This is a genomic window from Methylophilus sp. YYY-1 (assembly GCF_029132825.1).
Classification (GTDB): domain Bacteria; phylum Pseudomonadota; class Gammaproteobacteria; order Burkholderiales; family Methylophilaceae; genus Methylophilus; species Methylophilus glucosoxydans.
The window spans coordinates 57,672-115,342 of the sequence record NZ_WOVG01000004.1 but is presented as its reverse complement, the minus strand read 5'-3'; the positions used below and the strand labels follow the sequence as shown (position 1 = coordinate 115,342).

54 protein-coding genes and 1 riboswitch (2 of these 55 cut by a window edge) are annotated in these 57,671 nt (G+C 52.7%); of the genes, 34 read left to right on the top strand and 20 right to left on the bottom strand.

Annotated elements, in window-relative coordinates; genetic code table 11:
* The 4 genes from GOC95_RS12100 to GOC95_RS12085 all read left to right on the top strand — a co-directional run.
* Window positions 1-34, top strand: the 3' portion of a protein-coding gene (locus GOC95_RS12100; protein WP_275357375.1) for an LTA synthase family protein. It extends 1,955 nt beyond the left edge of the window; the window shows 34 of its 1,989 coding nt (coding positions 1,956-1,989); its start codon lies beyond the left edge, outside the window; its stop codon occupies window positions 32-34.
* 9 nt (window positions 35-43) lie between these two features.
* On the top strand, window positions 44-2,278 hold the full coding sequence (locus tag GOC95_RS12095; protein WP_343223986.1) for a lipopolysaccharide kinase InaA family protein: 2,235 nt from the start codon (window positions 44-46) through the stop codon (window positions 2,276-2,278).
* Between the two features lie 140 nt (window positions 2,279-2,418).
* A complete protein-coding gene (gene pqqA, locus GOC95_RS12090) occupies window positions 2,419-2,490 on the top strand; it encodes a pyrroloquinoline quinone precursor peptide PqqA (protein ID WP_081624291.1) in 72 nt (23 codons plus the stop codon).
* Between the two features lie 138 nt (window positions 2,491-2,628).
* On the top strand, window positions 2,629-3,372 hold the full coding sequence (locus GOC95_RS12085; RefSeq protein WP_275357374.1) for a hypothetical protein: 744 nt from the start codon (window positions 2,629-2,631) through the stop codon (window positions 3,370-3,372).
* A 16-nt stretch (window positions 3,373-3,388) separates the two neighbouring features.
* Here the strand turns inward: GOC95_RS12085 and GOC95_RS12080 are convergent, their stop codons facing one another.
* A complete protein-coding gene (locus tag GOC95_RS12080) occupies window positions 3,389-4,210 on the bottom strand; it encodes a DUF3034 family protein (RefSeq protein ID WP_275357616.1) in 822 nt (273 codons plus the stop codon).
* 207 nt (window positions 4,211-4,417) lie between these two features.
* Between GOC95_RS12080 and GOC95_RS12075 the strand changes: the two genes are divergently transcribed.
* The 5 genes from GOC95_RS12075 to GOC95_RS12055 all read left to right on the top strand — a co-directional run bounded on the left by GOC95_RS12075 (window position 4,418) and on the right by GOC95_RS12055 (window position 9,713).
* On the top strand, window positions 4,418-4,840 hold the full coding sequence (locus GOC95_RS12075) for a group 1 truncated hemoglobin (protein WP_194749062.1): 423 nt from the start codon (window positions 4,418-4,420) through the stop codon (window positions 4,838-4,840).
* A gap of 19 nt (window positions 4,841-4,859) precedes the next feature.
* Complete coding sequence (locus GOC95_RS12070; protein WP_275357373.1) at window positions 4,860-5,447, top strand: methylamine utilization protein; 588 nt, start codon at window positions 4,860-4,862, stop codon at window positions 5,445-5,447.
* A 12-nt stretch (window positions 5,448-5,459) separates the two neighbouring features.
* Complete coding sequence (locus GOC95_RS12065; protein WP_275357372.1) at window positions 5,460-7,919, top strand: EAL domain-containing protein; 2,460 nt, start codon at window positions 5,460-5,462, stop codon at window positions 7,917-7,919.
* A 263-nt stretch (window positions 7,920-8,182) separates the two neighbouring features.
* Window positions 8,183-8,635, top strand: coding sequence for a MarR family transcriptional regulator (locus GOC95_RS12060; protein WP_194749059.1), 453 nt, complete (start codon window positions 8,183-8,185; stop codon window positions 8,633-8,635).
* Window positions 8,636-8,720: 85 nt separating this feature from the next.
* The gene (locus GOC95_RS12055; RefSeq protein ID WP_275357370.1) at window positions 8,721-9,713 is read left to right on the top strand and encodes a catalase family peroxidase; all 993 of its coding nucleotides are present in this window, start codon (window positions 8,721-8,723) and stop codon (window positions 9,711-9,713) included.
* An 87-nt stretch (window positions 9,714-9,800) separates the two neighbouring features.
* Here GOC95_RS12055 and msrB read toward each other — a convergent pair whose 3' ends face one another.
* On the bottom strand, window positions 9,801-10,247 hold the full coding sequence (gene msrB / locus GOC95_RS12050) for a peptide-methionine (R)-S-oxide reductase MsrB (protein WP_194749056.1): 447 nt from the start codon (window positions 10,245-10,247) through the stop codon (window positions 9,801-9,803).
* Between the two features lie 194 nt (window positions 10,248-10,441).
* On the opposite strand from msrB, the gene GOC95_RS12045 reads away from it, so the two are divergent.
* Window positions 10,442-11,362, top strand: coding sequence for a bestrophin family ion channel (locus GOC95_RS12045; RefSeq protein WP_194749054.1), 921 nt, complete (start codon window positions 10,442-10,444; stop codon window positions 11,360-11,362).
* A 65-nt stretch (window positions 11,363-11,427) separates the two neighbouring features.
* Here GOC95_RS12045 and GOC95_RS12040 read toward each other — a convergent pair whose 3' ends face one another.
* From GOC95_RS12040 to GOC95_RS11980, 13 genes are all read right to left on the bottom strand, one after another.
* Entirely contained in the window at window positions 11,428-12,699 is a 1,272-nt protein-coding gene (locus tag GOC95_RS12040) for a D-amino acid dehydrogenase (protein WP_275357368.1), read from the bottom strand.
* Between the two features lie 119 nt (window positions 12,700-12,818).
* Window positions 12,819-13,754 (bottom strand): glutathione synthase, encoded by a 936-nt coding sequence (gene gshB / locus GOC95_RS12035; protein ID WP_275357366.1) that lies wholly within the window; start codon window positions 13,752-13,754, stop codon window positions 12,819-12,821.
* Between the two features lie 12 nt (window positions 13,755-13,766).
* A complete protein-coding gene (gene gshA / locus GOC95_RS12030) occupies window positions 13,767-15,092 on the bottom strand; it encodes a glutamate--cysteine ligase (RefSeq protein WP_194749049.1) in 1,326 nt (441 codons plus the stop codon).
* 58 nt (window positions 15,093-15,150) lie between these two features.
* The gene (gene lipA / locus GOC95_RS12025; RefSeq protein ID WP_275357365.1) at window positions 15,151-16,131 is read right to left on the bottom strand and encodes a lipoyl synthase; all 981 of its coding nucleotides are present in this window, start codon (window positions 16,129-16,131) and stop codon (window positions 15,151-15,153) included.
* Window positions 16,121-16,735: a lipoyl(octanoyl) transferase LipB gene (gene lipB, locus GOC95_RS12020; RefSeq protein ID WP_275357363.1), complete on the bottom strand. Its 615-nt coding sequence runs from the start codon at window positions 16,733-16,735 to the stop codon at window positions 16,121-16,123. Before lipB ends, lipA begins: the two co-directional genes overlap by 11 nt.
* 13 nt (window positions 16,736-16,748) lie before the next feature.
* Entirely contained in the window at window positions 16,749-17,036 is a 288-nt protein-coding gene (locus tag GOC95_RS12015) for a DUF493 family protein (RefSeq protein WP_194749045.1), read from the bottom strand.
* Window positions 17,037-17,077: 41 nt separating this feature from the next.
* A complete protein-coding gene (locus tag GOC95_RS12010; RefSeq protein ID WP_275357615.1) occupies window positions 17,078-18,175 on the bottom strand; it encodes a D-alanyl-D-alanine carboxypeptidase family protein in 1,098 nt (365 codons plus the stop codon).
* An 85-nt stretch (window positions 18,176-18,260) separates the two neighbouring features.
* The gene (locus GOC95_RS12005) at window positions 18,261-19,265 is read right to left on the bottom strand and encodes a septal ring lytic transglycosylase RlpA family protein (protein WP_275357361.1); all 1,005 of its coding nucleotides are present in this window, start codon (window positions 19,263-19,265) and stop codon (window positions 18,261-18,263) included.
* Window positions 19,266-19,293: 28 nt separating this feature from the next.
* On the bottom strand, window positions 19,294-20,391 hold the full coding sequence (gene rodA / locus GOC95_RS12000; protein ID WP_194749041.1) for a rod shape-determining protein RodA: 1,098 nt from the start codon (window positions 20,389-20,391) through the stop codon (window positions 19,294-19,296).
* On the bottom strand, window positions 20,384-22,318 hold the full coding sequence (mrdA, locus tag GOC95_RS11995; protein WP_275357360.1) for a penicillin-binding protein 2: 1,935 nt from the start codon (window positions 22,316-22,318) through the stop codon (window positions 20,384-20,386). The genes rodA and mrdA overlap by 8 nt, the downstream gene beginning before the upstream one ends.
* Before the next feature lie 4 nt (window positions 22,319-22,322).
* Entirely contained in the window at window positions 22,323-22,799 is a 477-nt protein-coding gene (gene mreD / locus GOC95_RS11990; RefSeq protein ID WP_194749038.1) for a rod shape-determining protein MreD, read from the bottom strand.
* The gene (gene mreC, locus GOC95_RS11985) at window positions 22,796-23,905 is read right to left on the bottom strand and encodes a rod shape-determining protein MreC (protein ID WP_275357358.1); all 1,110 of its coding nucleotides are present in this window, start codon (window positions 23,903-23,905) and stop codon (window positions 22,796-22,798) included. Before mreC ends, mreD begins: the two co-directional genes overlap by 4 nt.
* A gap of 29 nt (window positions 23,906-23,934) precedes the next feature.
* On the bottom strand, window positions 23,935-24,978 hold the full coding sequence (locus GOC95_RS11980) for a rod shape-determining protein (RefSeq protein ID WP_194749035.1): 1,044 nt from the start codon (window positions 24,976-24,978) through the stop codon (window positions 23,935-23,937).
* 128 nt (window positions 24,979-25,106) lie between these two features.
* Between GOC95_RS11980 and gatC the strand changes: the two genes are divergently transcribed.
* From gatC to gatB, 3 genes are read left to right on the top strand one after another with little or no spacing between them, the layout of a single operon-like run.
* Window positions 25,107-25,394, top strand: a complete 288-nt coding sequence (gene gatC / locus GOC95_RS11975) for an Asp-tRNA(Asn)/Glu-tRNA(Gln) amidotransferase subunit GatC (protein WP_194749033.1) — start codon at window positions 25,107-25,109, stop codon at window positions 25,392-25,394.
* Window positions 25,395-25,441: 47 nt separating this feature from the next.
* A complete protein-coding gene (gene gatA / locus GOC95_RS11970; protein WP_275357356.1) occupies window positions 25,442-26,932 on the top strand; it encodes an Asp-tRNA(Asn)/Glu-tRNA(Gln) amidotransferase subunit GatA in 1,491 nt (496 codons plus the stop codon).
* Window position 26,933: 1 nt separating this feature from the next.
* Window positions 26,934-28,379, top strand: a complete 1,446-nt coding sequence (gene gatB / locus GOC95_RS11965; protein WP_275357354.1) for an Asp-tRNA(Asn)/Glu-tRNA(Gln) amidotransferase subunit GatB — start codon at window positions 26,934-26,936, stop codon at window positions 28,377-28,379.
* A 343-nt stretch (window positions 28,380-28,722) separates the two neighbouring features.
* On the opposite strand, the gene GOC95_RS11960 is transcribed toward gatB, so the two are convergent.
* The gene (locus tag GOC95_RS11960; protein ID WP_275357352.1) at window positions 28,723-29,130 is read right to left on the bottom strand and encodes a hypothetical protein; all 408 of its coding nucleotides are present in this window, start codon (window positions 29,128-29,130) and stop codon (window positions 28,723-28,725) included.
* A 149-nt stretch (window positions 29,131-29,279) separates the two neighbouring features.
* Window positions 29,280-29,392, top strand: a riboswitch (TPP riboswitch).
* Window positions 29,393-29,419: 27 nt separating this feature from the next.
* Here GOC95_RS11960 and thiC point away from each other — a divergent pair.
* The 5 genes from thiC (at window position 29,420) to GOC95_RS11935 (ending at window position 34,625) form a co-directional block, all read left to right on the top strand.
* Window positions 29,420-31,300 carry a phosphomethylpyrimidine synthase ThiC gene (thiC, locus tag GOC95_RS11955; RefSeq protein WP_228518868.1) on the top strand — a complete coding sequence of 627 codons (1,881 nt, stop codon included), beginning with the start codon at window positions 29,420-29,422 and terminating at the stop codon, window positions 31,298-31,300.
* Between the two features lie 159 nt (window positions 31,301-31,459).
* Window positions 31,460-33,115 carry a hypothetical protein gene (locus GOC95_RS11950; protein ID WP_275357350.1) on the top strand — a complete coding sequence of 552 codons (1,656 nt, stop codon included), beginning with the start codon at window positions 31,460-31,462 and terminating at the stop codon, window positions 33,113-33,115.
* A gap of 110 nt (window positions 33,116-33,225) precedes the next feature.
* Entirely contained in the window at window positions 33,226-33,741 is a 516-nt protein-coding gene (locus tag GOC95_RS11945; RefSeq protein ID WP_275357349.1) for a hypothetical protein, read from the top strand.
* A 232-nt stretch (window positions 33,742-33,973) separates the two neighbouring features.
* A complete protein-coding gene (locus GOC95_RS11940; RefSeq protein WP_275357347.1) occupies window positions 33,974-34,240 on the top strand; it encodes a hypothetical protein in 267 nt (88 codons plus the stop codon).
* Between the two features lie 97 nt (window positions 34,241-34,337).
* Window positions 34,338-34,625 carry a hypothetical protein gene (locus tag GOC95_RS11935; protein ID WP_194749024.1) on the top strand — a complete coding sequence of 96 codons (288 nt, stop codon included), beginning with the start codon at window positions 34,338-34,340 and terminating at the stop codon, window positions 34,623-34,625.
* A gap of 120 nt (window positions 34,626-34,745) precedes the next feature.
* On the opposite strand, the gene GOC95_RS11930 is transcribed toward GOC95_RS11935, so the two are convergent.
* The gene (locus GOC95_RS11930) at window positions 34,746-35,279 is read right to left on the bottom strand and encodes a YaeQ family protein (protein ID WP_275357345.1); all 534 of its coding nucleotides are present in this window, start codon (window positions 35,277-35,279) and stop codon (window positions 34,746-34,748) included.
* Between the two features lie 165 nt (window positions 35,280-35,444).
* Here GOC95_RS11930 and GOC95_RS11925 point away from each other — a divergent pair, with 165 nt between their 5' ends.
* Genes GOC95_RS11925 through GOC95_RS11910 form a run of 4 tightly spaced genes read left to right on the top strand, consistent with a single transcriptional unit; the run spans window position 35,445 to window position 41,835 of the window.
* Window positions 35,445-36,104, top strand: a complete 660-nt coding sequence (locus GOC95_RS11925) for a TetR/AcrR family transcriptional regulator (RefSeq protein ID WP_194749021.1) — start codon at window positions 35,445-35,447, stop codon at window positions 36,102-36,104.
* On the top strand, window positions 36,101-37,567 hold the full coding sequence (locus GOC95_RS11920) for an efflux transporter outer membrane subunit (RefSeq protein WP_275357343.1): 1,467 nt from the start codon (window positions 36,101-36,103) through the stop codon (window positions 37,565-37,567). Before GOC95_RS11925 ends, GOC95_RS11920 begins: the two co-directional genes overlap by 4 nt.
* Window positions 37,568-37,573: 6 nt before the next feature.
* Entirely contained in the window at window positions 37,574-38,767 is a 1,194-nt protein-coding gene (locus GOC95_RS11915; protein WP_275357341.1) for an efflux RND transporter periplasmic adaptor subunit, read from the top strand.
* Window positions 38,764-41,835: an efflux RND transporter permease subunit gene (locus GOC95_RS11910; protein WP_275357339.1), complete on the top strand. Its 3,072-nt coding sequence runs from the start codon at window positions 38,764-38,766 to the stop codon at window positions 41,833-41,835. The genes GOC95_RS11915 and GOC95_RS11910 overlap by 4 nt, the downstream gene beginning before the upstream one ends.
* A gap of 125 nt (window positions 41,836-41,960) precedes the next feature.
* On the opposite strand, the gene GOC95_RS11905 is transcribed toward GOC95_RS11910, so the two are convergent.
* Window positions 41,961-42,971 carry a CDP-6-deoxy-delta-3,4-glucoseen reductase gene (locus GOC95_RS11905; protein WP_275357338.1) on the bottom strand — a complete coding sequence of 337 codons (1,011 nt, stop codon included), beginning with the start codon at window positions 42,969-42,971 and terminating at the stop codon, window positions 41,961-41,963.
* A 20-nt stretch (window positions 42,972-42,991) separates the two neighbouring features.
* The gene (locus tag GOC95_RS11900) at window positions 42,992-43,447 is read right to left on the bottom strand and encodes an FxsA family protein (RefSeq protein ID WP_275357336.1); all 456 of its coding nucleotides are present in this window, start codon (window positions 43,445-43,447) and stop codon (window positions 42,992-42,994) included.
* Between the two features lie 30 nt (window positions 43,448-43,477).
* Between GOC95_RS11900 and cutA the strand changes: the two genes are divergently transcribed.
* The 8 genes from cutA to GOC95_RS11860 all read left to right on the top strand — a co-directional run bounded on the left by cutA (window position 43,478) and on the right by GOC95_RS11860 (window position 50,474).
* The gene (cutA, locus tag GOC95_RS11895; RefSeq protein ID WP_275357334.1) at window positions 43,478-43,813 is read left to right on the top strand and encodes a divalent-cation tolerance protein CutA; all 336 of its coding nucleotides are present in this window, start codon (window positions 43,478-43,480) and stop codon (window positions 43,811-43,813) included.
* Window positions 43,814-43,856: 43 nt separating this feature from the next.
* A complete protein-coding gene (gene dsbD / locus GOC95_RS11890) occupies window positions 43,857-45,629 on the top strand; it encodes a protein-disulfide reductase DsbD (protein WP_275357332.1) in 1,773 nt (590 codons plus the stop codon).
* Window positions 45,622-46,158 (top strand): TlpA disulfide reductase family protein, encoded by a 537-nt coding sequence (locus tag GOC95_RS11885; protein WP_275357330.1) that lies wholly within the window; start codon window positions 45,622-45,624, stop codon window positions 46,156-46,158. The genes dsbD and GOC95_RS11885 overlap by 8 nt, the downstream gene beginning before the upstream one ends.
* A gap of 190 nt (window positions 46,159-46,348) precedes the next feature.
* Entirely contained in the window at window positions 46,349-46,786 is a 438-nt protein-coding gene (gene aroQ / locus GOC95_RS11880; protein WP_275357328.1) for a type II 3-dehydroquinate dehydratase, read from the top strand.
* A 32-nt stretch (window positions 46,787-46,818) separates the two neighbouring features.
* Window positions 46,819-47,271 carry an acetyl-CoA carboxylase biotin carboxyl carrier protein gene (gene accB, locus GOC95_RS11875; RefSeq protein WP_194749587.1) on the top strand — a complete coding sequence of 151 codons (453 nt, stop codon included), beginning with the start codon at window positions 46,819-46,821 and terminating at the stop codon, window positions 47,269-47,271.
* 112 nt (window positions 47,272-47,383) lie between these two features.
* Complete coding sequence (gene accC, locus GOC95_RS11870; protein ID WP_275357326.1) at window positions 47,384-48,733, top strand: acetyl-CoA carboxylase biotin carboxylase subunit; 1,350 nt, start codon at window positions 47,384-47,386, stop codon at window positions 48,731-48,733.
* 2 nt (window positions 48,734-48,735) lie between these two features.
* Window positions 48,736-49,638, top strand: coding sequence for a 50S ribosomal protein L11 methyltransferase (prmA, locus tag GOC95_RS11865; protein ID WP_194749585.1), 903 nt, complete (start codon window positions 48,736-48,738; stop codon window positions 49,636-49,638).
* Window positions 49,629-50,474 carry a DUF3426 domain-containing protein gene (locus GOC95_RS11860; RefSeq protein ID WP_275357323.1) on the top strand — a complete coding sequence of 282 codons (846 nt, stop codon included), beginning with the start codon at window positions 49,629-49,631 and terminating at the stop codon, window positions 50,472-50,474. Before prmA ends, GOC95_RS11860 begins: the two co-directional genes overlap by 10 nt.
* A 12-nt stretch (window positions 50,475-50,486) precedes the next feature.
* Here GOC95_RS11860 and GOC95_RS11855 read toward each other — a convergent pair whose 3' ends face one another.
* Window positions 50,487-51,392, bottom strand: coding sequence for a hydrogen peroxide-inducible genes activator (locus GOC95_RS11855; RefSeq protein WP_275357322.1), 906 nt, complete (start codon window positions 51,390-51,392; stop codon window positions 50,487-50,489).
* 321 nt (window positions 51,393-51,713) lie between these two features.
* Here GOC95_RS11855 and katG point away from each other — a divergent pair, with 321 nt between their 5' ends.
* The 4 genes from katG to mutY form a co-directional block, all read left to right on the top strand.
* Window positions 51,714-53,894 carry a catalase/peroxidase HPI gene (katG, locus tag GOC95_RS11850; protein WP_275357320.1) on the top strand — a complete coding sequence of 727 codons (2,181 nt, stop codon included), beginning with the start codon at window positions 51,714-51,716 and terminating at the stop codon, window positions 53,892-53,894.
* 208 nt (window positions 53,895-54,102) lie between these two features.
* On the top strand, window positions 54,103-54,906 hold the full coding sequence (locus tag GOC95_RS11845) for an undecaprenyl-diphosphate phosphatase (protein WP_194749581.1): 804 nt from the start codon (window positions 54,103-54,105) through the stop codon (window positions 54,904-54,906).
* A gap of 19 nt (window positions 54,907-54,925) precedes the next feature.
* Complete coding sequence (locus GOC95_RS11840) at window positions 54,926-57,616, top strand: AsmA family protein (protein WP_275357317.1); 2,691 nt, start codon at window positions 54,926-54,928, stop codon at window positions 57,614-57,616.
* A gap of 23 nt (window positions 57,617-57,639) precedes the next feature.
* Window positions 57,640-57,671, top strand: the 5' portion of a protein-coding gene (gene mutY / locus GOC95_RS11835) for an A/G-specific adenine glycosylase (protein ID WP_275357315.1). The gene runs 1,012 nt beyond the window's last position; only the first 32 of its 1,044 coding nucleotides appear in the window; it begins with the start codon at window positions 57,640-57,642; its stop codon lies off the right edge, out of view.

The window sequence follows — 57,671 nt, the reverse complement described above, 5'->3', positions numbered from 1 at the left end:
GTATCAAGAGCAGCGTTATCGCTTGCCAGAGTAAGGGCTGACTTTGAAAAAACAACCCTCCATGCTGACCCGACAGGTCATTCTTGATGGCTTGAAATATCTGGCCACAGGCGGTTTCTGGCTCAAATACAGCCACTTACCAAAACTCGACCATGCCATCCCTGACGACTTTATCGGGATCTGTGTCGCGAGTAATCAGGATCCTGCCACTGATGATTACGTCTTGACGCAATTGCAGATGCTGGGTGTGACCAGGGTACGGCTGGATATCAGCGATGATGATGCCCGCCCCCATCAAGAGCGTTTTTTGCGCCGTTTGTTAGCGGCTGGCCTCTCGGTGACCTTGCATGTGGTGCAGCCATTTGCCGCGGCCAGAAATATGCGTGACGCCAGTGTGCAGCAAGCGTGGGCAACTTTTGTGAATGAGCTGTTGCAAGCCTATGCGGCGCGCATTGCGGCGCTGGAGATTGGTAACACGGTCAACCGCAAAAAATGGGCGGGCTATGACATGCCTGGCTTTATGTTGGCCTGGCAGCTGGCTTACGATCTGGCCAGAAAATATCAGGTGCGGGTGGTGGGCCCGAATGTGCAGGATTTTGAGCCGCTGTATAACGTCAGTCTGCTGAAAACGCTGGCTCAGACCCGGCGCTTGCCCGATGTGCACAGCAACAACCTGTTTGTGGAACGCGTGATTGAGCCCGAGCTGTCCGATGAGCGTATTTTCAAATATCAGTGGACCCGACACCTCAAGTTTAACCTGATCAAAAAAGCCCGTTTGTTGCAAAAAGTGGGGGAAGATTTTGGTGTGCCTGCGCTGGTGTCGCCGGTGGCCTTCTGGGCGATTTACCGCATCAAACGCCACTTGCCGGATGGCGCGCAAAAACAGGCCGATTACGTGGCACGCTACTTTACTTTGTTGGCCGCCTCTGGCGCTTTGCAGCACGCAAACTGGGGCGCCTTCATTTGTCACCGTGAAGGCTTGATTGATGATGGCCTCAAGGATGCAGAGTATCCGGCACTGGAGCGCGTCGCCTATTACAAATCGGCCGATGGCCAGCGCGAACACTATCAGCACAGACCCAGTTTTGCGGCATTTAAAACGGCATGCGACTGGCTGAACGGGGCGCACTATATTGCGCCTGTGAGTACCGTCCATGGACTCGAAATTCACGAATTACAGCAGCATGGGAAAACCGTGCATATCGCCTGGACCGTCAACGGTCAATGTGCAGTGCTCGACCAAGTTTACTCCCCGCATTGTTTGCAGCTCGCGCAAATCTTTGACCGTGACGGCCAACCGGTACCAGACCGGCAATTAGTGACCGAGTCACCGGTGTATCTGGTGTGGCCGGAGCCGGACCAGATGTTACTACGCACGGCGCAACCTGCCTTGAGTGGCACGGTGATTCATGCGCATATAGGCGGCAAACAGTATTTTCCGGTATATGAAGGCGATTGGCGCGGCTTGATTCTGGCAAAGGATGCCGAAGAGGCCAGACAATTGTGGCAGGCCTGGCATCCGGAAACGCTGACTCCGCCTGCCAAACAGCAGGCGTTGCGCCATGCCAGAAATGCGATTTGGTCCTTGCCTGACCCGAGAACTCCCGGTCAGCAGGTGACTGTGAAAAAACCGGTGCGCATGTATTGGCATAAAACGCTACTGGACAGATTTAAACCCAGCAAAGCCAAGCGTAGCTGGAACGGGGCGATGGAATTGCTGCGGCGAGGCGTGGGTACCGCCATGCCTGTCGCATTCATCGAGCATACGCATGACACCACGTTGCGCCGCAATTTTTATATCTGTGATTTTGTGCCGCATCAGTTTGCCATTTCCAAGGCGTTTTTGGCTTTTCGCGAGGGCGCGACCGAATACGAGGGCCTGACTGCCGAGCATTTGTATCAGGCCTTTGCCCGGTTTTGCCTGCATATGCACCATTCGGGGATTTATTTCCGCGACTTTTCCGGGGGTAATATTCTGGTGCAGCGTGAAGGGGATCAGTTACAGTTTGTACTGATAGACACCGCCCGCTTGCATGCAACGCCTAGAGCGACGCCGATGTCAAATCGTTTGGCAGATTTGACACGCGCCTTGAACAAACTGCATTGGGAAGGCCGCAAGCAGTTTTTGCAAATATATCTCGGCATGAGCGGTCGCCGCCTGAGCTGGCAGTTTTTATGGCCGTTTTACGTCTATGACTTCAAGGTGAGCCTCAAGCGCACCATCGGCCGCAAAGGCATCAGCAAATTGTTGCGCCAGATCAAGTCACGGGTGGATTAAGGGGTATATCAGGCGATACTCATGAAAATCATGAACGCATGTTGCGCAGTTTAATCACGACAATCTTTTAGCCGAGTTTTAATATAGTCACACGTTGATAGCAAGTGCTAAGACGAATTTAGGATAAAGGAGAAATGACTATGTGGACTAAACCAGCTGCTACCGAAATGCGTTTCGGCTTTGAAGTAACTATGTACGTTATGAACAAATAATTTGTTCCTGATGGCATGAACGGGCGCTTTAGCGCCCGTTTTCATTTCCGGCTACTCTGTTATCTTGATAAAAGATGCCGCACAAAACTTTTCTGGTCAAGCCTGCTCAAATGCCAGAATCATTTGAGAGAATTCACTATGCCTGGCCTTACGAAATGCCTGACTCAAATCAGCTCCGCCCTGGTGTTATGGATGGTCCATGCCACCGTCATTGCCTGTCTGGATGAGCAGTCTTTAAAAAGTCTGGCAGACAAGGAAATGCAATACATGCTGCAGCGTATCCCACCTGCATTTGCGGATGCAGTGGCTGATCAGCAGGTCAGTGGCAGCATGTCCGTCACCACGACGCAACCTTGTCAGATCCACTGGCAGTTGCAACTGCCAGCGGCAGACCTCGCCGAAGCACACGCCTTGTTGCAAGCCGATCCGGCCAAGCAAATCATGTTGGCTGCACAAGGCTATCAAGTGCCTGAGACGACAGACAATCAGGCTGATTTTAGTCTAGATGCGGCCAGCTTGCAGCCGCTGCATCGCGATACCTTGCAGACTGCGCCACTGGGTAAATTGCGCGCCAGCGTGGAACTCATGTATGCGATGTTGACCCAGGCCAGGGCCGATGCAGTATCCACGCCCAAGCCCTGGACGGGTGCGGATCAGCAGGCACTGAAGCAGACTTGCCAGCAGCGCTACCATGCCGACGATATGACGCAGGCCTGCGACTGCTATGCACTCGGTCTTGCGCAAAAGTATAGTTACCGGCAAGTGCGTTACAACCACTATCTTTTGACCAATCCATATGCTTTTGCGACCGGCAATGGTGCGGCTTACAAGCAACTGGACAAAGCCTTGCAGGCGACTTGCGGTCTGCAGACGCTCAAATAATGACTTGTGGGTTCACTTAGTAATTTAACTGGCCTGAGAAGTACCAACCGGTCTGGTCGTCCTTGTTGGCGATTCTGCCCAAATCAATATAGGCGCCAGTGATAGACACGTTGCGGTGCGGAAACCAGGTCATGAAAATATCGTGCGCACTGTTTTCTTTGTATACCGACAGGTTATTTGGTTTTCCGCGATATTCAGTGCCGATGAGCCAGTTATCCGAAAGCATGATCGCTGCCGAGGCGGCTGGCAGGATACGATAGCGGTCATGCCGGTCCCCGCCAAATCCCAAGAGGCCAAACTGGTTGGCTTTACTGGCGTGCAGATTGGCATTGATGAGCAAGTTGTAGCCATTAATCGCACCCAAAAACAGCTTGCTGGTGGCCACATAATAATCAATGCCATCGCGATCTTTGGCGCCCAGCGCCTTGGGCACAAAGTGGTAGTCCTCGTTATATTTGTATTGGGCCCCCACCGAGATTTGTGGCAGCCAGCTGTCCTGTTCATAGACGGCGTCGCCTATCAGGCGTAATTTTATGCCTAATGTGTTCAGGCGGACTTCCTCGCCAGGCACCGTATCGCTCAAGCCGAACCGCGCCTGGCTGGCACTGAGTTCGATGCGATTGAAAGCACCAATCGCGATCCCAGAGGTATTTAATTTAAAGTCGCCCTTGGTTTGTGCATGCGTATAAAACACCGAGCCGCCAATTTGTTTGTCTGTGCCATAACCGCTAATCACAGCCCAAGGCATCAAGCCACCGCCTGCCGCCCCCTCAATCTGGGTGACGCCACCGGTCGCTAACAGGCGATCGCCTGCGTTGGCTACGAAAGGCAAGGTCATTGCTGTTGCCACTGCAATGCAGCCGATCAGAAGGGGAGAAGAATGCATGGTAACGCTTTCAAAATTTGATCGAATAGCATCATTATCTCGTTTTCGCGATAAGAATCATTGCGAAAATAGCGATTGATTTGATTGGCTTTTTCATCGTTTCAAACTTTTTAAGCTCACGTAATATGCTGATAGTGTGGCAATTTAACGGAGGAAGAAATGCGAAGGTTGATCTGGATTGGCTTGTTGCTGTGCATGGCGGGGTGTCCCGCCCAGCCCAAGCCTGATGCAAGCTTGTTCAGCCGTATCGGTGGCCTGCCGATGCTGAGCCGCTTGTCGAATCAAACTTTGGATATTGTCAGCAAGGATCCACGTACAGCCCGCTCATTTGAAGGGGTGAAAATGGTCACGCTTAAACAGAGTCTGACCAATTTTTTATGTGTTAAAACTGGCGGGCAATGTGAGTATGAGGGCGAGACCATGAAAAATGCGCATGCCGATGCCCATATCACCATGGCAGAATTCGAAATTATGGTTGAGGTATTGCGGGAGCGCATGGATATCAATGGCGTAGGCACCAAAGAAAAGAATGAGCTGTTGAAGATACTGGCGCCCATGAAGCGGGACGTGGTCAGTGATTAAGCTTGCAAAGGATAAGAAGATGCGTTTTTTGAGCAGGCCGCTGCTTGGCGCAGGACTCTGGTTACTCTGTCTGGGGCTGTCTGCGCACGCCGCGGAAGTGACGCTCACTGTGACGGATGCTGCGGGCCGGCTGGTCACCGATGCGGTCGTCGCGTTTTATGACAAGAAAACCCCGGCAATCAGTCCAGCCCCTGGCAAGATCGTGCAAAAAAACAAAATGTTTAACCCCAAGGTAACCGTAATCCAGACCGGTACCAAGGTGAATTTTCCGAATGAAGATACGGTGAGGCACCATGTCTACTCATTTTCACCTACCAAAAAATTCGAGCTGAAGTTGTATTCCGGCGTGCCAACGGACCCCGTGTTGTTTGATCAGGCGGGATTGGTGACATTAGGATGCAACATTCATGATTCTATGGTAGGGTATATTTATGTCGTCGATACCCCGTTTTTTGTCAAAACGGACGACCAAGGCAAGGCCATGATCAAGCTCAGTGATGGTCAATACAGTTATCAAGCCTGGCTACCAGGACAAAATAAACCTGGCACAGAACAAAAGGTAAATATTGAAGGGGCCGCAACCGAGCTGAAAATTGCGCTTCCCTAACATTCTCACTGCATGATCCAGTTCAAACACATTCGTTCGCGAATTGCTTTTACATTCTTAACCGTGGTCATTGCCATTCAGTTGGCAGGTCTGGTTCCGCTTAAATACGCCCTGGTAAAACATGCCAACCGCCTGGCCGAAGAGCAGATGGAGGTCGGCGAACGGGTATTTGTCAATTTGCTGCAACACAACACGCAAAGTCTCAAACAGGCGACGCAAGTGTTGGCCGCGGATTATGCCTTTAGGGAAGCCGTTGCCACCAACGATGCGGAAACGATTGCCTCCGCACTGGAAAGCTACCAGGGCCGCATCCATGCTCAGGTCGCCTATTTCGTCAGTCAAGATGAAGCGATGGTCATCGGCACCCAGGAAAGCGAGTCTGCCATTTCTGGCAGTGCGGCCCATCAGGAGTTTGTACAGGCCATTATCGAGAATCAAACCGGCACACTCAAGTTTGAACTGGTGGATGGCAAACCTTATCAGTTGATTGCCGTGCCGGTTAAAGCACCCGAAGTGATCGGCTGGGTAGTGATGGGGTTTGCCGTGGATAACCGCCTGGCCGCGCAAATCAAGCAACTGACGCACCTGGATGTCACCTTTGTACAAAAAACCCATCAGCACGATTGGGCGCTGGTTACGGGGACTGCCAACCACGAACTTTCAAACCTGCTGGTCAAAACCGTTTCCGATGTGTATGCGCAGAAGCTGTCTTTACACAAGGTCGACCTGGATGGCATTACCTACCATCTTAAAATACGTTCCTTGCATGAAACCAAGGATGAAGCTTTGCTGGTGGTGCTGCAGGGCTCGGTAGAACCTTACCTGCAGGATTTGAACACGCTGTTTAAAGTGATGATTTTCCTGACCTTGCTTGGTGTGGTCATTTTCGCTGCCTTGATCTGGTATGTTTCGCGCAAAACTACCGAACCGATTGCGACGCTGGTTAAAAATGCCGATGACATTGCCATGGGCAATTATGACAAGCCAATTCAGGTGACCAGTACGGATGAGATCGGATTGCTGGCAACCGCCCTCAACAGCATGCGTGAAGCGGTGTTGCAACGCAGCTTGCGCATCCAGCGGCTGGCATTTAATGATGAGCTGACTGGTCTTTCCAACCGGCTGGCATTTACCCAAGGCGTACATCAGGCCATGCTGGCCCATGCCCAGAGCAATGCCAAGCTGAGTATTCTGGTCATCAATATTCACCGCTTCAAGCCCATCAACCAAACGCTAGGTCGGGATTTTGGCGATGATTTGCTGCGCCACGTCGGTCAGGTGCTCAAACAGCATGTATTGAGTGAGCAAGACATGGTGGCGCGCCTTGATGCTGATGAATTTGCCGTGTTGTTACAGCATGCCGATCAGGCGCAAGCCACCCGCTTTGCAGATGCCATCCAACAGGTATTTGAGCAACCGGTGCAGGTGCAGGGCCAAGCCATTGATGTACAGGCGGGCATGGGGATTGCGCTGTATCCCGAACATGGCATGGACGAAGAATCTTTACTCAACCACGCCGAGACGGCACTGCAAGAATCCAGACTCAAAAAGACGCCCTGGATTGTCTACAATACCTCGCTGGAAATTGACCAGTCCGAGACATTGACCCTGATCTCTGACCTTAAGGAAGCCATCCAGCAAAACCAGTTACTACTCTACATCCAGCCTAAGGTCGATGTGACGACACGCCGTGCGCTGGGCGGTGAAGCCCTGATTCGTTGGGTGCATCCACAAAAAGGCATGATTTTCCCTGACCAGTTTATTCCGTTTGCCGAACAGACCGGTATTATCAGTGACCTCACGCAATGGATGTTGCGCCGCGCCTGTGAAGCGTTGGCGGATTTCAAAAAGCAAGGCTTGCATATCAGCCTGGCGGTGAATCTTTCAACCCGCGACCTCAACAACATGGAGTTGCCGCAACAGATTGCCGATTTGTTGGCCGCACATGGCTTGACCACCAAATCACTCAAGCTTGAAATCACCGAAGGCAGCTTGATGCAGGATCCTGAGCGGGCGGAAATTGTCGTGCGCAAACTGGCGGCTATGGGATTGCATCTGGCCATTGATGACTTTGGTACTGGCTACTCCTCGCTGGCTTATTTGCGTCAACTGCCGGTGCAAGAACTTAAAATTGACCGCTCATTTGTCATGTTTATGGATAAAAACGCCGGCGATGCCAGCATCGTGAAATCGACCATCGATCTGGCGCACAACCTGGGCTTGATCGTGGTGGCCGAAGGGATAGAAAACGAACTGGTGCTCAACCAGTTGGCCAAGCTCGGTTGCAATGAGGGGCAAGGCTACTTTATTGGCAAGCCCATGCCAGAAAAAGACTTTTCGATCTGGCTCGAGCGCTGGCAAGGTCAAAACGACATAGACATTGATATCGGCGATGATTTTAACTATGCCGTCAATCCGCTCGATATCGAGCCGGCGCCTCAAGACCCCTACACGCTGGATAACCTCAATTAATTCAATGCTACGCACCAGGCCTTGATTTCAAGGCAACTGGCCTATCTATAAGAATTATTTATCGATTGAATTAAATAATTCAATTTTATTTAAAAATAAAAGCGTTTTATCATGCACTTCATACATGAAAGGAGCGCAAGATGAGCCAAATCAGAATGCACAAGAAAGCCAACTTCATCATTCACTACATGATGCAGTGGCTGAACAAATAAGATTAAAAAGTTGTTGAAAATATAATAGCACGCGATTTATAATCGCAGTATATGAATAATTCTGCATCAACCCAAACGCCATTGCTTAATGAGCAGTTATGTTTTTCTGTGTATTCGCTGTCGCTGGCGATTAACAAAGTATATCGCCCACTGCTCAAAACGCTGGAATTAACCTATCCGCAGTATTTGGTCATGATGGTGTTATGGGAGAGCGATCAGCGTACCGTCAGTGATATTGGTGAGCAATTGTTTCTGGATTCGGCAACGCTGACCCCTTTGTTGAAAAGGCTGGAAGCCGCTGAATTTTTGCAGCGTGTGCGCTCGACCGAAGATGAAAGGCAAGTGATTATCTGCCTGACGCAGACCGGCCGTCAGCTGAGGCTGAAGGCCGCCGGGATTATGGATGACATGTTGTGTGCCATGGGCTGCTCATTGCAAGAGGTCGGTGAGTTACGCGAGCGCTTAAACGCGCTGCGCAACCATTTGATTCAGCATCAAGCGTAGTAAACATAAACAAATGGTTTATGGTATTTTAAGTAGTGTGCGATTTAATTTTAAACAATATGAATTTTCATAGAAAGGATTCAACATGAAGATACAAGCGTTAGTTGCCGTGTTATTTGCCACAGCATTGACTGTCTCCAGCCCGTCGGTATTTGCAGAGGAAAAACCGGTGACCGAACAATTGGTGGACACCTTGACCACTTTATCCGGCGGCCCCCATGCCGGCTACCGCGCCAACCATGCCAAAGGCGTGATGGTGGAGGGGACATTTACCCCTTCTGCACAGGCGGCTTCGGTCAGTAAAGCAACACACTTCCAAAAGGCAACGCCGGTGTTGGTCCGCTACTCGAATGCCACCGGCGTGCCAAATATTCCGGATGCCAATGGCAATGCGTTTCCTAAAGGCATTGCGATCCGCTTTCAATTACCGGATGGCACCGCAACGGATATCGTCAGTATCTCGGTGAATGCTTTTCCAACGGCGACGCCAGAAGACTTTCTGGGCTTGCTCAATGCCGTGCGTGACTCTCAGGGCAGTACGGCCAAGCCTAGCCCAGTCGAGCAGTTTTTAGGCAGCCATCCAGCTGCACTCAAATTTGTGACCACACCAAAACCGGCGCCTGTGAGTTTTGCGACGCAACCTTTTTATGGGGTAAACACGTTTGAGTTTACCAATGCTGCAGGTAAAACCGTCTTTGGCCGTTACCAGATTGTGCCCGTGGCCGGCGCCAAATTTTTGAGCCAGGAAGCGGCTGACAAAGCTGCACCTGACTACCTGATGACCGATATTGTCGAGCGTGTAAAAACAGGCGGGGTGCAATATAAATTATTGCTACAACTGGCTGAAGCTGGCGATGAAGTCAACAATGCGACCGTCGTTTGGCCTGACAGCCGCAAGGTGATTGAGTTGGGAACACTGACCTTGAATAAGGCTGTGGCAGACAGTAAAGCGGCTGAAAAGCCCATCATGTTCAATCCGCTACAGCTGACAGACGGCATTGCGCCTAGCAAAGATCCTATTTTGCTGGCCAGACCAGCGGCTTATGCCGTCAGTTATGGCAGAAGATTGGCGCATTAAGCTTATTCAGCAAAGCATGGCGAGCTGAATCTGAAACGGCGTTGTTTGCGTGAGCAAACCGCGCCGTTTGCTTTTAACGCCGGCCAACTACTGGGCGACAAATGCAATCGCTTTGCCATTAATGCAATAGCGTAGTCCACTCTCTGTTTTGCCATCGGGGAAGACGTGGCCCAAATGCGCATCACACACATTGCACTTCACTTCTACGCGTTGCATGCCATGGCTATCGTCGGCGTAATAAGCAATCGCATTCTTTGCAAGGGGCTGGTCAAAGGAAGGCCAACCTGAGGCAGAGTCAAACTTTTGGCTAGAATCAAACAGCGTTTGCGCGCAACAGGCGCAGGCATAGCGCCCTGGCGTAAACGCCACACACATTTCTGAAGAAAACGGCCGCTCGGTGGCACTTAAACGAGTAATGGCAAACACATCGTCATCCAAAATCTCGCGCCAGGCACGCACGGATTTTTGCAATTTGCGTTCTGGGGGCAGATTCCCTTCGCGCGAGAGTTTAAGTATATCTTTCCATTTAAGCATGATATCCATCCATCAATTTCCAACCCGGTGACTTGTCTCTGTTGAAGGTTCTCATCTTGTATAGCGCTGGGAAAACGGCGTTAAATCATGCATTTCCATGTCTTATCGCCACATTTGCTGCCAGCACTGACAGATAAACTACAAACTATCGAGTATATCACTGGTGTGATAGTTCACCAGATGGGAGACATGCCTTGATTGTTAGACCAAGACCGCACTTGTTTGAACTGTTTTTTATCATCAAAGGTTCTATCGTGCTCAAGATCATGCCGCTGCTGACATTTGTGGCAACACTGTCAGCTGTCGTGGTCTCGATTTATACCTTGAAGCCCGACTGGTTACCCAAGTTTGATGGCGGGCCGTTCGCCTTGCTTGGCATCACGCTGTCTATTTTTCTTGCCTTTAGAAATAACGCCTGTTATGAGCGCTGGTGGGAGGCGAGGAAGGTGTGGGGTGAGTTTATGCTCACCGCGAGAAACCTGGCACGCTTGAGCCAGATACTGGATACCCAGGGTGAACTCAGTGCCGCCCGCAAGCAATTGCTGGAATGCAATATTGCTTACGCGCACGCGTTGCTAAAGCAGCTGCGTCCAGGGGATCAACTGCCACGGATCAAGCAACTGTTAGCCGCGCCCGTGGCAGAAGCATACTTGCAGAGCAAAAATCCGCCAGAAGTCATTTTACGTGCCATGGAGCGCATCCTGATACAGGCATTGGCGGAGGGCCGCATCCAGCCTATACAGTTTAATTTGCTCGAAGAATTGATTCAGAAGCTGGCGGCGACGCAAGCCGCCTGTGAACGGATCCAGAACACGCCGATTCCGTTTGGCTACACCTTATTGTTGCACCGCACCGCCTATACTTTTTGTTTTTTGATGCCCTTTTGTTTTGCCAATACCCTGGGCTGGGCCACGCCGTTTGTGACTGCATTGGCAGCTTATACCCTGTTTGGACTCGATGCCCTCGGTAATGAACTCGAAGAGCCTTTTGCCCCGATTGCCAATGCGCTGCCGATCAACGCGCTGACTGAAGTCATAGACATTGAGCTCATGGAAGCCTTGGGGCAAAGTGATTTGCCCGCGTTGCCGACCGCCAAAGAATTTGTACTGATGTAAGTGCACAGACGATTTCTCTACTGAGTGATTTTATTCAGTAGCAGCGATGGCTTGGGTGACCGCGGCTAGAGATAGCGGGAAAGTTGCAGGTCTTGCGTCTCGATGGCCGGTGTCTCCTGCGCCATCAAATCGGCCAGTACTTGCCCGGAGCCACAGGCCATGGTCCAACCCAGCGTGCCGTGCCCAGTATTGAGCCACACATTGGGGTAAGCCGCGCTTGCCTGGCCGATCAGCGGCGTGCCATCCGGGGTCATGGGGCGCAGCCCCGTCCAGAATTGCGCTTGTGCGACATCCCCGGCATACGGGAACAAGCCGTTGAATACAAATTCCAGCGTGGCCCGGCGGCTTGGGTTGAGGCTTAAATCAAACCCATGCAATTCCGCCATCCCGCCCACCCGGATGCGCTGGTCAAAGCGCGTAATGGCTACCTTGTAAGTCTCATCCATCACGGTGGACACGGGGGCGGCGGCAGCGTTGATCAGGGGCACGGTCAAAGAATAGCCTTTTACGGGATAGACCGGCAGATTGAGTCCCAACGCCTGCGAAAGTTGGCGCGAGTAGCTGCCAAGGGCGACCACATAATGGTCTGCCTGCAATACTTCTGCGCCATTTGCCGTTTGCACCTCTACGCCAAGCAACTGGCTTTGCTGTGTCAGCAAGCGGTGTATTTGTGTTTCTTGTCTGAACTTCACCCCAAGCGCTTGCGCCTTGGCTGCCAGTTGCGTGGTAAATAGCTGGCAATCCCCGGTTTCATCCCCAGGCAGATACAACCCACCCAGCAACGCATCTTGTACGTGAATCAGGGCAGGTTCAATGCGCACGCAGCCTGCCGCATCCAAATGCTCAAACGGCACGCCCATGCGTTCAAGTACGGCAATATCCTTGGCTTCGGCGGCGAGTTGTTTTTTGGTGCGGAATACCTGTAAGGTCCCTTGACTGCGTTGCTCATAATGCAAGCCCGTCTCTGCGCGCAAACGACGCAGACAATCGCGGCTATACTCGGCCAGACGCACCATGCGTGATTTATTCAATTCATAACGTTCGATGGAGCAATTGCTTAAAAACTGTGCAATCCATTGACATTGCCAACGCGTGAAATCCGGCTTGAGGGAGAGTGGCGCATGGCGCTGAAACAGCCATTTAAGCGCCTTGAGCGGCACATCTGGGCTGGCCCAAGGGGCGGAATAACCCGGTGAAATTTGCCCTGCATTGGCAAAACTGGTCTCCAGGGCGACCGCTGGTTGACGGTCTATGACCGTGACTTCAAAGCCTTTTAACGCCAGATAATAAGCGCTTGTCACGCCTATCACCCCTGAACCAAGCACTAAGACCCGCATGATGATACTCCTGCAACGATAGCGAGGCAGTCATGATTGACTTACCCGCACTGGATGATGTTAACAAAATCGGCTGTCAGCAGGGGGAGTATGATCGCGTTAAGGATGAGACGGGCAAGTCAGGCCATCTGCTTTTCCAGCGCCTCTACCATCACTCTGGCCGGATCACAGTCTGTTTGTGCCGCAATCTCTACCATGCCAGTCGGACTGGTGACATTCACTTCGGTCAGGTAGTCGCCAATCACATCCAGCCCGACTAAAAACAGGCCGTGTTGTTTCAGCACACTGCCGACGGTCTCGGCAATTTCTTTGTCACGGGCAGTCAGGGGTTTGGCCACGCCTTTGCCGCCGGCGGCCAGGTTGCCACGGGTTTCGCCGGTTTTTGGGATGCGGGCGAGGGCGTAGGGCAGGGGTTCACCGTTGATGATCAGGATGCGCTTGTCACCTTTGACGATCTCTGGAATATAGCGCTGGACCATGATGGTTTGTGCTTCAAATCGGGTCAGCGTTTCCAGGATGGCGTAAATATTGGGGTCGTCCTGACGCAAGCGGAAAATGCCGCTGCCACCCATGCCATCCAGCGGTTTGACGATGATGTCCTGATGTTCGGCCAGAAAGGCCAGAATTTTGCTTTGCAGGCTGGTGACGATAAACGGCGGGGCAAATTGCGGAAAGCGCGCGACAGATAGTTTTTCGTTCCAGCCGCGAATGGATGACGGGTCGTTAATGATACGTGCCCCTTGCTGTTGCGCCAGCTCAAGCAAATAGGTGCTATACAGGTATTCGTTATCAAACGGCGGGTCTTTACGCATCAGCACGGCATCAAAACTTGCGGGGGCTTGTGTGATTTTGTCACCGGTTTGCAAGTGCCCGTCTGCATTGAACGCAAATGTCTGCGCATCCACCTTGACCTCGGCTTGCTGCAAGTGCCAGTCGTGTTGTTCGCAGACCCATAGCACGTGTCCACGCGCTTGCGCCGCGCGCATGATGGCAAGGCTGGTGTCTTTGTAACTTTTGAGTGAGGCCAGCGGATCAAGAATAAACAGCAGTTTCATGATGAACCTTTGCTATGCGGTGAGTAGGTCGTTTTCCGGCAGGTCCCGCGCTTGCAGCTCGAGGCCAGCCGCTAACAGGGCCAGTCTTGCGACCACGCCATAGGCATAGAAGCGGTTGGGGGGCGCGTCGGGGGCGCCGGCACAGTCGGGCAGGGTACAGGGTTTTTCAAAAGCGAGCGGGGCAAAGTGCATGCCGGGCGCATTCAGGTTCTCATCGACGCCACGGCCGGTGTGCACACGGTAAAAACCGCCAATCACAAAGTGATCCATCATATACACCACTGGCTCGGCTACCGCGTCATTGATGCTTTCAAAGGTATAAACGCCTTCCTGGATCATGACTTCAGACACTTGCATGCCTTCTTTGATCACCGACATTTTATTCCGTGCCTTGCGGTTGAGGTCGCGTACCTCGTCAGCAGATTTCACGCTCATAATGCCCATGCCATAGGTACCTGCATCGGCTTTGACAATCGCAAACGGTGGCTGCGTGATGCCATATTCGTCGTATTTGGCCTGCGTTTTTTTCAGGATGGCTTCGACCTTATCGGCCAGCAGGTCTTCACCTACCCGGGCGTGAAAGTCCAGGCCGCTGGCGGTATCAAAGTAGGGATTTAGCAACCAGGGATCAATTTGCAGCAATTGCGAGAATTCATCGACGACAGTGTTATACGCGCTAAAGTGCTGTGACTTGCGTCGGCTGAACCAGCCTGCATGTAACGGTGGAATCAGGGTTTGCTCCAGGCCTTGCAGCAGGTCGGGCACGCCACCGGACAAATCGTTATTGAGCAGAATGGCACAGCTGTCAAAGGCCGGGTATTCCACGCCTTCAAACGTTGCCGCCTTCAGTTGCAGGCGGTTGTTTACGCGCACCAGCGGTTCCAGTACCAGCGGCAAGCCATCATGGGTTTCTAGTTTGGTGATCTCTGTAATCTCTGGCGACAGGCTGCCGACACGGACTTCCATGCCGGCGGTTTTGAGAATGTGACAGAGCTCAACCACATTACGCAGGTAGTACGTGTTGCGGGTATGGTTTTCGGGGATCAGTAGTAAACGGCGCGCATCTGGACAGATTTTCTCGACCGCCATTTGTGCGGCTTGCACAGCCAGGCTCAAAAATTCGGGATTCAGGTTATTAAAGCCGCCTGGAAACAGGTTGGTATCCACCGGGGCAATCTTGAAGCCGGCATTGCGCAGGTCCACGCTGGCATAAAACGGGGCGGGAATCTCCTGCCATTTGGTGCGGAACCAGTGCTCAATATCCGGCATGGCTTGCAAAACGCGTTTTTCCAGCGTGTAGAGAGGGCCGCTTAAAGCCGTGGTTAAGTGTGGAACCATGGTTGCTCCTGTGCTTGTTATTTTATTCACCGGTTATCCGGCACTGCTGATGCAATGATTAGGCGATGACCGCATGCGCCTGCTGGTCGGCATGATAGCTGCTGCGCACCATGGGCCCGCTGGCCGCATTGTCAAAGCCCATGGCATCGGCTTGTTGTTTAAACCATTCAAAACGCTCTGGCGTGACATATCTCAACACCGGCAAGTGATGGACGCTGGGTTGCAAATATTGCCCCAGGGTAAGCATGCTGACGCCATGTGCACGCAAATCATGCATGACCTCTAAAATTTCTTCATCCGTTTCACCCAGGCCCAGCATCAAGCCAGATTTGGTCGGCACCGTTGGGTACAGTTCACCAAACTGTTTGAGCAAATCCAGCGAATGCTGGTAGTCAGAACCAGGGCGCGCCTGTTTATACAAACGCGGCACCGTTTCCAAGTTATGGTTCATGACATCTGGCGGTGCTTCACGCAGAATTTTGAGCGAGATATCGAGGCGGCCCCTAAAATCTGGCACCAGGATTTCAATTTTAATGGCTGGGGATTGGGCGCGAATGGCGCGGATGCAGTCGACAAAATGCTGCGCGCCACCGTCAGGCAAATCATCGCGGTCTACTGAGGTGACGACCACATAACGCAGTTTCATCTGTGCGATGGTGTGGGCGAGGTTTTCTGGCTCATTCGGATCAGGCGGCAAGGGTTTGCCATGTGCCACATCACAAAACGGGCAACGGCGGGTGCAGATATCGCCCAGAATCATAAAAGTGGCTGTGCCGCCACTAAAGCATTCGCCAATATTAGGGCAGCTGGCTTCTTCACAGACGGTATGCAAATTGTTGTCGCGCAGGACTTGCTTGATTTCCTGGAACCGTGCCGAATCCGGCACTTTCATGCGTATCCATTCTGGCTTGCGCAGCATGGGTTGCGGCACGATCTTGATCGGGATACGCGAGGTTTTTGCTGCGTCGATTTCTTTCACGCCAGCCACTTTCTTGGCCGGGCGGCTGCTTGCATCTATTGGGGTCGAATTATCTGACATGCGTCAGTTTCTCTTTCAATCGGTGGGTTAAATCGGCGGCAATGTCAGGCATTTGCAGCGCAATATTTAATTCCCGGGTTTGCGTCATTTGCATGCCGGCATAACCACACGGGTCTATATCGGCAAACGGCTGTAAATCCATGTCTATATTCAAACTCAGGCCATGGTAGCAGCACTGGTTTTTCAGGCGTAGCCCCAGCGAGGCAATTTTTTTGCCGTCTACATACACGCCAGGGGCATCCGCGCGGGCCACAGCCACTACGCCTTGTGCGGCCAGCCATTCTATCAGGCTGTTTTCCAAGATGGAGACAAGTTGCCGGACATTCAAGTGGCCGCGTGCCAGATCGATCAGGCAATAAATAATGAGTTGGCCCGGGCCGTGGTAAGTGATTTTGCCACCGCGGTCTACATTCACCACCGGAATTGCATTCTGTGGCAGGCGCACGCCGCGGCGGTTGAGGCCTAGCGTATACACAGGCGGATGTTCGGTGACCCAGAGCTGGTCAGGAGTACTGGTCGTGCGTTGGGCAGTGTATGCCTGCATGGCAGCCAGCGTGGCTGCATAATCAGTCAGCCCCAACTGGCGGATTTCAAAGGCAGGCATGATCGAAAAAGGCTTACAGCACAACCTTGACCATGGGGTGAGCGGTCAGGCTGCGGTAAATATCATCCAGTTGAGGCTTGGAGGTGACATACACCAGACAGGTCAGGCTCAGGTATTTGCCATTGCTGCTGCCACGCATTTCAATCAGGTGCGTATCAAAGTCTGGCCAATGCAACTGGATGGTGCGTGTAATTTCGCTGGCGAAATCATCATGCGTTTCACCCATGACCTTGATCGGGAAATTGGTGGGAAACTCAATCAGGGTCTCTTCTATTTCCGGTAATTGCTCGAACTTGGTCATATGTTACCTACCTTTTAAACAGTGAGTGACGGTCAGCCTGTTTATTGCAAATACAAGCGGACTTGATCGATCATGCGTGAAAAGATATTGCTGGCCTCGACTGCCTGCATGGTGACCAGCGGCACGCTATGCACCACCTTGCCATTGAGGCTGAAATCCACCGCACCAACCGTTTGATGTGCTTTTAACGGCGCTTCAAGCGGTTTGGGCACGCGTAGATTCGCTTTCATATTGGCATATTCACCCTGGGGCAGCGTCAGGTAAACCGGTTTTACCACTGTGAGGTCAACCTGGTTTTCTGTCCCTTTCCATACCTTTTGCCGCGTAATCGCTTTGTCCGCCGCATAAATCAGTCTGGATTCATAAAACTGGAAGCCAAAATTCAGTAATTTTTGACTCTCAGCGGCGCGTACATTGTCAGAGGTGGTGCCAAGTACCACAGAAATCAAGCGGAAGTCATTGCGTTTGGCCGAAGAAATCAGGCAATAACCGGCGGATTCGGTGTGGCCAGTTTTCATGCCATCAACCGTTGGGTCTATAAACAGCAAGCGATTGCGGTTAGGCTGGGTGATGTTGTTATAGGTGTAAGACTTTTGAGAGTATAAGCGCGCGTAGTCTTGCGGAAAGTCGCGAATCAGCGCATTGGCCAAAATGGACAAGTCACGTGCGGTGGTGACATGGGCCGGGTCTGGCAAGCCTGTCGCATTTATAAAGTGGCTGTTTTTCATGCCCAGCGCTGCCGCTTTTTTGTTCATCAGCGTGGCGAACAATTCTTCACTGCCCGCAATGCCTTCGGCCAGGGTAATTGCCGCATCATTGCCTGACTGAATAATCAGGCCATGAAGCAACTCATCCACAGTGACGGTCATCGTCGTGTCGATAAACATTTTTGAGCCTTCGACCTTCCAGGCTTTTTGACTCACGGGCAAGGTCTGTGTCAGTGACAAGCGCTTTTGCTTGACCGCTTCAAAGGTCAGGTAAGCGGTCATTACTTTGGTCAGTGACGCAGGCTCCACCGGCATATCGGGGTTGTTCGCAGCCAGCAGATTGCCGGTATTAGCATCGCGCAGCACAAAGGCTTTGGCCGCCAGCGTGGGCACAGGTACATTGCCGGTAATGGCTTCAGCCGCCACCGTCATTAAAGGAATGGAAAGTAGAAAAGCAATACAAGAACGCCACATGGTCATCATTTAACGAGAAAAAATACTTAACGAGAAAACTGTGCTAGCGGGAAAAAACAAGCGCTGGCAACTGCAATTGGTCACGCATCTGATTGGCTGCTTGCGCGGCCATGGCGTGATCAGGATATGGGCCCAGAACAACCTGGAACATCTTGCCATTATACACTTTGTTCAGCAGGCTTTGTGTCTCGGGTACCGCATTGGAAATGCGCTGCTGCAGGCGGTCGGCATTTTCTTCAACGCCAAAGGCGCCGACCTGTACATACACACCGGTGTTGTCGAGTGAGGCAGATGGTTTTGCCGATGCTTTGGGCATGCTTGCCGGCGCAATGTCTCTGGCGACGCCTGCACTGCTCGGGGCCGCAGCTATCTCCGGCTGGTTGGGATCAATTAAAGTGATCTCTACCTGGGCCGAGCCATGCTGGGTGATATCGAGTTGTTTGGCGGCGGCATACGATAAATCGATGATGCGGTCGCGGCCAAAAGGGCCGCGGTCATTGACCCTGGCAATCAGGTTTTTGCCATTGCTCAGGTTGGTGACGCGCACATAACTTGGAATTGGCAGTGTGCGGTGGGCGGCGCTGAGTTTATACATGTTATAAGGCTCACCACTGGCGGTACGGCGGCCATGAAATTTTTTACCATACCAGGAAGCGTGTCCGGTTTGCGTAAATGGCGTTGTAATTTCCGACATTGGCGACACCAGTTCCCCATTCACGATATAAGGCTTGGTGGTCCCTTTCACGATGGGCTCCAACTTGGGCGTCACCGAGGTTTCCAGTGGAATGTTCGGATCAATGCCTTCGGTGGCATTGCCAGTGCTCTCGGGTTTGGGGTCAATATTAATGACTTTGGGTGCGCCTAGGGGCGCACTGCTGCCCGGCAATACCGCAGGCGGCGCAGGCGAGGCTGCGGGCGCGGCAGGGCGTGGCGTGGGCACGGGTTTTATTGGCGCAGGCGCCGTTGGACGTGACGGCATGCTGCTTTCGCAGGCAACCAGCCCGGCAGCCAGCAGCACGATAAAGAGTCTTTGTAGGGACAATGACATCGAGGTCCTTCAGTGGTTTCTGGCCACGTTAATCGGTGGCTACCAGCCGTTTATGCGACTGCACGCTCATCAGCAAACCCAGGCTTAGCCCTAAGGTCAAGAGTGAGGTGCCGCCATAACTGACCAGCGGCAAGGGAATGCCGACCACAGGCAGAATGCCGCTCACCATGCCCATGTTGACGAAGCAATAGGTAAAAAAGGTGGCGGCAATGCTGCCAGCCAATAAGCGGGAAAAAGTACTCTTGGCTTGTGACGCGATGATGAAAGCGCGGCCAATAATAATGGCGAACAGCAGCAATAACAGGCTGCAGCCTACCAGACCAAACTCTTCTGCAAACACGGCAAAAATAAAGTCTGTGGTGCGTTCTGGCACAAAGTCTAACTGTGACTGGGTGCCGTTGAGCCAGCCTTTGCCGGTCATGCCGCCAGAGCCAATGGCAATGGTGGCCTGAATAATGTGATAACCCGCGCCAAGCGGGTCCTGGCTAGGATCGATGAGAATTTCCACCCGACGCCGCTGATAGTCATGCAGCATGGACCATAAAATGGGCAGCGCCGCGCCAAAGGCAATCGCGCTGCCAAAAATAAATTTCCAGCTCAGACCAGCCAGAAAAATCACATAAAAACCGGCGGCAAAGACCAGGGTGGCGGTCCCGAGGTCGGGCTGCTTGGCAATCAGCAAGACCGGCACCAGCAAAATGACCCCGGCGACGACATAGTCCGTGGTGCGTAACAAGGATTCACGTTTTGAAAAATACCAGGACAGCATAATTGGCACCGCCAATTTCATGAGTTCCGAGGGCTGGATTTTGGTCACGCCCAGATTGAGCCAGCGCCTGGCGCCATGGCTAATATCGCCGACCAGCGCTACCGCAATCAACAATGCCAGCCCGAACAAATAGGCGGGCAGGGCAATGCGTTCAATGTGTTGCGGCTGTGTGTTTGCAACCAGAAACATCACGCCCATCATCACCAGGATATTAATCAGCTGTGCATTAACCTTGAGCAGGGACTGCCCAGAGGCGCTATAGAGCACCATAAGCGCAACCACCAGCACCATGAGGACGGTGGCCAGCAAGATGGAGTCAATATGGCGGATAAAATGGCCGATCCACTGTTTAATCATGCTCTTCCTCCTCAACGACTGGGGGTGGGTTCTGTGCTTGTGTTTCGGCGGGCACCGCAGGGGCTGCCACTGCGGGTATTTTGCCCAGCAGGTAATAGTCCATTACTTTGCGTGCAATCGGCCCCGCCGCCGAGCCACCGTGGCCACCGTTTTCCACAATGACGGCCACGGCAATTTTGGGGTCTTCAGCCGGTGCGTAAGCAATAAACCAGGCGTGGTCGCGATGGCGTTCTGCCGTGGCTTTTTCGTTATATTTTTCATTTTGCTTGATACCTACCACTTGCGCCGTACCGGTTTTGGCAGCGATGTCATAGCCTGCATTGGCGCCTACTGACGCGGCTGTGCCTCCCGGGCGTGTCACATCCATCATGCCCAGTTTCACAATCTCCAGATTCTCCGGGCTGAGGTTCAACTGGTCCGCCACTTTATGCGGCAACATCCTGACCTCGTTGGTTTTGGCATTCACAATCGCATTGACCAGATGCGGCTGGATGGCCTTGCCACTATTGGCCAGCGTGGCCGTGGCGTAGGCCAATTGCATGGGCGTGACCAGCGTATACCCCTGACCAATGCCTACAATGACAGTTTCACCCATATACCAGGGCTGTTTGAAGCGTCTTTGCTTCCAGCCCGGCGTCGGCAGCAAGCCCGCCAGTTCGCCCTGGATATCAATATTGGTTTTTTCACCAAAACCAAAATGTCTGACAAAGTCGGTCAGCCGGTCTATACCAAGCTCGACGGCCAGCCCATAAAAAAACGTATCGCAAGACACGGTAATCGCCTTGCGCATATCGACCGAACCATGGCCGGATGGTTTCCAGTCACGGTAGCGGTGATGGCTGTTGGGCAGCATGTAGTAGCCTGGGTCGCTGATGGTAAACGGCGGTTGCCGCTTGCCTGATTCCAGCCCGGCCAGCGCGACAAAGGGCTTGAAGGTGGAACCAGGTGGGTAAATCCCCTTCAAGGTGCGGTTGATCAGCGGTTTATCCAGCGAATTGTTCAACAGGTTCCAGTTATCAAAATCAATGCCATCCACAAACAGGTTGGCATCAAATGAAGGCATGCTGGCCATGGCCAGGACTTCCCCTGTTTTGGGTTGGATCGCTACCAACGCGCCGCGACGTCCGGCAAATTCCTGCTCGGCGATTTCTTGCATTTTGGCGTCCATGGACAGCACCACGTTGTTGCCCGAGGTGGGCGAGGCGCTGGAGAGGACGCGCACAGCCCGGCCATCTGCATCAATCTCTACCTGCTGAAAGCCGGTGACGCCATGCAGCTCGGTTTCATAGGCCTGCTCGACGCCCGCCTTGCCAATATGCTCAGTGCCTTTGTAGTTGGAGAGCTGGTTGTTTTCCTTGAGCTGCTTGAGATCATGTTCATTGATCCGGCTGATATAGCCGATACCATGCGTGCCCAGGGTGCCATAGGGGTAATGGCGGAACAGGCGCGATTTGAGCTCAACGCCAGGAAACCGGAAGCGGTTCACGGCAAACTTGGCGGCTTCGTATTCATTAAGGTGGGTGCGGATCGGAATGCTTTCAAACGTATGGCTTTGCGCCCGCAGTTTTTTAAAGCGCTTGAGATCCGTTGGCGAAATCTCGACCAGTTTGCCCAGCTCGGCAATTGTGTCCTGCAAGTCTTCGGTTTTGGAGGGCGTGATTTCCAGCGTATACACAAAAAAGTTATGCGCCAGAATAATGCCGTTACGGTCAGAAATCAGGCCACGGTTCGGAGTGATGGGGACAATCGAAATCCGGTTGTTTTCTGCCAGTGTTTGATAATAGTCATAGCGAAAGACTTGCAGAAAATAAAAGCGGCCCAGCAGCGCAGAAAACGCTGCCAAAACCAACAGTACCAGAAAAACCAGACGAACCCGGAACTTGTGCTGTTCGTTTTGATGGTTTTTGAGTTCAGTGCTATACCCCATGTGCTTACAATTTCTTCGGGCGGGTCAGTTCGCCAAACCAGATAATCATGAATTGCCACAGTATCAGGTCAGACACGATGGGGAAGGCGTAGGTCCAGTCGGGCAATTCGCCGCCGGCAAACAGCTTGAGCAGCAAAATCAGCCCGCGCTCTACGCCAAACAAAAACAACACATATAAATAGAGCTGCCAGCGATTGAACAGCACCAGCCTGCGTTGATAGATCAGGCCGAGAAAGGCGGTGATTGCAAATGTCAGGGCATGTTGTCCGAGAAGGCTGCCCGTGGATAAGTCCACCAGCAAGCCAGCAAACCACACCCAGCCAATATTGCAGTGGTAGGGTGCTTGCAACAGCCAATACAGCATGATGACCAGCAGAAAATCCGGCCGCACAATAATGCCCGCATTTGACCAGGGGTAAAGTTGAAAAATCAACCCGACCAGCAAGGTGAAAAAGAACGTGCTGAACTTAACCGGTTTCATCGACGCTCCGGTGTGTTGGGTGCAGTGGGCGGCGCCACTGGGTCAGTAGGCGCTGCGCTGTCTGGTTGTGCGGTCATTTCGGTGTCTGGCGGCTGTCCGGCATCCAGTACGGGCGGTGTGGTGACCGGGTTGGGGTCAACCAGTGCGTTGTTCTTTTGCAAGACATCCACCACGGATTGATCCAGGTGCTGCGCGTTGTTGCGTTGCAACATGGGGCGGCTTTCGGACATCGGATTGGTGGCCGGAGACTCTGGTACTTTGAGGATCAGCACATGCTTGTGGTTATTCACGCCGGCAATCGGGCGGCTGATGATCTTGGCAAACGGCGAATCCTGGCTTTGCTTGATCTGGGTGACGATGGCCACTGCCAAACCTGCGGGATAGACGCCGTCAATGCCCGAGGTTACCAGTTTGTCACCAACCTTGATGTCGACGCTGGTGGGCAGGTAGGGGATGTCCAGCGTGTTGCGTTTGCCCTCCCCAAAGGCAATTGCGCGTAATTGGTTGCGCTCGATCTGAATAGGAATCGACAGTTTTTTATCCGTGATCAGCGTGACTTCGCTGGTGAACGGATACACCCGGGTGATCTGACCCACCACGCCCTGTTCATCAACCACCGCTTGCCCGGGGGTGATGTGGTGGTGACTGCCGCGGTTCAGCGTGATGATGTTGCTAAATGGGTCGCGCCCCATATGCATGACTTCACCCAGTGTGGCTTCCGGGATAATCGGTGCATCCCCGGCCAGCAATGTGCGTAAATGCGCATTTTCGGCATCGACAGTGGCCAGGCGCTGCAAGGCTGCATGATCGATCAGCGCCTGCTGTTTGAGCTTGAAGTTATCCTGAATCAGCTGGTTATGCGAGGTAAAGTAGGTGTTGATGTTGCGCCCCCATTCGTTAGGGGCGCTAGCGATCACTTCAAGCGGGTGCAGGGCGGTACTGAACCATTGCCTTACCTGGCTCAAATAATCAAAGCGTGCATCGACCGCCATCATGACCAAAGACAGCGTACAAAAAAACATCAGGCGCGAGAAAGGCTTGGGCCCCTGGATAAAAAAGGCCGGCGACTCTTGCGGATCAAGCTGTTGGTGGATGCCTTTAAGCATAGTCAGGGTCGCGCCAACTGGGTGCGGATTTATTCGCTAGCGAATACGTTGCCCAGCTTGTCCATTTCCTCAAGTGCGCGGCCACAGCCACGGGCGACACAGGTCAGTGGATCTTCAGCCACGATGACTGGCAAGCCGGTTTCTTCTACCAGCAAACGGTCCAGGTCGCGCAACAAAGCACCACCACCGGTCAACACCATGCCTTTTTCGGCAATGTCTGCGCCCAGCTCTGGCGGCGTTTGTTCAAGTGCGGATTTCACTGCACCGACGATGGCATTCAGTGGTTCAGTCAAGGCTTCAAGAATCTCGTTGCTGGAGATGGTGAATTTGCGTGGCAAGCCTTCAGCCAGGTTGCGGCCAGTCACTTCCATTTCAAGCACTTCAGAGCCCGGGAAGGCGGAGCCGATTTTTTTCTTGATCGCTTCAGCGGTGGGCTCGGAGATTTGCATGCCGTAGTTACGGCGGATGTAGTCAATAATCGCCTGGTCAAACTTGTCACCACCGACGCGCTCGGACTTGGCGTAGACAATGCCGCCCAGTGAAATCACGCCAACTTCAGTCGTGCCGCCACCAATATCGACGACCATGGAGCCGGTGGCTTCCGCCACAGGCATATCGGCACCAATCGCAGCGGCCATCGGTTCTTCAATCAGGAACACCTGTTTAGCACCTGCGCGCTCGGCAGATTCTTTAATGGCACGACGCTCTACCTGGGTGGAGCCCACGGGGACGCAGATGATGATGCGTGGGCTGGGTGAGAACCAGCGAGATTCGTGTACCTTGCGGATAAAGAATTTGAGCATTTGCTCGGTGATGGTGAAGTCGGCGATCACACCGTCTTTCATCGGGCGGATGGCCTGAATGTTGGCTGGCGCGCGGCCCAGCATGCTTTTTGCATCAGAGCCGACTGCCAGCAGTACTTTTTTGCCGTTGGGGCCGCCTTCGGTACGAATCGCCACCACTGAGGGCTCATCCAGCACCACCCCTTTGCCGCGTACGTAAATCAGCGTGTTGGCGGTGCCAAGGTCAATGGCAAGGTCATTGGAGAAGTAGCTGTTGATTGAACCGAACATGTTTTATCCTGTGAAAATTCTGACTTTGGTGCTGCCCGCTGGGTGCGGCATAAAATCAAGGTATAATAGCGCAAAACGCACATGAAATTAAGATGTGTTTTCAAAATCTTATAGACAATTAACCACACATGGCACTGAATCTAGATGATATCAAGCGTATCGCGCACCTGGCCCGCATCGAGGTCAGCGACAGTGAAGCGCAAGAAACCCTAAGCAAACTTTCCGGTATTCTGGGGCTGATTGAGCAAATGCAGGCGGTGGACACCACCGGCATCACCCCCATGTCGCACTCGCAAGACGTGACACAGCGTCTGCGTGAGGACGTGGTGACTAAAACCAACCAGCGCGAACTGTTTCAATCCATTGCACCAGCCACGCAAGATGGCTTATACCTGGTGCCCAAAGTCATTGAATAAGCGCTTGCCAGCCCCTGCTTTGACGGTTCATTTTTACGGTTTCCATTATGATAAACAGTAGTTTAAAACAGCTGGGCCAGCAGTTGGCCAGCAAACAAGTTTCCAGCGTGGAGTTAACGCAGGCCTATTTGCAACGCATGGCCAAACTCAACCCCAGCATCAATGCCTATGTCACCATAGACGAACAAAAAACCCTGGCGCAGGCGCAAGCGGCAGATGCCCGCATCGCCGCCGGTACAGCCGGCCCGCTCACTGGCATCCCCATCGCGCAAAAAGATATTTTTTGTGCCCAGGGCTGGCGCACTACCTGTAGCTCCAAAATGCTGGAAAACTTCATTGCCCCCTATGACGCGCATGTGATCAGCCAGTTTGATGCGGCCGGTGCGGTCAATCTGGGCAAAACCAATATGGACGAGTTCGCCATGGGTTCCTCCAACGAAACCAGTTATTTTGGCGGCGTCAAAAATCCATGGGACTTTGATCGTGTGCCTGGCGGTAGCTCTGGCGGTTCCGCGGCGGCTGTGGCCGCCCGCTTATGTGCAGCGGCCACCGGGACGGATACCGGCGGTTCCATCCGCCAACCCGCTTCATTGTGCGGCTTTACTGGCCTGAAGCCAACTTATGGCCTGGTCTCCCGTTACGGCATGATCGCGTTTGCTTCCTCGCTGGATCAGGCAGGGCCCATGGCCAAGTCGGCCGAAGATTGTGCGCTCATGCTCAATGTCATGGCCGGGTTTGACGAGCGTGACTCCACCAGCGTGCAGCGCGAGCAAGAAGATTACACCCGTGGCTTGAGCGCCATGCAAGGCACGCAGCCACTCAAAGGCTTGCGGATTGGCCTGCCCAAAGAATATTTTGCCGAAGGCTTGAATGCTGACGTGGCTAAAGTGATTGAAACGGCGATTGCAGAATACAAAAAGCTGGGTGCAGAGATTGTCGAGATCAGCTTGCCAAACAACAATCTGTCGATTCCGGTGTATTACGTGCTCGCTCCAGCCGAGGCATCGAGCAATCTGTCACGCTATGACGGCGTCCGTTATGGTCACCGTGCGGCGGAATACAATGACCTGCTCGACATGTACATGAAGTCGCGCGCAGAAGGTTTTGGTGCCGAGGTCAAGCGCCGTATCCTGATTGGTACCTATGTGCTCAGTGCTGGTTATTACGATGCCTACTACCTCAAGGCCCAGCAAATCCGTCGCCTGATTGCCCAGGACTTTGTGGAAGCCTTCAAGCAGTGTGATGTAATCATGGGCCCGGCCGCGCCTTCAACAGCCTTTAAAGCCGGTGAAAAAACCAGCGACCCCGTCGCCATGTATCTCGAAGACTTATACACCATTGCCGTGAACCTGGCGGGCTTGCCAGGCATGAGCATCCCGGCCGGGTTTACCACCAGCAGTGAGGGCAAGGCTTTGCCGGTTGGTTTGCAGATTATTGGCAATTATTTTGATGAGGCGCGCATGCTCAATGTTGGCCATGCCTATCAACAAGTCACAGACTGGCATACACGCATGCCAGCCGGTTTGGAGAACATCTAACATGCAGTGGGAAGTCGTGATCGGGTTGGAAACCCACGTACAGTTACAAACTAATTCCAAACAGTTTAGCGGGGCCTCCACCACTTATGGGGCGGCGCCAAATACGCAAGCCTGTGAGGTGAGTATTGCGCTGCCAGGGGTGTTGCCTGTGCTCAACAAAAAAGCCGTGGAATGCGCGATCAAGTTTGGCCTGGCGATTGATGCCGAAATGGCGCCGCGCAGCGTATTCTCGCGTAAAAATTACTTTTATCCCGATTTGCCCAAGGGCTACCAGATCAGCCAGTTTGAGCTGCCGGTAGTGGGTAAAGGTCAGCTGACCATTCAGGTCCCAGCCGGCAAAAATACCGAAGCCTATGAGAAGGTGATCAATATCACGCGTGCGCACCTTGAAGAAGATGCTGGTAAATCTGTGCACGGTGCCGTCGAAGGCATGTCCGGCATAGACTTGAACCGTGCGGGGACGCCCTTGCTGGAAATCGTGACTGAACCCGATATGCGCAGTGCCGCCGAAGCGGTCGCTTATGCCAAGAAGTTACATGAACTGGTGCAGTGGATAGGCATTTGCGACGGCAATATGCAGGAAGGATCTTTCCGTTGCGACGTCAACGTCTCGGTGCGCCCCAAGGGAACTGAAAAGTTCGGTACCCGCCGCGAGATCAAAAACCTGAACTCGTTCAAGTTCATGCAGCAAGCCATTGAGTATGAGACCCAGTGGCAAATCGAAACGCTGGAGGATGGCGGCACCATCCAGCAAGCAACTGTCCTGTTTAACCCGGACACCGGTGAAACGCGTGCCATGCGTACCAAGGAAGAAGCCAATGATTATCGCTATTTCCCTGACCCGGACCTGCTGCCGCTGGAAGTGACTGAGGCCGATAAAGCACGCGTGCGTGCCGAGATGCCAGAGTTGCCACAAGCCTTGCAGGCGCGGTTGGTGAGCGAGTACCAACTCTCTGCTTATGATGCCAGCACATTGACGGCTTCACGCAGCATGGCTGATTATTTTATGGTCACGGTACAAGCAGGTGCTGAGCCTAAACAGGCGGCTAACTGGGTGATGGGCGCGCTTTCTGCCAAGCTGAATGCGGAAGAAAACGCGATTGCTGACAGTCCTGTCTCTGCCCAGCAGTTGGCTGCCTTGCTCAAGCGTATTGCAGACAATACCATTTCCAACAACGCCGCCAAACAGGTGTTTGAAGGCTTGTGGGCAGGCGAGGGTGAAGTAGATGCCATTATCGAAGCCAAAGGACTCAAGCAAGTGTCTGATACAGGCGCGATTGAGGCCATCATCAAAGAGGTGCTGGTGGCGAACCAGGCCATGGTCGATGAGTACAAATCTGGCAAGGAGAAAGCCTTTAATGCGCTGGTAGGCCAGTGTATGAAAGCCTCTAAAGGCAAGGCGAATCCGGCGCAGGTCAATGATCTTCTCAAGAAGATGTTGGGCTAGTCCCTTAATTGGCAGTTGGATAAAAAAACAAACCCCGCTTTTGGCGGGGTTTGTTTTTTTTGACACGACTCTCTAAGCTTTGTGGCTCAGGATTACTTGCAATGCTCTTTGTCATGATGGTCTTTGCAATGCTCATCTGCAAAAGAAACATTTGAGAATACGGCCATCATTACCAATACTAAAGCTGCGAATTTTTTCATTCTGATCTCCTGTTAGCATTTCAAGTGTAAAGACATTTGCTGCCTGCGCATGACGTTCGTCACACGCATAAATAGTTATCGGCAGGCAAGCATCAAACTAAAACTGGATAAACCCGGGTTAGAGACCTCAGTTCATCTATTCGCTATTGGCCAAAGGCATGGCAAATCAGCTGCCATGAAATGGTCATAAAGCCGATGGTCGTGAGCACGAAGCTGATGGCAGAATAAACTTTCCATTTGGTTTTGTTCCAGAAGTCGGGATCAAATGCTGCAATCACAAACACGGTCGGGTTGGTAAAGCCGCCAATGGCCACGCAGACACAGGCAAAATAGTGCAACTCTATGCCTGCGGCCTTGGCTGCGCCATAAAATCCCAGTCCAAACAGGGCCATAAGGGCGTAGTCGACATGGGCGCGTATCATGGTTTTATAGTCCACCAAAAACTCGCCATCTATACCCTTGATCGGAAACCAGCGGGCAAAAGTCATCAGCCATGCAGACAAAATCAACGCAGTGATACAAGCCACTGCACCTATTAATAACACGTTCATATTTTCTCTCCTGAGCCTATTAAAAAATTAACCCGTGATGTTTTTTGTGTCGGGCAGGTGAATTGTAGACAGGTCTGTCTACTTGTCAAGCGCAGGCAGACGCAAAACTTTGTTTTACTTGCGTTATCAGGCGTTTTCCCGCACAATTCGTCCGTTGCTAGGGGTCTGTAAATACTTCATTTTGTGAGGTTTTTGCAGTGAGAGTTACCCTTCGAACCTGATGCGGGTCATACCGCCGTAGGGAATGCAAGTCTTCGCATCCTTACGTCTTTTCTTTTAAGGATGCCTAATGAACGCTATTGATAAGAACATCAAATTCGTCAACGCGGATGCCAAAGTTGACGAAGCTGCTACCAAACCGTTTGCCAAATCGCGCAAAATTTACGTTGAAGGTTCACGCCCTGATATCCGTGTGCCATTTCGTGAAATTTCACTGAGTGATACCCCTTCCAGCTTTGGTGGGGATACCAATCCACCTGTGGTTGTGTATGACACTTCCGGCCCTTACACTGACCCGAATGTAGAGATCGATATCCGTAACGGTCTGCCAGCGTTGCGTGCGCAATGGATTATGGAGCGGGGTGATGTAGAGCAGCTGGATGGCCCGACGTCTGAATTCGGTCATCAGCGCCTGGTCGATCCAGAGTTGTCACAAATGCGGTTTAACCTGCATCGCAAGCCACTGCGTGCCAAAGCGGGTAAAAATGTCAGCCAGATGCATTATGCGCGGCAAGGCATCATCACACCCGAGATGGAATTTATCGCCATCCGCGAAAACCAACGCCGTGAAAACATGAGCGAGCTGCTGCAAACGCAACACCCTGGCCAGAACTACGGTGCCAGCATTCCCCCTGTGATCACGCCAGAATTTGTGCGTGACGAAGTGGCGCGTGGCCGTGCCATTATCCCTGCCAACATCAACCACCCAGAAATCGAGCCCATGATTATTGGCCGTAACTTTTTGGTCAAAATCAATGCCAATATCGGTAACTCGGCGCTGGGTTCCTCCATCTCTGAAGAAGTGGAAAAAATGGTGTGGGGCACCCGTTGGGGTGGCGATACCGTGATGGATCTGTCCACTGGTAAAAACATCCATGAAACGCGCGAATGGATTATCCGTAACTCACCCGTGCCGATTGGTACTGTGCCTATCTACCAGGCGCTGGAAAAAGTGAACGGCAAGGCCGAAGACCTGACCTGGGAAATCTTCCGCGACACGCTGATTGAACAGGCAGAGCAGGGCGTAGACTATTTTACGATTCACGCTGGTGTGCGCCTGGCTTACATTCCAATGACCGCCAAACGCATGACCGGTATCGTGTCACGTGGCGGCTCTATCATGGCCAAATGGTGTCTTGCGCATCATAAAGAGTCTTTCCTGTATACGCACTTTGAAGAAATCTGCGAGATCATGAAGCAGTATGACGTGTCATTCTCGCTGGGTGACGGCTTGCGTCCAGGCTCTATCTACGATGCCAATGACGAAGCGCAATTTGCCGAGCTGAAGACCTTGGGTGAGTTGACCCAGATCGCCTGGAAGCACGATGTGCAGTGCATGATCGAAGGCCCGGGTCATGTGCCTATGCACCTGATCAAGGAAAACATGGACCTGCAACTGGAGCACTGTGGCGAAGCCCCGTTCTACACGCTGGGCCCATTGACTACCGACATTGCGCCTGGCTATGACCACATCACTTCCGGTATCGGTGCGGCCATGATCGGCTGGTATGGCTGCGCCATGCTGTGCTATGTCACCCCTAAAGAGCATCTGGGCTTGCCTGACAAGGAAGACGTCCGCGTAGGCATCATCACCTACAAGATTGCCGCGCATGCCGCTGACCTGGCCAAAGGCCATCCTGGCGCCCAGATCCGGGACAATGCCTTGTCCAAGGCGCGTTTCGAATTCCGCTGGGAAGACCAGTTTAACCTCGGGCTTGATCCTGAAAAAGCCAAGGAATTCCACGATGAAACCTTGCCGCAAGAAGGCGCCAAACAGGCACACTTCTGCTCCATGTGTGGCCCGCACTTCTGTTCAATGAAAATTACACAGGATGTGCGCGACTACGCCGATAAACTGGGGGTGGATGAACAGGTGGCGCTGGAAAAAGGCATGCAGGAAAAAGCCATCGAGTTTGTGAAAAAAGGCGCTGAGGTTTATCAAAAAGTGTAATTTTTTGGTGCCTTAAGCTTTTAAAAACCGGCCTCGTGCCGGTTTTTTTATGGCCAGCAATCTTGTCATTTAGTCCACAAAATGACTGTTTTTTGCGCCATGTCGCCATGGTCAAACGCGCTATAGTTTGCAATCACAATCGCGGTCAGGAGACTGCACATGCCAGACAATCTGCACACCAGTATCGTCAGGGATTTTCGGCAAACTTTGCTGTGGCCCGTGCAATTGATGACTGATCATCTTGTCCCCGGCGCCGTAGATGCGCCCTGGGAAACGCTCAAGGCCATCAAGGATTCGCCCTGGGTAGAAATTGAGGATGATTTTTTACACAGCGCCCCGCACTTAAGTGAAACGCGCTATCAAGAGTTCGTCACCTTTATGCCTTTTGCCCAGCGTTTTTTATATGGCGAGGGCAAGCATGGCCATGCGGCTGGCGGCTATGGCGAATCGCCACTGCATATATTTAGCCGTCAGGATATCCGGGGCGTCCGTATCACCTTGCCAGAGCATGCGACCCCGCTTACTTTGCGCGTTGCGCATATCGAGCTGTATTTCTTTTTTGATATTGATGTTGCCATGCTGGCGCTTGAAGTCACTGCCAGCGATCTCGCGCTCAACGACGCCATGGAAATCCTCTACCGTCTGGGCCGAACCTATCCCAATTACTGGGATGATACCGGCGAGGGCGGGCATTGCGCAAAACGGGTGGAGTGGCTGGATCAGCACGATCAGGTCATTGCTGTCTCTGATTATGAAGACAAGGCCCGCTACCTGGCCTTTGTGAAAGAGAATCACGTCCCTTGTGTCTCATTGCACTGGTCAGCACTGATGTCGCCGCTCGTGCAACATTACTCCGGCCAGTCTGGCGAGTTGCGTTACCGTGAAATTGAATATCAGCGCATGCCCTTGATGGCTTATCTGGCGTTTGACGACGTGAGCACCTTGTCGCGCGGAGACTTGATCCGGCTGGGCCTGGTTTGCCAGCCCTGGCATTCAGATACCTTGCCGTTTAGTGAACAGTTTTTGCAAGACTTTGAGCAACAGCATTGCTATGACCGCTACTGGGATGAGGTCCGCCAAGACCCCTGGAGCACCACGCGCATAATGTGTACCGGCCAGAATTTTGTCGTGGTAGGCAGTCATCAGCACCGCGTGTTCAGCAATGACAAAAACGGCATCAAGCGCCATTACCAAAACCAGTATTTTCTATTGTTCTTAATCGCCCATTTTCAAAAAGCGGCCTTGCTGATGCTGTCAGACCGCATGGTGCAAGCCATCAGCCGCCTGAATATGCAGAGTGAGGACTCGGTCAAATCTTTCCGCAACAATATCCGGCATGTCACGGCCGTGTTTCTGCGCTTTACCCATCGCTACTGGTTTGAAAATGTGTCTGATCAGGCCGTCGCCAAAGACCTGTTTGCCTTGATGCTCAAGCAACTGGATTCGGTCAGCCTGTTTGAGAAAACTCGCCGCCGCATTATGGATATGGCCGAATATCTGGAAGGCGAAGAAATCAAGCGGCAGGCGGATACGGTCGTCCGCCTTACCGTGGTCACTATTCTGGGCCTCATCGGCACCATGACCAGTGGCTTGCTGGGCATGAATTTAATCGACCTGACCCAAACCAGTCTGCTGGAGAAGCTGGCATATTTTGGTATCGTCTTTGTGCCTGTCAGCCTGCTTACTTTTTATACTGTGATTAAATCGCGTCGGCTGTCATTGTTTCTGGATGCGCTTTCTAATGAGAGCACAGGCATGCGCTATAAATTATCAAAACTGGCCCGTGTATGGAGCGGTCAATTAGAGGACCGTTAGTGATTCTGTTGGCGTGAGCCTGTTTCAGCCATACAGGTGTTAAAAAGTGAATCTTCAACGCATTCTTCTATCCATCAATATATTGATGACAATATGGATAGGAGAACACGATGAGACGCAGACTCTATTTTGTTTTACCCAATCTTCACAGTGCTCAGGCCGTGATGAATGAATTACTGCTTGATCGCATTGATGAAAATCACATCCACTTTCATGCCCAGCATGAACATTTGCTAGAGCAATTACCAAAAGCCGGTGCCGTAGAAAAATCCGATGTTCTTTATAGTGCGATGGCCGGGTTTGTCTTTGGCGCAATCGTTGGCTTGTTAAGCGGCTTACTCGCCTGCTTTTTCCCATGGTGGTTTGGCGAAGTTGCTTTCACCGTGATTCCGTATTGCATGGTCATTGGAGCACTCGCCTGTGCTGCGTGGGCAGCGGCCATCGCGACTGCGGCACCCGGGTATCGCTTGCGTGCCCACAGTCAACAGCTGGAGCAAGGCAATATCCTCATGGTTGTATCCGTCCCATTGCGCAGGTTACGCGAGATCAGGCAGCGCCTGATGCTACGCCATCCTGAAGCCTTGTATGGCGGTGTTTGGCCCGCCGAGCATCGCTTGTTTCCTTGAGCATACCTATGGTTTGCTGGCACTCGCCTGGCGAGCAATCTCAGCGCATTGGTTGGCTAGGCACTTACTTTCAATAGCCATCTAAATAATGATGTATGCCGTTAGGTATATACCAAACTACGTATATCGAGAGATTCTTTCTTGTCTGCTGGCTGGCAAAATGCAAACCATCGTGATTGAGCAAACATGTAAACGAGAAGACATGAATCACATTAACCGTATAAGGAGACACATGATGCGTAAATTTATTTCTGTGGGTTTTATGGTTTCAAGTTTGTTCGTGGCCTCAACGGCCGTGGCATTTGAAGGTGAGAAAAATATTCAACAAACCGCGCATACACAGCATTTTTTAAGCAAACGGCCTTATGCCACACCTGCCGTGGTGGCTAGCGCAGCGGCTGATCAAGCCTGGGTAGGTGCGACTTTGGTTGTAAATCCTGCACCCGCACAAGCGCAGCAAGTGATGAAAATGCATCAATTGTCCAAACGTGCGTTTTAGTCAGGTAGTTGTCAGGTAACTATGCCACCATAAACCTGACCGTTACTCACCCTAACGGTAAAAACTATTAAAGAATGAGCGATTTAAGGAGCGTAAAATGAGTAAATTGTTATTAGCAGTACTGGTAACATTTGGCTTCATGGCGAATGTTCAAGCAGGCGATACCTCTGACGCTGAGAGTGGTGTACACAATCTGCATCAGAACCACTTCCTCGGCAAGCGGCCTTACAGTAAAGCCCCACAGGCAAAACAGCAAAGCCCTGAAGATAAATGGGAAGGCACAGGCTTGATCACAGATAACCCGGATAAAGGCCTGGACAAGCACCAGCAAATGCGCCTGAACTTTATTGGCAAGCGCCCTTACATGGGCTCACCGGCAGACTGAATTTAATTGAGTGCTGTTGAGCGCCGGCTGTGCCGGTGCAACAAAAACCCTTCATGTGATCCATGGAGGGTTTTGTTTTTGAGCCTGTGCTCAATCAGCTTCCAAGGCGGAAGAAGGATGCTAAGCCTTGAGGATGACGGGAGAAAGCTCAAAACTCCCGCCGTCATGACTCACTAATAATTGCTGATCTTGTATGGTGACGCTCATGCTCAGGCTGCGTGAGGCAGCGGCTGTGAGTGCCTGGGTTTCCGGCAGGTTAATCACCGTGACATTATCCAGTTTAAGCATGGCTTTTTGGTGTTGCTCCCACCACATCTCTGCAGTTCTGCCACCATAAAGCACTTGCACCACTTGCTTGGCTTTTCCGCAGGCTTTGCGAATCTCACGCTCGTCAGGCAGACCGACGCCTATCCAGCGTTCTATTGCCCCGGTAAGGTCTTTTTGCCAGAGATCCGGCTCATCGTCGTCACTCAGGCCTTTGCCAAATTCCAAGGCTTCATCCGCATAGAGCACAAACGCCAGCAGTCTGACCATCAGTCGCTCTTCTGTTTCCGAGGGGTGCTTGGCCAAGGTCAGCATATGCGTCTGATAGTAATGCCTGTCCATATCCGCAATATTGAGATTGATTTTATAAATGGTGGATTTGAGAGCCATGACGACTGCCTGCGATTAAAAAGTGCAGCGAGTATAACAAACTAAACTATGCTCTTAACCGCTTTGTAGCCAGCCAGATACAACAAACTGCTTGCGCTTTTTTAGAATCTTCATAAAATTGAAAATAAAACGTTTTATTTTTATTTTATGGATACGCAGGACGACATGCCTTCTACACGCACAGCCGCTGCCAAACCTAAGGTGGGGCGGCCAAAAACCGGGACAACACAGGAGCGGCACGCCCAATTTCTGGCGCAGGCCCTCGAACTGTTTATGACCGAGGGCGTGGCACGGACCAGTATTGCGCGGATTGCCGCAACCTGTGGCGTCTCGACGCGAACCATCTATGAGCGTTACAGCAACAAGGATGCGTTATTGATCGCTGCGCTCAAGCACATGGTGGAGCAGGATGTGCGTGCCATGACCAATCTTGAGCAGTTAGCCGACCCGTCGCTGGCCACGGTGCTCACGCATATCGGGCGACTGATGTTGAAAAAAGTCCTTGAACCGCGCATGGTGTCCTTTTTTAGAATTGCGATTTCAGAAGTATCACATTTACCGGAGTTGGCGAGGGCAGTCAAAGAAGTGGGGCCGGAGCGCATCTATCAAATGTTGGCAAATATCTTTAAAACGTATGCGGATAAAGGCGAGTTGCCACAACTGAATTTTATGCGGGCGGCTGAGTCTTATTGCGAGCTACTGATCGCCGGCCCTCGCCATAAAGCATTATTCGGGGTGCAAGAAGCAGATTGGGATGCAGAAGCACACATTGCATTTGTGGTGCAGTTATTCTTGAGAGGATTACACGGGATGGAACAAAAATGAAGCAGCCTGTCTTAAAGGTTGCGGTAAACCTGCGTCGCCTGCCGCTATGGTTGGCTGTCATGTGTTTGCCGCTGGCGAGTTGCTCGGTGATGGATGAATACATCCGCCCAAAACCCAAGGTAGCTACAGAATGGCAAGCGCCGTTGCCGCATGGCGGCAATCTGGCGTCGCTGAACAATTGGTGGGGGCAATTCAACGATCCTGTGCTTGACCATCTGCTCACTGAGGCACAGAAAGAAAGTCCCTCGCTTGAAATTGCGCTGGCCAATATCCGTGTGTCGCGCGCCAATGTCTTGTCTGCCCGTGCGCAAGGGATCCCTGATTTAACCAGCACCGGCAGTGCCACCAAGAGTAAAGGCGGTGGTGGTGGCGCGTTTCCGGCCAGTACCATTGAAGTTGATTCGATTTCACTGGATGCCAGCTGGGAAGTGGATTTGTTTGGCAAGGTGAAAGCCGCCAAGCAGGCAGCCAAAGCGCAACTGGAGTCCAAGAAAATTGCCTGGCACGATGCACGCTTGAGCCTGGCCGCCGAGGTAGCAAATAATTATGTGAATTACCGTGCCTGCCAGGCGTCGGTAGACGCCCTGCAACAGGCCTATGACTCTCGTAAAGAGACCGCGCGTTTGACAGGCATTTCTGCCAAGGCTGGTTTCTCCGCTCCGTCAGACCTCGCACTCGCAGAGGCAGCGACACGCGCCAGTGAGTCTACGCTGGATGGGCAGCAAGCCGAATGTGATGGACTGGTAAAAGCGCTTGTGGCGTTGACCAATTTGCCTGAGCCTGAGTTGCGTCAATGGTTGGCGAAAGGCAAAAGCTTGCCAGAGCCTGCCATGTTTGACGTGCAGGCCTTGCCGGCCAGTTTACTGACCCGGCGCCCAGACCTGGCCATTGATGAGCGCAACTTGGCGGAGGCCAGTGCCAATATCGGCGTCTCCAAAGCCCAGATGTACCCTACCCTGACCCTGACCGGATCGATCGGCTATCGCCGCACCAACTTTAATGGCACGGTGACACGCACCGACTCCTGGTCGTATGGCCCTTCTCTCAAGTTGCCGATTTTTGATGGCGGCACTTTGCGTGCGGATCTGGCAGAGGCGCGTGCCAATTACGATAGCTTGCTGGCAACCTATCAGCAGGATGTGCGTAATGCTGTCAAAGAAGTAGAGCAGGCTTTGGTGAGTCTGGAAAGTGCTACCCGCCGTGCCACCTCCGAGCAGGCCAGTGCCCAGCAATATCAGCAATATTTCAAGGCCGCCGAGATCAACTGGAAATCAGGCGGGCTGGATTTATTGTCACTCGAAGATGCCCGCAGGCAAAAAATTAATGCCGAGCTGAACCTTATCACCCAGCAAAAAAACCGTGTATTGCAGTGGATTGCGTTATACAAGGCATTTGGTGGTGACTGGCTGGAAACACAGGCGACGGTGAAACCCATCATCCTCAAGCCCATGGAAAAAAGGTAAATAAAAATGGCGAGCAGACTGACAAAAAAAACCAAATTCTTAATCATTGCGGCCGTGCTGGTGGGTGTGAGTGCCTGGTTCTGGCAACATCCGCGGCATCAGGCCGAGCTGGCAGAAAAACGTACTAACCGCGCGGCTGCCAATCAAACTGAAGCAGAACATGCGCAGCAGTCAGCGGGCAAGGGCAAAGCCGCCCTGAGCGTGGAGGTCACCCGGCCCGTGAAGGTACAATGGCAGACGACTCTGATGCTAAATGGCAGCGTCTATCCCTGGCAAGAGGCCCTGGTCAGTGCGGAAATTGCCGGATTGCGCATACAGCAAGTGCTGGCCGATGTCGGCGCGCAAGTGAGCAAGGGGCAGTTGCTGGTTGTCTTGGCCGATGAAACCGTCAAGGCGGATTTGCAAAAACAGCTCGCCACGGTTGAAAAAGACAAGGCCGCGCTGGCTGAAGCAAAGAGCAATGCAGACCGTGCGCGTGAAATCAAGGACAGTGGCGCGCTATCGGCGCAAAAAATCAATGAATACATGATTGCCGAGCAGACGGCACGGGCCAATCTCGCCTTATCCGAGGCGGAGCTGGAGAACCAGAAAATCCGCTTGCGCCAGACCAAAGTGGTGGCGCCTGACGATGGCGTCATTTCATCACGTTCTGCCAATTTGGGGAATGTGGTGTCGGCCGGGGCGGAGTTATTCAGGCTGGTGCGGCAAAGTCGTATTGAGTGGCGCGGTGAGGTGAATGCAGATCAGCAAAACGCTTTGCATGCCGGACAAGCGGTCAATCTGAGTTTGCCGGGCGGCAAGAAGGTAGCCGGGACCGTGCGGTTGATTTCGCCGACCGTCGACAACAATACCCGTAATGCGCTGGTGTATGTGGATATCCCCAAAGGCAGTGCCAAGCCTGGCATGTATGTGCAGGGGCAGGTGGATATCGGCCAGCAGCAAGGGTTGGCGGTCCCACTGAGTGCCGTCACCTACCGCGATGGCTTTGCCTATGTGTTTGAACTGGCGCCATCCGGGTCTGACGGTATCAGCCAGGTCGCACAGCGCAAGGTACAAACCGGCCGTACCCGCGAGCAGCTGATAGAGTTGCTTGGTGGCGTGGAGGCAGGGGCCTCGCTGGTGCTCAGTGGTGGCGCTTTTCTCAACGATGGGGATAGGGTCAAAATCGTGACGGTGGCTAAACCTGAGGCTGCAAAATGAATTTTTCAGCCTGGTCTATCCGCAATCCGGTTCCCGCCATTCTGCTGTTTGTGGTGTTGAGCTTTCTTGGTCTCAAATCACTTAATCAATTAGGCAAACAGAACTTTCCGGATATTGAGCTGCCGGTGATTTCGGTCAGTGCGACGCTGGAAGGCGCGGCCCCGCCACAGCTGGAAACCGAAGTGGCCCGCAAGATTGAAGACAAGATTGCGACCATTGGTGGGATCGAGCACATGACCACCAAAATCACCGATGGCAGTGTCAGCATCAGTGTGCAGTTCACTATAGATACCAACAGTGAAGAGGCGCTGAATCTGGTACGCAATGCGGTTGATAGCGCGCGCTCTGAGTTGCCCGCTGCGGTACTGACGCCTACCGTGTCTAAAGTGACGACCTCCGGCAGTGCGATCCTCACTTTCGTCGCCTCGGCTGACAATATGGATGAAGGCGAGCTATCGTGGTTTGTCGACAACGAAGTGAGCAAGGCCATGCTGGCAGTGAATGGCGTGGGCAAGATTACGCGTACCGGTGGCGTAGACCGCGAAGTGCAGGTTAATCTTGATCCGACCTTGATGGCGGGTTTGGGTGTCAATGTCAGCGATGTGTCTGCACAGCTCAAACGCGTACAGCAGGATGCCTCGGGCGGGCGAGGGGATATTGGCGACAATATTCAGTCGGTACGCACCCTGGGCGCCTTGCATAGTGCGGATGAAGTCCGCAATCTGGATATTCCCATCGGCGATGGTCGCCACATCAAGTTGTCGCAAGTGGCGGAGGTGATTGATACCTATGCTGAGCGCACCACCTATGCCAGCTATGATGGCAAGCCAGTCATCCGGTTTGAAATTACGCGTAGCAAAGGCACCAGTGAGGTGACGGTGGCCAAAGATGTGCGTGCCGCGCTGGAAAAATTCAGGGTCTTGCATCCACAAGTGAAGATTGTGGAGGCTTTTAACATGGTCAAGCCGGTAGAAGATAACTATCACGGCTCCATGCAATTGCTGTACGAGGGTGCTTTGCTCGCTATTCTGGTGGTGTGGTGGTTTTTGCGCGACTGGCGCGCCACCATTATTGCCGCCGTCGCTCTGCCTTTATCCATGATCCCGACCTTTGCATTTATGCAATATTTCGGCTTCTCGCTCAATATTCTTACTTTGCTTGCCATGGCGCTAGTGGTGGGGATTTTGGTCGATGATGCCATTGTGGAAATCGAAAACATTGTCCGCCACCTGCGCATGGGCAAATCCCCTTATCAGGCCGCCATGGAGGCCGCTGATGAAATCGGCTTTGCTGTGATTGCCACCACATTTACGCTGGTGGCGATTTTTCTGCCCACCGCATTTATGGGGGGTATTCCGGGTAAATTCTTCAAGCAGTTTGGCATTACGGCGGCCATTGCCATCATGGGCTCGCTGGTGGTCGCCCGCTTGCTGACGCCCATGATGTCAGCCTATTTGTTAAAACCGCACCCAGTTAAGGAAGAGCAAATCTCTGGCTTTATGCGCGCTTACTTACGCAGTGTGGAGTGGTGTTTGCGCCACCGCAAAACCGTGGTGCTGGCATTTGTATTGTTCATTGTCGGCTCATTGAGTTTGATGCCACTGTTGCCTAAAGGCTTTGTGCCTTCCTCTGACAGTAGCCAGACCAAGGTCAATATTGAGTTGCAGCCGGGGACCGCGCTGGAACAGACGCGCGAAGTGGTTAGTCTGGCAGAGCAGATCGTCAAGCAGCACCCGGAAGTGAAAGCGGTGTTTAGCGCCGCGGGCACGGCCAGTACCGGTGGGGGTGGCCCCAATGCTTCGCAGAATAGTACGGATGTGCGCAAGGGCAGCCTGGTGATTAGTCTGACGGATCGTAGTGAGCGGCATCAGAAGCAATCCGAAATTGAAGCCGAGTTACGTGAGCGACTCAAGGCATTGCCGGGCGCACGTGTCAACGTCGGCATTGGGGAATCCGGTGAAAAACTGCAGATCACACTGGCCAGCGATGATGGCATTGCGCTGGGCAATGCTAGCCAACAGCTGGAGCAACAATTGCGTACCTTAAGCGGTGTCGGCAACATCACTTCCAGTGCCAGCCTGCAACGGCCAGAGGTGCAGATCATCCCCGATATCGACAAGGCCGCCGAGCTGGGGGTGACGGTAGAGTCGATTGCACAGGTGATTCGCATTGCCACCTCGGGAGACTTCTCCAATACCATGCCCAAGCTCAATTTGCCTCAGCGCCAGGTGCCAATCCGGGTGCGATTGGGTTCCAGTGTACGCACCAGTTTGCAAGAAATTGCCCAACTGCGGGTACCCGCACGCAACGGCAGTGTCAGTCTGGAAACCGTGGCCACCGTTCGCATGGGCAGTGGGCCGCAGCAAATTGACCGTATGGACCGCATGCGTAATGTGACCTTCGATATCGAACTCAACAAGCGTCAGATTGGTGAGGTCATGCGTGAAGTACAACAGCTGCCCGCCATGCAATCACTGCCGCCCAGCGTGAAGCAGCTGGAGTCAGGTGATGCCAAACGCATGAACGAATTGTTTGCCAGCTTTGGCGGCGCCATGGTCATCGGCGTGATGTGCATCTATGTGGTGCTGGTCTTGCTGTTTGGCGACTTTCTGCAACCAGTGACCATCTTGGGGGCGCTGCCCTTGTCACTGGGTGGGGCCTTCTTTGCCCTGCTGGTCACCCACAACAGCTTCTCCATGCCGAGTGTGATTGGGTTGTTGATGTTGATGGGTGTGGTGACCAAAAACTCGATCTTGCTGGTGGAGTACACCATCATGGCCAGAAAAGAGCGCCAGTTAAGCCGGTTTGATGCGATTATCGATGGGTGCCATAAACGTGCGCGGCCGATTGTCATGACCACCATTGCCATGGCTGCCGGTATGCTGCCGATTGCCCTGGGCTGGAGTGCGGATCCTAGCTTCCGCGCGCCAATGGCGATCACGGTGATTGGTGGATTAATTACTTCGACAGTGCTGAGTCTGGTGGTGATCCCGGTGCTGTACACCTACGTGGATGATTTGCTGGGATGGTTGAGGGGGCTGGCAAGATGGGCTAAACAGCATGTTTGATCAGGCGTGTCGCTGCGAGCGGGCGGCTTTGCGCCCTCACACAATCGCCGGCTCTGCAGGGCCGGTGATCAAACGATCAGTGAAGCCCGCTGATCGCCGCGCCATATCGACTTACTATAGCCCGATTAATTGGGCGCAAACGTAAACGCATCGCTATAAAACTCTTCTTCTGGCAGGCCCTGCTTCACAAACGTTGCTTTCGCAATCTCCACCATGCCTGGTGCGCCGCATGCATAGACCTCAAACCCGCTTAAATCGGCGTGATCTTCCAACACGGCTTGATGCACCAGGCCACGGCGGCCTTGCCAGCCATCGTCGTCGTGACCGTCGGAAATGACGGGGATATACTGAATATTCGGCATGAACTGTGTCCAGCGCTGGCAGAGGTCATCCATATATAAGTCGCCGGTTCGTCTCGCGCCGCGGTAGAGGTAAACGGGGCGCTGGATCTGATTGAAAATCATGTGTTCTATCATGCCTTTGACCGGTGCAAACCCCGTACCACCCGCCACCATGATGATGGGTTTTTGGTTTTGCTCTCGCAGGAAAAAACTGCCGAGAGGCGCTTCCATACGCAATATGGTTTTAAGCGGCATGTCATTGAACACTTGCTCGGTAAAATACCCGCCAGCAATTTTACGGATATGCAATTCAATAAACCCTTTTTCATGTGGCGCATTGGCGATGGAGAAAGCCCGGCGGCGGCCATCCTTGAGTAAAAATTCGATGTATTGTCCAGCCATAAAGGTCAGTTGTTCAGTGGCAGGTAATTGCAGGTGCAAGACCATTACATCGTCGCCGAACTGCTGTTTGTGTTGAATGCGTACCGGCAAAATACGCGGTTTGATGCCTTGCACCATATCGATCTGGCGGCATTCAATGACCAGGTCTTCAAGGGGTCTGGCACAGCAAAACAAAGCCATGCCAGCTGCAAGCTCGGCATCGGTCAAGGCGTTGCCTTGGTAATCATCATGCATGACTTTGCCGGTCAGCACCTTGCCTTTGCAGGCGCCGCAAGCGCCATTACGGCAGCCATAGGGTAAGTTGATACCCGCTTCTATGGCGGCTTCGAGCACGGTTTGGCTGGGGCGGACATCAAAGGTATGGCCACTGTTTTCAATCAGGACACGGTTCATAAGACGATATTTTCCAAGCGTTAATCTTTGCGCGGGAGATGCACGACATTATCTACCGGTTTGCTGTCAGGGACTTCGGTAAATTCCCCCTCAATCACCTCGTCATTCGCGCTGTGACGGTAGCGTGCATGGGGTTGTTGATGCTGCCCGCTGACGTTTGGGTTGTTGGTTGGAATCAGTAACAGAATCACGGCAATGACATCGCTAATGACGCCCGGAATCAGGAGTAATACTCCGGCCAGCAAGTTTCTGGCAGTGGAAAAGATGGCGGCTACCGGGTTGCCACCGGCCGTCATTTGCTGAAACAAGCGTGACGCGATCAGGTCTTTTTCACCACGAATCAGCTTGAGGCCCAGGTAGCCGATGATGATCAGGTAGACCAAGACCCACCAGCCATAGCGCTGGCTGAGTTCGATCAGGACCGCTATCTCCAGAAACGGAAAAGCCAGTAGAATAGCAAGGATGAGAAAACGCATGTCAGAATCCTGTCTGTGAGTCAGCGCGCGATGACGCCAAAAGAGGAAATTATAATCGTGTTTACGCATGTGCCGAACAAGGCATGTGCCGAGCATATCGCGCATACGTTGCTTACAGACAAGTTGGCGGCATGCGTCAATATTTCAAGTCCGGTCACCTCTATTTATCGCTGGCAAGGGCAGATAGAGCAAGCGGAAGAAATCGCCCTGAGCATTAAAACCACGCGGCAGGGGTATGCCGCCTGTGCGGCCAGGCTTAGAATGCTGCATCCTTATGAACTTCCAGAGATTGTAGGCATCCATGTGAGCGAGGGTTTGCCGGAATATTTGGCATGGGTGGCGGCCGAGACAGGGATGCAGGAGTGAAGCGTTGATCAAAAATGGGTTTAAAGTAGCATGGGTACTGGTCATGTTATGCGTGATGGTGTTGCCTGTGCACGCGGCGTCACAATTCTCAAAACTATTCACTGAAGATAGCAGCGAAGATTTTTTGCCTGTCGATCAGGCATTTAAGGTCGATGCGGCATTGACGGATGCTACGCATGCCCAGATCCGGTTTACTGTAGCACCAGGCCACTATTTATATAGAGACCGCATACAACTCTTACCGGCCAGCGACACGACACAGCTCAGCTTGCCAGCCGGTGAAACCAAGCATGATCCCAATTTTGGCGAACAGCAGGTGTTTCACCACGACACCGTGGCCGAGGTCACGTTTGTAGGGGCCGCCCCTCAGGTGTTGCAAGTACGCTATCAAGGCTGTAGTGAAAAAGGCCTGTGTTATCCCCCACAAACCAAATCACTTGCATTGGACGCGGTTGCCTCGGCGAATAATATTCGCAGTGCACAGCCCGTCAACGCGGAGAGTGAGGACGAGTTTTCTGGCAAGCTTTTGGCCTCTGGCCACTGGTGGCAGATTGTGGCAGGCTTTTTTGGTGCAGGCCTGTTGCTGGCATTCACCCCTTGCGTGTTCCCCATGATTCCTATTTTGTCTGGGATTATTGTGGGCAAAAATGCCCATGTGTCGCGTGGCAAGGCGTTTACTTTGTCATTGGCATACACACTGGGTATGTGCCTGACTTATACCCTGGCTGGCGTCGCCGCCGGGCTCTCTGGGCAACTCTTGAGCAGCGCGCTGCAAACGCCTGCCGCCCTGATCATCGGTGCCCTGATTTTTGTGGTGCTCTCATTCTCCATGTTCGGCTTTTACGAGCTCAAACTGCCGTCAGCGGTTGAAAATTACTTTTTTAACTGGAGCAGTCGTTTCAAGGGTGGTCATCTGGCCAGCGATTTCTTAATGGGGGCCATATCTGCCTTGATCATCAGCCCTTGTGTCGCTGCGCCGCTGGCGGGTGCGCTGCTTTATATCAGCCAGACGCATGATGTGGTGCTGGGCGCGGTGGCATTGTTTTCATTGTCGCTGGGCATGGGCGTACCGTTATTGCTGATTGGCGCATCAGCGGGCACGGTCTTGCCCAAGGCGGGCGAATGGATGAATGCCGTTCGTCGTTTGTTTGGGGTGTTGATGTTGGCTGTCTCGGTCTGGATCGTCAGCCCGTTGCTGCCTGTGTCAGCGCAACTGGTTTTATGGGCGGCCTTGTGTATTGTCCCGGCCATTTATCTGCGCGCAATAGACCCTTTGCCTGCGGATGCGGGGAGCACCGCGCGTCTTTGCAAGGGATTTGCGGTCATGTTGCTGCTTTATGGCGCCGCGCTGCTGGTCGGTGCCTGGTCGGGTGCACGCTCACCGCTACAACCTTTGCAAAGGGTCATGTCTGCTTCGGCGACGGATGTGCAAGCACTGCCATTCAAACGCGTGCAAAGTGTACAAGCGCTCGAAAATGCGCTTGCGGCCGCGCGGGGCAAACCCGTGATGCTGGATTTTTACGCAGACTGGTGTGTCTCGTGCAAAGAATATGAGCAGTTTGTCTTTAGCCAGCCAGAAGTGCGGGCTGCGCTCAAAGATGTGGTGCTGTTGCAGGCAGATGTGACCGAAAACCGGGCGGAAGATGCCGCATTGCTCAAGCGCTTTGAATTGTTCGGGCCGCCAGGGATCGTGTTTTTTGATGCGCAGGGACGGCCGTTGCAACCTGTGATCAAAGGCTATCAGGACGTCACACAATTTCTTGACCGCTTGCGCAAATTGCCTTTAAGCGCCATGGAGAAGTCTGCACATGCATAATATTGCGCGTTTGGTCATGACGATATTACTGATCGTTGTTCTCGGTAGCGGATTCCGTTGGCTTTACCTTCACCGTGATCAATGGATGACGTCTGCCCCTACTCAAACGGCGATGATGGTGCCTGACGCGGTATGGAGCGTCGGTTTGCAGGATGCTGGTGGCAGGACGTATGCGCTTTCAAGCTTTAAAGGCAAGCCTGTCATCATGAATTTTTGGGCGACATGGTGTGAGCCTTGCCGTGAAGAAATGCCCGAAATCTCAGCGCTGGCGGCCGAACACCCCGAAATTGCAGTGTTAGGCCTGGCCATTGACGAGGCAGCCGCTGTGCATGAGTTCGCGGAGAGTACGCCCGTCAGTTATCCTTTGTTAATTGCCGAGAACGAAGGTATGCCTTTGGCCGAGCAACTGGGCAACACCAAAGGCGTATTACCTTACACCGTGGTGATTTCTGCCAACGGCCAAGTGACACACACCTTCTTCGGCAGAGTCAATCGCCAAATGCTGCAAAAAGCACTCAACTTGCCTTAAATGCCCATCCACTTCTGTGCGCAAACAGGCCGCTTATGGCTTGGGTTTGTCGCCTGATCTGTACCAGTTGCTGCCGTTTTGGCGACTTTCCATTTGTTCCAAATTGCGAATTTTACTGGACAAAATGCAATAACTTCGGCAAACTTCGACGCCATGAAGGTTGTATTTTTCTCTTTGAGAGGCATCTGAAATGGGCGCCAAATCCATCCTGGTGATACATGGACCCAACTTGAATATGCTGGGGACACGTGAGCCACAGCACTACGGTAGCCAAACGCTTGCAGATATCAACCAGCATCTGCTGGAATTGGCGCGAGCCGATCAGGTACGTCTTGAATCCTTTCAGAGCAACTCTGAGGCGGAGATCATAGAGAAAATTCATGCATTGTCTGTGAACCGGGTGGATTACGTCATTATCAATCCTGCCGCCTTCACACATACTTCTATTGCCATCAGGGATGCCCTTTCGGCAGTGAACATTCCATTCATTGAAGTGCATCTCTCCAATGTGCATGCCCGTGAGTCATTCCGGCATCATTCTTATTTCAGCGATCTGGCGACCGCCGTCATCTGCGGTTTGGGCGCAGAGGGATACTACGCCGCCTATCGCTACATCCAACAACGCTAATAACATTTAAAACATTTACATTCGAGGCTTATATGGATTTACGCAAACTCAAAAAACTGATTGATCTGGTCGAGGAATCGGGGATTTCCGAGCTGGAACTGACTGAGGGTGAAGAGAAGGTACGTATCAGTCGCGCCATGGCACCGGGTGCTGCACCAGTGACTCAATATGTCGCTGCGCCTGTTTCCGCGCCTGCAGCAGCACCCGCAGCAGCCGCTGCTCCCGCCGTTGCAGCGGCAGAAGTGCTAGAAGGCACGGTAGTTAAATCACCGATGGTCGGTACGTTCTATCGCGCGTCTTCTCCAGATGCAAAAGCGTTCGTCGATGTTGGTAGCACTGTCAATACAGGGGACACCCTGTGCATTATTGAAGCCATGAAGCTGCTCAACGAAATTGAGAGTGAATATGCGGGCACGATTAAAAAGATTTTCGTTGAAAACGGTCAGCCTGTGGAATACGGCGAGCCTCTGTTCCTGATTGGCTAATCGTGATGATTGAAAAAGTACTGATTGCCCGTGGCGGCGACCAGCAGCCCTCTGCGGGTTTCGCAGCAACGAAGTTTAATTGTCTAGCGGCTATTGAGACGCGGAGTAAATAATGTTCGAGAAAATCCTGATTGCCAACCGCGGCGAAATTGCCTTGCGCGTGCAACGTGCTTGTCGTGAGTTGGGGATTAAAACGGTGGCTGTACACTCTGAGGCTGACCGTGATGCCAAATATGTCAAGCTGGCCGATGAGTCTGTCTGTATTGGCCCAGCACCTTCTGCAAAAAGCTACCTGAATATTCCTGCCGTGATCAGTGCGGCTGAAGTGACGGATGCGCAAGCGATTCACCCTGGGTATGGCTTTTTATCCGAGAATGCCGACTTTGCCGAGCGGGTTGAACAAAGCGGTTTTGTCTTTATCGGCCCCCGCGCAGAGACTATTCGCCTGATGGGTGACAAGGTGTCTGCCAAGGATGCCATGAAAGCGGCGGGTGTGCCATGTGTGCCTGGCTCAGATGGTGCGTTGAATGATGATCCGGCTGAAATCATTAAAACGGCCAAACGCGTAGGCTACCCGGTGATTATTAAAGCAGCGGGTGGTGGCGGTGGCCGTGGCATGCGCGTGGTGCATACCGAAGCCGCCTTGCTTAATGCGGTCAATATGACCAAAGCCGAAGCACAGGCTGCCTTTGGCAACCCTATGGTTTACATGGAAAAATTCCTTGAAAACCCGCGCCATATCGAGATCCAGATTCTGGCTGACCAGCATGGCAACGCCGTGTTCTTGGGTGACCGCGATTGCTCCATGCAGCGCCGCCATCAAAAGATTATTGAAGAAGCACCATCGCCCTTGTTGCCAGAAAGGCTGCGCGACAAAATTGGTGAGCGTTGTGCCGAGGCCTGCCGCAAGATTGGTTACCGTGGCGCCGGCACCTTCGAGTTCCTGTATGAAAATGGCGAGTTCTACTTTATTGAGATGAACACCCGCTTGCAGGTGGAGCATACCGTCACTGAAATGATCACGGGTATCGACCTGGTTCAGCAGCAGATCTTCATCGCTGCCGGTGAGAAGCTGCCGTTCCGTCAGCGCGATATCGTGCTCAATGGCCATGCCATCGAATGCCGGATTAACGCCGAGGATCCTTATACCTTTGTGCCTTCACCAGGCTTTATCAATCGCTTTCATATGCCTGGCGGCCCTGGCGTACGTATGGATACGCATGTGTATGGCGGCTATACCGTGCCACCGCATTATGACTCGATGATAGGCAAGCTGATTACACACGGTGCGACACGCGAACAGGCGATTGCCAGAATGCGCGTGGCCTTGTCCGAGATGTATGTCGAAGGCATTAAAACCAATACTGCGCTGCATTCTGATCTGATGGCCGACTTGGCTTTCCAGCAGGGCGGCACCAGCATTCACTATCTGGAGCAGAAGCTGGGTATCAGCTCGAAATAATTTTGCATTGGCTGTTACTTAAAATTCAATCAACCGAGCCGCAGGCCGAGGCACTCAGCGATGTGCTGATGGAGCAGGGTGCGTTGTCCGTCAGCATTGAAGATGCGCACGCTGACACCTTGGCCGAGCAGGCAATTTTTGGCGAGCCGGGGGATCCCCCGCCCGGCATCTGGCAGCAAAACATTGTCACGGCCATGCTGGATGCAGAAGCCGATGTCCAGGGTCTACTGGCCCGTGTACAAGCCGAGCTGCAACTGGATGGTCTCAAATATCAGTTAGAGCAGATCGAGGAGCAGGATTGGGTGCGGGCCACGCAAGCGCAGTTTGACCCTATCCGCGTGACCGATAGATTGTGGATCGTGCCTTCCTGGCATGAGGCGCCGAATGCGGAGGCGATCAATATCGTGCTGGATCCGGGCCTGGCATTTGGCACCGGCAGCCATCCGACCACGCATTTGTGTTTGAGCTGGTTGGCGCAATTACCTGAAACACTGTTGCGCAGTGCCAATGTCCTTGATTACGGATGTGGCTCAGGCATTTTGGCGATTGCCGCCAAAAAACTGGGCGCCAACACCGCCACAGGCGTTGATATTGACCCGCAGGCAGTGATTGCCAGTCGTGATAACGCGCTCAATAACCAGGTCGAGGCCATTTTTTATGACTCTGCCGAATACCTGCATGAGCCGTTTGATCTGGTCGTGGCTAATATTCTGTCCAGCGCCTTGATGGTGCTGGCCCCAGTGATTGCCAAATCTTGCAAAACTGGCGGTAAAGTTGCATTATCCGGCATATTGGAGAGCCAGCAGCAGATGTTGCTGGCGCATTATGCCGAGTGGTTTGAAATGGATGCCCCCATCCAGCAAGATGGATGGGTCTTGCTGACGGGAACCAGAAAATGTCCTTGATTACGGCCTGCCCGGCCTGCCAAACACAATTTGAAGTCACTGACGAGCAATTGCAGGCCTATGCTGGCAAGGTGCGCTGCGGTGAATGTGACCATGTGTTTGATGCGCGCTCGCATTTGCTGTCGTCATCTGCTGCCACTGCTGCAAGCGAGGCGGTAGATCCCCAGCCTGCCAGCGATGCCGCGATTTACTTTCAGGTGAGTGCCGAGGCCGCACAGGCGCATCCGGTGCCTGACGAGCCGTTTGAAGCAGTCATGCCGGAGCTGTCTATTCAGCCTGACGAGGCGATTGAGCCTGAAATCCCTGCTTTTCTGCGTGACGTTTCACTTGAGGATGAGCGCCCGCAATCTCGGGTGACGCCCGCCACCCCTTGGGCATATAGCCTGCTTTCTGTCCTGCTGCTGGTGACTTTTTTTCTACAAACACTGTATTTCTCTCGCACCACGCTTGCCGCCAGTTACCCGCACACCAAACCATGGCTGCAAGCGCTATGCAAGCCACTGCATTGTGAAGTAGGTTTGCCTAGGGATATAGCGCAATTGACGATAGATGATGCGGATATTCAAGAGCACAAGACACGCGCCGGCGTGCTGGTGTTTTCCAGTGTGCTGATGAATCACGGTGAGGTGCGACAGGCCTATCCGATGATAGAGCTGACTTTGACCAATACGGCTGACGAGCCGGTATTGCGCAAAACGCTCAAGCCGGAAGACTATCTGCCCAAGACTGTCGATGCCAGCAATGGCTTGGCGGCCTTGCAAGAGCAGTCCGCCAAAGTGTTTTTAGGTGTAGACGAAAAACTGGTAACGGGTTTTCGCGTCGCCATTGCCTACTAGTTGTTTGTGCACCTAAACCGGGTCAATCTGTTGTTGCGCAGCGCCCACTTCAGCCATCACTTTTCCTAATATTTCAATCGCTTCTTTGCGCACAAAACTTTTGCGCCAGGCCAGCGCAATACGTCGGCTAGGGGCAGGGCGGGTAAACGGGATCACGCGAATCAGCGCGTTCTGATAGCGCGCCGCAGTTGCCATGGCTGGCAGCACCGTGATACCCAAATTCGAAGCCACCATATTTCTGATTGTTTCCAGCGAATTGCCCTGTAACACTTCGCCTTTACGGCTGAGCTCGGGGCAAGCCTGGGTTACCTGATTGCTGAAGCAATGCCCGGTGTTGAGCAATAACACTTTCTCCTGGCTCAATTCATCCGCCTCGACCGATGTGCGCTTGGCCCAGGCGTGACTCACGGGTACGACGACATTAAAGTCCTCGTCATACAGTGGCAAGGTTTCAATGCCCGGCACATCAAACGGTAAGGCGACTACAGCCGCATCGATGAGCCCGTTTTTCAGCTGCTGCTCCAGAGTCGCCGTGATGTTTTCTTCAACTTCCAGCGGCATCTGCGGCGCTACCTGGATGAGTGGCGGAATGATTTCGGGTAACAGATAAGGCCCGACCGAGTGAATCATGCCCAGCTTGAACAGGCCGTTGAGCGGATCGTTACCGTGTTTCGCCATCTCTTTGATCTTGGCGGCTTGCTCCAGCACGATATTGGCTTGTGCAATAATCTGCTCACCAATTTCGGTGGGGGTCACCTCGTTGCGGTTACGTTCAAACAGAGAGACACCCAGCTCTTCTTCCAGTTTTTTGATGCCCAGACTGAGCGCCGGCTGGGTCACAAAACATTTTTCTGCTGCGCGCCTGAAGTTTCTCTCTTGCGCCACCGCCAATACAAACTTTAATTCAATCAAGGTCATTTGCTTGTCTCGCTGTTTTCACCATCACTAGTCTATATGCATTAATTTTATTAATCAATAATATCAAAACATACAATTATACAAATTAAATGGTGCGCTCTAGAATGCGATGCATGGATGACAACATAAGGAGGCAAGATGTGGATTTGGCTTAATCAGGAATCAGCCGTGTGGCAGGAAACTTTAGCCGCTTACGCTGCCAGTTTTTAACTCTGCAGTTTATTTTATATCAAATTATTATCGTAATAATCAAGGCGTAGTATATTTGAGTCTTGATGAATTTTTTGCCGCACTCATCAATTAACAACAAGGAGCTAACACATGCAGAATCAAAACACGGGCGCCAAGTGCCCATTCGCGCATGGCGCAATCACGACAACCGCACAAACCAATACGAATTGGTGGCCGAACGCCCTCAATCTGGATATCTTGCATCAACATGACCGTAAAACCAATCCGCTTGGTGAGTCATTTGACTATAGACAGGAAGTATCCACGCTGGATGTAGATGCGCTTAAAAAGGACATGCATGCCTTGATGACGGACAGCCAGGCATGGTGGCCTGCAGATTGGGGTCATTATGGTGGCTTGATGATTCGCATGGCCTGGCACGCCGCCGGGACTTATCGCGTGGCAGATGGCCGTGGTGGCGCGGGTACAGGTAACCAGCGCTTTGCACCACTCAACAGCTGGCCTGATAACGTCAACCTAGATAAAGCGCGCCGCCTGCTGTGGCCGATCAAGAAAAAATATGGCAACAAGATCTCCTGGGCGGACCTGATTGTACTTGCGGGCACCATTGCCTATGAGTCCATGGGTCTCAAGACTTTCGGATTCGCTTTTGGCCGTGAGGATATCTGGCACCCGGAAAAAGATATCTACTGGGGCAATGAAAAAGAGTGGCTGGCAAAAACCGGTAGCGAAGGTAGTCGTTATTCTGGTCAGCGTGACCTCGAAAACCCGCTGGCTGCCGTGATGATGGGCCTGATTTATGTGAACCCGGAAGGCGTGGATGGCAACCCTGATCCGCTGAAAACCGCGCAGGATATCCGCGTTACCTTTGCCCGCATGGCGATGAACGACGAGGAAACGGTAGCGTTGACGGCAGGCGGCCACACGGTGGGCAAAGCACACGGGAACGGTCAGGCCAGCAACCTTGGTGTCGACCCGGAAGCCGCCGACGTTCATGAGCAAGGGATGGGCTGGAACAACCACACCAGACGCGGAGTGGGCCGGGATACGGTGACCAGCGGCATTGAAGGTGCCTGGACTACACACCCGACCCAATGGGATAACGGTTACTTTGCCATGCTGTTTAACCATGACTGGGAACTTAAAAAGAGCCCGGCCGGTGCGTGGCAATGGGAGCCCGTGAACATCAAGGAAGAAGACAAGCCAGTCGATGTCGAGGATCCTAGCATTCGTTATAACCCCATCATGACAGATGCGGATATGGCCATGATCAAGGACCCGATTTACCGCAAAATCTCGGAGCGATTCCGTGACGACCAGGCGTATTTCTCTGAAGTGTTTGCCCGTGCCTGGTTCAAGCTGACACACCGTGACATGGGTCCCAAAGCCCGTTACATCGGCCCGGATGTGCCGCAAGAGGATCTGATATGGCAAGATCCGGTGCCTGCAGGTTCAGCCATCAGCGAGACAGACATTGCTGCACTCAAAGCACACATTCTGGCGAGCGGCTTAAGCACCGCAGAACTGGTCGCGACCGCTTGGGATAGCGCACGTACTTTCCGTGCCTCAGACTACCGCGGGGGCGCAAATGGTGCACGTATTCGTCTGGCGCCACAAAAAGACTGGGTAGGCAACGAGCCCGTCAGACTGCAAAAAGTGCTGACCGTGCTCGAAGGCATACAGCAGGGCTTTGGCAAACCTGTCAGCATCGCTGACCTGATTGTCCTCGGTGGTTCTGCTGCCGTTGAGCAAGCCGCCCAAGCCGCCGGAGTGAACATCACAGTACCGTTTGTTGCAGGCCGTGGTGATGCGACGGCAGAACAGACAGACATTGAGTCTTTTGAGGTGCTGGAACCTGTGCATGATGGCTACCGCAACTGGCTCAAGGCCGACTACGTGCCCTCGGCAGAGGAAATGCTGCTGGACCGTACCCAGCTGATGGGTCTGACTGCACCAGAAATGACCGTGCTTGTGGGGGGGATGCGTGTGCTGGATACCAACCACGGTGGGAGCAAGCACGGTGTATTTACCGATCAGCCTGGTGTGCTCAGCAATGACTTTTTTGTCAACCTGACCGATATGCGTTACACCTGGGTGCCTGCTGGCAACAACCTGTATGAAGTCCGTGAGCGCAACACAGGGGTAGTTAAATGGACGGCTACCCGTGTGGATCTGGTGTTTGGCTCCAACTCCATCCTGCGTTCTTATGCCGAGGTGTATGCACAAGATGATGCCAAGCAGAAGTTTGTGCACGACTTTGTCGCCGCCTGGACCAAGGTCATGCATGCGGATCGTTTTGATCTTAAATAATTAAAAATTTCTGTGACTCTGTCGTCATGCCAAGCGCCTTGAGGGATCAAGGCGCTTTTTTATTGATGGCTTAGTATGTATGCAGACATGGGTCATGATGCGTATCACGGACATTTTCCAGGCGTAAGCAACGTGCGCCCATGCATTTTCAATCGTGAAATTTCTATGGCCACGGCAAGTCTGCAAAACTGTCTGTTAGAATAACTGCATGGATATCTATTTGATGCTGAAGGCCGTGATCATGGGCCTGGTCGAAGGCGCGACCGAGTTTATTCCTGTGAGTAGTACAGGGCATCTGATCATTACCGGGGAGTGGCTGGACTTTCTCTCTAAAGATAAACGTGATGTGTTTGAGATCATCATTCAGCTGGGCGCGATTCTTGCGGTCTGTGTCGAATACCGGCAACGGCTCTGGCATACCGTACAGCGCATTCAAACGGATACCAACGCCCAGCACTTTGTGCGCAACCTCATCATTGCTTTTTTACCTGCCGCCTTGATTGGCCTGGCATTTCATCACCAAATTAAAGAATATTTATTTTCCTCCTTCACCGTTGGCATCGCACTGGTCGTGGGGGGGGTATTAATTTTGCTGATTGAAAAATTTGTGCCAGCAGGCAATACGCGTGATATCGACCAGATTTCAGCCAAGCAAGCCTTGCAGATTGGCTTTGCGCAATCGCTGGCATTGTTTCCGGGCATGTCACGTTCAGGCGCGACCATTCTGGGCGGCATGTTTTTTGGCCTGAGCCGTCAGACGGCGACTGAGTTTTCATTCTTTTTAGCCTTGCCCATCATGTTCGCAGCCACAGGGCTCGACCTCTATCAAGCTCGTGACTTACTGTCTGTGGACGATGCATTGATCTTTTTGATCGGTTTTGTGGTCTCATTTTTGTCAGCCTTGGTGGTGATTCGCGCCCTGATCCGATTTGTCGCCCAGCATTCGTTTGCCGTGTTTGCCTGGTACCGTATCGTATTTGGCATTCTGGTGCTGGTTTTCTTTGCACATTAATTTGTTTTAAGGTGTATGCATGAACCGTGCGCTGTTTAAAAAGATAGCTTATGTGCTTGCCGCCATCCTGGCGGTGTTGCTGTTGCTGGTGGTTTATCTGGCTGCGACGTTTAATCCCAACGATTACAAGTCAACTATCATTCAACTGGTCAAAGACAAGAAACAGCGTACGCTAGACATCAAAGGCGACATCAAGCTGAGTTTCTGGCCAAAAATCGGCGCCGATTTAGGTGAAATCAGCTTGTCCGAGCATCAGTCAGAACAACAGTTTGCCGCGATTAAAAGCGCAAAAGTGGCATTGGCTGTGCTGCCCTTGCTCAAAAAAGAAATTGTCGTCGATACGGTCTATCTGGATGGCGCGCAGGTCAATGTCATCCAGCATGCTGATGGCAGCTTCAACTTTGATGATCTGCTGAGCAAAGAGGAAGAAGAGTCCCAGCAGATCAACTTTGATGTGCAAGGCATTAAAATCACCAATACTGAGGCCAGTTTTACGAATGAGAAAAGCGGTGCCAAGTATTCAGTTGACCAGCTAAACCTCACCACCGGCCAGGTGGCACTGCAAAAGCCGTTTGATATCGCCACCGATTTTCATCTGACGGCAAACCAGCCCGCCGTGGATGCCAAGGCGTTGATTAAAGCCAATGTCATGGCCGATCCGGAAGCCAAGCATTTTGTGATCAAGGGTCTGGATGCGCAGCTCAAAGGCGCCTTGCTAGATGGCCAGGCGGTGACGGTCACGGCGCAAGGGGGCATTGATGTGGATGCCGCTAACACTGCCCTGGATGTTTCTGATCTCAAGCTGGCGATGCAAGGTACTTTTAAAGGTGCCGAGCGCGCAGTCAGCCTGCAGGCGCCTGCCCTCGCCGTCAATCCGCAACTCATCAGCAGTGACAAGGTCACCTTGTCATTCAAGCAAAAAGATGCCAACGGCGATCTCGATCTGGCCGTGGTCTTGGCCGAATTAAAAGGCAACCAGCAAACCGTCGAAAGCAAAGGGTTGACCGCGGATGTTAGCCTGAATGCCGGTGCACGCAAGGTTGAAGGGCATTTTGCCTCGCCTGTGACCGCCAATCTGGCCGACTTGGTGTTTGAAGTGCCTGCGTTGGCAGGTAAATTTGATATTAAAGACCCCGCCTTGCCGAATGGAACCATGCAAGGGCAGTTCAAGTTGGCCCTCAACGCCAACGTGAAGCAAGAGCAAGTTAACACCACGTTTGATTTGAGCCTGGCGGAAACCAAGCTGAATGGTGATGTGCGCGTGGCAGGGTTTGCGACGCCGCATATCGGTTTTAAAGTGCACGCCGACACCTTGAACCTGAATGCGTTGCTGGGCAAGGCCAAGCCTAAAAAAGAAACTGTTGCCAGCCCAAATGCCAATCGCGCGCAAGCAGACAAGCCTGCCGATTTGAGCGCGTTAAAAACCTTATTCCTTGATGGCAGTATCAATATCGGCAAGATTTTATACAGCCCCTATACCCTGACTGGCTTGAACGTGGGCATTAAAGCTGATGGCCAGAAACTGGCCTTGCAGGGTCTGGATGTCAAATTGGACGACAGCCGTATCCAGGGCAATGTTGGCATTAGCCAGTTTAGCAAGCCGCTATATACCTTTGATCTCAACATCGACAAGCTGGATTTGAACCGTTATCTGCCTGCTGCAGAAGCCAAGGCGGGCGAAGCGACGGCCAAGCCTGCCGAGAAAACCGCGCAAGCGGAGCAGCCGCTGGATCTGTCTGCCTTGAAGGCGCTCAATGCGCAGGGCAACATCCGCATTGGCTGGTTGAAATATGGCAAAACCGAAGCCAAAAACCTCAATATTGGACTGAAAGCACAGGAGGGCTTGGCTAGCCTGGATCCACTCAATGCCGATGTCTATCAAGGCACGGTGCGCGGTGCCGTCAAGCTGGATGCACGTGCCACGCCTGCAGTCACCATACAGCAAAGCCTGCAAAACATCGCTGTCGGCCCGTTGTTAGTCGATACCATCAATAATGACATGCTATCTGGTAACGGCAATTTGAATGTGAACGTGACTGCGCAAGGAAATACGGTGACTGCACTAAAAAAGTCACTGGGCGGCTCGGTTGATTTACGCATGGCCGATGGCGCCGTCAAAGGGTTTGATCTGGCCGGGACCATCCGCGAGGCGAAAAGCAAGCTCAACTTGCTCAAGGGTCAATCCAGCGCAGACGCAGATAAAAGTAAAAAAACCGACTTTAGTGAGCTGACCGCCAGTTTTAATATTAAGAGCGGCGTAGCTCACAATGATGATCTGGCCATGAAGGCACCGGTTTTTCGTTTGACCAAAGGCGAAAGCAAAGGCGATATTGATATAGGCAAAGAACAGATCAACTATCTCGCCAAGCCAACTTTGGTGAATTCGCTCAAGGGGCAGGGCGGTAAAGAGGCTGAGCAATTAGGCAGTCTCGGCATTCCGGTGAAGGTCACCGGTAGTTTTAGTGCGCCAAAATTCGGTGTCGATATGACGGCTTTAGGTCAGGCACTGGCCAAATCGGTGGCTATGGACGCCTTGACCGAGAAAATCGGCGGAGACAAGGCCGAAGCCCTTAAAGGATTGCTGAATGGAAAAACGCCGGGGAGTAGTGGTAGCGAGGCTGCCAATCCTGAAGGTGGTAATAGCACTGAGCCTGCCAAGCCCGTGGACCAGCTTAAGCAAAAAGCACTCAAAAAGCTGCTGAATTTTTAGGGCCAGCAGATAAGCGTTTAAGTGTGAGTGATTTTGCAGAAAAACTGATCGCCTG

Bases quoted from the DNA above. Each gene is read 5' to 3' on its own strand.
- GOC95_RS12085 (WP_275357374.1), top strand. From the start codon at position 2,629: ATGCCTGGCCTTACGAAATGCCTGACTCAAATCAGCTCCGCCCTGGTG.
- gshB (WP_275357366.1), bottom strand. From the start codon at position 13,754: ATGAAACTGCTGTTTATTCTTGATCCGCTGGCCTCACTCAAAAGTTAC.
- GOC95_RS12005 (WP_275357361.1), bottom strand. From the start codon at position 19,265: ATGTCATTGTCCCTACAAAGACTCTTTATCGTGCTGCTGGCTGCCGGG.
- GOC95_RS11940 (WP_275357347.1), top strand. From the start codon at position 33,974: ATGATGCGTAAATTTATTTCTGTGGGTTTTATGGTTTCAAGTTTGTTC.
- GOC95_RS11885 (WP_275357330.1), top strand. From the start codon at position 45,622: ATGCATAATATTGCGCGTTTGGTCATGACGATATTACTGATCGTTGTT.
- GOC95_RS11980 (WP_194749035.1), bottom strand. From the start codon at position 24,978: ATGTTCGGTTCAATCAACAGCTACTTCTCCAATGACCTTGCCATTGAC.
- GOC95_RS11915 (WP_275357341.1), top strand. From the start codon at position 37,574: ATGGCGAGCAGACTGACAAAAAAAACCAAATTCTTAATCATTGCGGCC.
- GOC95_RS12065 (WP_275357372.1), top strand. From the start codon at position 5,460: ATGATCCAGTTCAAACACATTCGTTCGCGAATTGCTTTTACATTCTTA.
- cutA (WP_275357334.1), top strand. From the start codon at position 43,478: ATGACGCCAAAAGAGGAAATTATAATCGTGTTTACGCATGTGCCGAAC.
- thiC (WP_228518868.1), top strand. From the start codon at position 29,420: ATGAACGCTATTGATAAGAACATCAAATTCGTCAACGCGGATGCCAAA.
- GOC95_RS11925 (WP_194749021.1), top strand. From the start codon at position 35,445: ATGCCTTCTACACGCACAGCCGCTGCCAAACCTAAGGTGGGGCGGCCA.
- GOC95_RS11945 (WP_275357349.1), top strand. From the start codon at position 33,226: ATGAGACGCAGACTCTATTTTGTTTTACCCAATCTTCACAGTGCTCAG.
- mrdA (WP_275357360.1), bottom strand. From the start codon at position 22,318: ATGGGGTATAGCACTGAACTCAAAAACCATCAAAACGAACAGCACAAG.
- GOC95_RS11845 (WP_194749581.1), top strand. From the start codon at position 54,103: ATGGATATCTATTTGATGCTGAAGGCCGTGATCATGGGCCTGGTCGAA.
- accB (WP_194749587.1), top strand. From the start codon at position 46,819: ATGGATTTACGCAAACTCAAAAAACTGATTGATCTGGTCGAGGAATCG.
- GOC95_RS12060 (WP_194749059.1), top strand. From the start codon at position 8,183: ATGAATAATTCTGCATCAACCCAAACGCCATTGCTTAATGAGCAGTTA.
- GOC95_RS12040 (WP_275357368.1), bottom strand. From the start codon at position 12,699: ATGCGGGTCTTAGTGCTTGGTTCAGGGGTGATAGGCGTGACAAGCGCT.
- rodA (WP_194749041.1), bottom strand. From the start codon at position 20,391: ATGATTAAACAGTGGATCGGCCATTTTATCCGCCATATTGACTCCATC.
- GOC95_RS11860 (WP_275357323.1), top strand. From the start codon at position 49,629: ATGTCCTTGATTACGGCCTGCCCGGCCTGCCAAACACAATTTGAAGTC.
- GOC95_RS11910 (WP_275357339.1), top strand. From the start codon at position 38,764: ATGAATTTTTCAGCCTGGTCTATCCGCAATCCGGTTCCCGCCATTCTG.
- GOC95_RS12015 (WP_194749045.1), bottom strand. From the start codon at position 17,036: ATGACCAAGTTCGAGCAATTACCGGAAATAGAAGAGACCCTGATTGAG.
- katG (WP_275357320.1), top strand. From the start codon at position 51,714: ATGCAGAATCAAAACACGGGCGCCAAGTGCCCATTCGCGCATGGCGCA.
- GOC95_RS12070 (WP_275357373.1), top strand. From the start codon at position 4,860: ATGCGTTTTTTGAGCAGGCCGCTGCTTGGCGCAGGACTCTGGTTACTC.
- GOC95_RS11900 (WP_275357336.1), bottom strand. From the start codon at position 43,447: ATGCGTTTTCTCATCCTTGCTATTCTACTGGCTTTTCCGTTTCTGGAG.
- GOC95_RS11920 (WP_275357343.1), top strand. From the start codon at position 36,101: ATGAAGCAGCCTGTCTTAAAGGTTGCGGTAAACCTGCGTCGCCTGCCG.
- GOC95_RS12075 (WP_194749062.1), top strand. From the start codon at position 4,418: ATGCGAAGGTTGATCTGGATTGGCTTGTTGCTGTGCATGGCGGGGTGT.
- gatB (WP_275357354.1), top strand. From the start codon at position 26,934: ATGCAGTGGGAAGTCGTGATCGGGTTGGAAACCCACGTACAGTTACAA.
- GOC95_RS11905 (WP_275357338.1), bottom strand. From the start codon at position 42,971: ATGAACCGTGTCCTGATTGAAAACAGTGGCCATACCTTTGATGTCCGC.
- mreC (WP_275357358.1), bottom strand. From the start codon at position 23,905: ATGCTTAAAGGCATCCACCAACAGCTTGATCCGCAAGAGTCGCCGGCC.
- dsbD (WP_275357332.1), top strand. From the start codon at position 43,857: ATGTTATGCGTGATGGTGTTGCCTGTGCACGCGGCGTCACAATTCTCA.
- GOC95_RS12080 (WP_275357616.1), bottom strand. From the start codon at position 4,210: ATGACCTTGCCTTTCGTAGCCAACGCAGGCGATCGCCTGTTAGCGACC.
- gatC (WP_194749033.1), top strand. From the start codon at position 25,107: ATGGCACTGAATCTAGATGATATCAAGCGTATCGCGCACCTGGCCCGC.
- GOC95_RS11960 (WP_275357352.1), bottom strand. From the start codon at position 29,130: ATGAACGTGTTATTAATAGGTGCAGTGGCTTGTATCACTGCGTTGATT.
- accC (WP_275357326.1), top strand. From the start codon at position 47,384: ATGTTCGAGAAAATCCTGATTGCCAACCGCGGCGAAATTGCCTTGCGC.
- GOC95_RS11950 (WP_275357350.1), top strand. From the start codon at position 31,460: ATGCCAGACAATCTGCACACCAGTATCGTCAGGGATTTTCGGCAAACT.
- GOC95_RS11855 (WP_275357322.1), bottom strand. From the start codon at position 51,392: ATGACCTTGATTGAATTAAAGTTTGTATTGGCGGTGGCGCAAGAGAGA.
- aroQ (WP_275357328.1), top strand. From the start codon at position 46,349: ATGGGCGCCAAATCCATCCTGGTGATACATGGACCCAACTTGAATATG.
- gatA (WP_275357356.1), top strand. From the start codon at position 25,442: ATGATAAACAGTAGTTTAAAACAGCTGGGCCAGCAGTTGGCCAGCAAA.
- GOC95_RS12055 (WP_275357370.1), top strand. From the start codon at position 8,721: ATGAAGATACAAGCGTTAGTTGCCGTGTTATTTGCCACAGCATTGACT.
- mreD (WP_194749038.1), bottom strand. From the start codon at position 22,799: ATGAAACCGGTTAAGTTCAGCACGTTCTTTTTCACCTTGCTGGTCGGG.
- lipB (WP_275357363.1), bottom strand. From the start codon at position 16,735: ATGCCTGCCTTTGAAATCCGCCAGTTGGGGCTGACTGATTATGCAGCC.
- GOC95_RS12010 (WP_275357615.1), bottom strand. From the start codon at position 18,175: ATGACGGTGGCGGCTGAAGCCATTACCGGCAATGTACCTGTGCCCACG.
- gshA (WP_194749049.1), bottom strand. From the start codon at position 15,092: ATGGTTCCACACTTAACCACGGCTTTAAGCGGCCCTCTCTACACGCTG.
- GOC95_RS11930 (WP_275357345.1), bottom strand. From the start codon at position 35,279: ATGGCTCTCAAATCCACCATTTATAAAATCAATCTCAATATTGCGGAT.
- GOC95_RS11840 (WP_275357317.1), top strand. From the start codon at position 54,926: ATGAACCGTGCGCTGTTTAAAAAGATAGCTTATGTGCTTGCCGCCATC.
- lipA (WP_275357365.1), bottom strand. From the start codon at position 16,131: ATGTCAGATAATTCGACCCCAATAGATGCAAGCAGCCGCCCGGCCAAG.
- msrB (WP_194749056.1), bottom strand. From the start codon at position 10,247: ATGCTTAAATGGAAAGATATACTTAAACTCTCGCGCGAAGGGAATCTG.
- GOC95_RS11935 (WP_194749024.1), top strand. From the start codon at position 34,338: ATGAGTAAATTGTTATTAGCAGTACTGGTAACATTTGGCTTCATGGCG.